We start from the raw sequence: 57,671 nt of genomic DNA on the forward strand, positions 1-57,671 counted from the left end.
GTGTAAGACCAGAATTTTTAAATCGTATAGACGACACTATCATGTTTACACCGTTAAGTAAAAAGGATATTGTAGATATTGTAGGTCTTCAGTTAAAAGCAGTTACAAAAATGATTGCTCAGCAAGGCATTACATTTGATGCCACCGAAGAAGCAGTAAATTATTTAGCTAAGAAAGGATTTAATCCAGAGTATGGCGCCAGACCTGTTAAACGCATAATTCAAAAAGAAGTATTAAATGCTTTAAGTAAAGAAATCTTATCAGGAAAAATAACGACAGATAGTATTATACTACTCGATGCTTTTGATGATACTTTGGTTTTTAGAAATCAAGGTGATCTAGTAACAGAAGAATCTTAAAAATAAATAGAGGCTATTTGTAACAAATCTTCATTCAAATAGTCTTTAAGTTGGTTGGTTAGTTGAAAAGCAACGTAAATCTATTTTGTTAGATGCGCGTTGCTTTTCTCATTAATATTATGTAGCGATGTCAAATCCTTCAAAATAGACGAAAAACCAAAAATATCGTTAAAAAAACACAAAACTTAGTTAAAGCGCAATATTTTGATAACAAACCAGTTAAATAAAATGAGTTTGCAGTTCATCGAAAATTCATTTTTTTTAAACATTTTAACAAGATAAAGTTATAACTTGGTAACATGTAAAGCCCCAAACTCTACATAAATTTATTAATTAATAGCACTCTATTTTCTTTATTCAACAAGTAAATAGAAAATAAAACTTACTTATAGAAATGAACATATCCAAGTACATTGATTACACTCTCTTAAAAGCAACAGCTACCGAACGTGAGATTATAGACCTTTGTTATGAAGCAAAGAAAAATAATTATTATGCTGTCTGTATAAATAGCTCTTATGTTGCGCTTGCCAAGCAATTACTTTTAAATACCGACATTAAAGTATGTGCTGTCGTAGGTTTTCCTCTTGGCGCTATGACTACTCATGCAAAAGTATATGAAGCAAAAAAAGCCATTGAAGATGGTGCTAATGAAATTGATATGGTGATTAATCTTGGCTTCCTTAAAAGCCAAAACTATGTATCGGTTTTAAAAGATATTAGCGATGTTAAACTAGCTATTGGTAAAATACCATTAAAAGTAATTTTAGAGATTTCTGAAATTAGTAAGAATGAGATTATAAAGGCTTGTGAAATTTGCCTAGACACAAAAGCAGATTATATTAAAACATCAAGTGGATTCACGAAAAGTGGCGCAACACTTACTGCCGTTAAAATTATTAGAAAAACGGTTAAAGATGATATAAAAATAGTGGCTTCGGGAGGCATAAACGATATTGAAACAGCCTTAAAATATATAGAAGCTGGAGTTCATAGAATTGATACTTCAATAGAGTTAAAAACTGAATCTATTTCAGTTTGATTTAAAAGTAATTTAAATGATAAAATGCCTAATAAACTTATAAATTTATTAGGCATTCTTTATTTAGTAAATACCAAACTGGAACTATTGTTTTAAATGATTATCAAAATCGCATCCCGAAACCAATACCAGCTATAAACGGGTTAATATCTACATCTGCCCCTACTGTGGCTCCAAGTGCTGTTGTAGCATCTACGGTAACATCTGTATTTAAAAGTAAATACTTCGCATCTAAATTAATAAACCATTTATCAGTAATATCAATATCGAAACCTAGTTGAAATGCAAAACCTAAGCTATTATCATAACTTACACTATCGGCAACTGGTCCTTGGTCTTCATTATAAAATAAAGTATAATTAATACCAGCTCCCAAATAAGGGTGCACAACATCTCCATTAAAGTGATATTGAAGCGTTAATGTAGGTGGTAATAACCAAACATCACCAAGAGGAATATCTCCTACTGCTGTTGATACGGCAGTAACATCATGTGGGGTAGTTGCAAGAATTAATTCTGCTGCTATGTTTTCAGTAAAGAAATAAGTGAAATCCAATTCTGGAACATAGGCATTAGAAATTTGGGCATCACCCCCTATAGCCTCTATACTAGCCGACTCATTTGGCACAACTGCAATGCCTCTTAAACGAACTTGCCATTTACTAAATGATTCTAATTGTTGTTCTTGAGCATTTATACCTGTAAATGCTAAGCACAGTAAGACTAATGTAATAGTTAATTTTTTCATATCTGTTTGTTTAGAGTTGACGCAAAATTAGACTTCAGAAGCATGTTAAAAACTGATTAAAATCATAGTTTATAAATAATTATTATATGCATCTTAGCACTAATTATTTAGGACTCGATGAATCCATTTATTTAAAAAAAATAAACTTAACTTTAACAGATAAATGAAACCCATAAATCAATATATAGATCACACACTTTTAAAGCCAACAGCTGCTAAAAATGATATTATAAAACTATGTGATGAAGCAAAAGAATATCAATTCTTTTCAGTTTGCGTTAATAGTTGCTACGTAGCTTTAGCAAGAGAACAGTTAAAAAATAGTTCAGTAAAAATTTGCAGCGTTATTGGTTTTCCATTAGGCGCCATGTCTACTTATTCTAAAGTAAATGAAGCAAAACAAGCTTTAACAGATGGTGCCGATGAAATTGATATGGTTTTAAATATTGGGTTATTAAAAAGCAAAGATTTTGATGGTGTTTGGAATGATATTGAAGCAGTTAAAACCATAATGCCAAATAACGTTTTAAAAGTGATTCTAGAAACCTGTTATCTTGAAGAACTTGAAATCATAAAGGCAAGTGAATTGGCAATACAAAGTGGTGCCGATTTTATAAAAACATCCACAGGTTTTGGAACAGGCGGAGCAACAATAAACGATATTAAACTAATGAAAAGTGTTGCCAAAGATTGTGTTAAAATTAAGGCTTCTGGTGGTATTAGAGATTCTGAAACAGCCATGGAATATATCAATATTGGAGTGGATAGATTAGGAACATCATCAGGAATTGCTATAGTAACTGGGAAACAATCAAATTCAAATTATTAAGATATGAGTGTTCATATAGAAGCAAAAAAAGGGGAAATTGCAGAAACCATTTTACTACCTGGAGATCCGCTAAGAGCTAAATGGATTGCAGAAACATTTTTTGAAAGCCCAAAATGTTTTAATAAAGTACGTGGTATGCTGGGTTATACTGGTACCTATAATGGAAAAACAATTTCTGCCATGGGAACTGGTATGGGCGTGCCTTCAATTTCTATTTACGCACATGAACTAATTACAGAGTATGGAGTAAAAAATCTTATTCGTGTTGGTAGTGCTGGATCTTATCAAAAACATGTAAAAATTCGTGATATTGTATTAGCAATGGCAGCATCTTCAAATTCGGGAGTTAATGAACTGCGCTTTGGTGGGGCTGACTATGCTCCTACTGCTAACTTTGAATTATTTCAAAAAGCTGTATATGCAGCCAAAGCAAAAGACATTCCATTAAAAGCTGGTAATGTATTTACCTCTGATGAATTTTATGCAGACGATTTTGAATCCTATAAAAAATGGTCAAAGTTTGGAGTACTTTGCGTTGAAATGGAAACCGCTGGTCTTTATACAGTCGCGGCTAAGTATAATGTAAATGCTTTGTCTATTTTAACAATTTCAGATTCTTTGGTTACTGGCGAAAGAACTACAAGCACAGAAAGAGAAACAACTTTTAAGGATATGATTGAGATTGCAATAGAATTGGCTTAATATTTATATTTTAAACAAACCTACTACTACAATAACATGGATTCTATATAAAGCGTAATTTAACTTATCATGAAAAATATACTAGTATTATTAATTCTATTAATCACTTATTCATCATTTTCTCAAAATGATTATGACACAAAAACTTCTAATTATTATTTTATTAGACATGCCGAAAAAGATAAAAGCGATAGTGCCGATAGAAACCCGCATCTAACAGATAAAGGTCATTTACGTGCGCAAAAATGGGCAGAAGTTTTTAAAAATATTTCATTTGATGCCATTTACTCCACAGATTTTTTTAGAACACGAGAAACAGCTTTACCTAGTGCTTCAAAAGACAAAATAGAATTAACCATTTACAACCATAAATCATTAAAAATTGAAAAATTCTTAAAAGAAACTAAAGGAAAAAATGTTCTAGTTGTTGGACATAGCAATTCAACGCCTAGTTTTGTAAATTCAATTTTAAAGAAGAATAAATATAAGGAAATTGAACATAGCAATAATGGCAATTTATACATAGTTACTGTTAACTCAAATGTGGTTACAGACAAATTGTTGCTTATTAATTAAGAGGTTTAACTACAATATTTTCGAGTTCAATTTTAGATAGTAATTTTAACTCATTATTTTCAAGAAACTTATCTAAGTCTTTTAAAAAAGCGCCCTCTTTTTTAGGTTTATAATTGTTATAGTCCACAAAACGGATACCTTCCAAATAACGCTCATTAAATGCTTCACGCAAGCGAAGTCCTCTCTCTCCACTCGATTCAAGATAAGAATAAGCCAAATAGTCTGTTTTAAAAGATTCAGAGTTTATCCAATAGACAAAAATATCTTCATAATCTTGCCCTCCACCTTCTTGATTAAAGGTTACTTTAACTTTATAATATTCTGAATTATTTATTGTTGATTTTCCGATATACGTTTTATTTACCGCAGGATCGTTCAAACTATAGGGTAATAACGAAAAATAATGTACCGAATTTACTGAGGCAGAATATCTAGGAATCATGGAATCTACAACCTTTACTAGACTATCGTTTATAAAACGCTTATACCCAGAATTACTCAAAATATCAAAAACAGAATCTCCATCTTTCAAGGTCATTCTTATATAAGTAAATTGACCGTTGTTTCGAACGGCCTTATAAGTTCTCTTTCTAAAATCGAATGTGATATCGGAGGATTTAATTATTTCACCACCTGAAACATCAATAGACTTATTTACAATAACGTCCACATCAATAGGTTTCTCTACTTTACATGACCATAGAAAAAACAAACTGAATAAAATGTAAAAACTTAATCGCATACCTTTGGTTTGCATGTAAAACTATATAATCCTATCTAGAAATATTATAAAGTTTCCTTAAAACTCTATTAACTTAAACCTAATATTATTCCCAGTAAATTTCTGCGATAAAATATTAATAGCCATATTTTTTAACTGCAAAACCCTTGGATAACCACCTGTAGTCTGGCAATCGCGCATTAATACAATAAGTTTTCCAGAAGGTGTTAGCTGAACTGCTCCTGGTAATACAGAAGATGTAATGATAGGTTCTAAATTATTAGGAAGTATTTCAGTTAACTGATATGCCATTCTATTATTATCTTTTGAAATAGTAAAGGGTTTTGAAAATAATAACTCTTGCTTACTCTTAGAAAGCATTTCAAATTCTGGTCCCTTTAAAACCTCAATAATGTTAGAATTCAAATGAAACTTGTCTATTTTTATAGTAGCAAGTTGTTTCACAAAACCTTTAACAGAAGTATCAACTAGTAATTCATCATTCTTAGTAATTACAGTATGCTTTGTTATGCCTTGATACATACTTCTACTACCCATCACCTTTTCTGTTTTAAATCCGCCTAAAACAGCCAAATATGTTCTGAAACCGTAATTTAGTCTTCCAAAAGATAATAAATCGCCACTTTTTACCGTAGTGGCTTTATTTAACTTTAAAGGTAAATCATTTAACTTAGGTGTCATATCTGCACCAGAAATACAAATTGTCGTGCTACATTGAAATTCAAGCACTGGTCCCATCATGGTTATTTCCATAACAGCAGATTGTGCTTTGTTTCCCAATAAAACATTTGCTAACGATGCCGAATACGCATCCATAACTCCAGAATAAGGAACTCCATATTCTTGATATCCATGGCGACCAAAATCTTGAATAGTAGAATAAAAACCTGTTTTTTGAACCTTAATCATAAATCATCTCACTCTCTAATTGATAAACACCAGCTTCTACTAAGCTTTTTATATTTTGATACTCTTTAAGTGAAACTGAATTAAACTTAATTCGATCACCCGATTTAGCAAAACAAGGTATTTCACTTTGTGCATTAAAAAATTCAATAGGCGAATTTCCAATAATATTCCAACCGCCTGGGCTTTCACTAGGATAAACACCCGTTTGCTTACCACCAATAGCTACAGTGCCTTTTTCTATTTTTAATCTAGGAGTGGCTTTTCGAGGTGTATATAAAGTTTTGTCAAGACCTCCTAAATATAAGAATCCAGGCAGAAAACCAATAAAATAAACAGTATAAATGGCGCTTGAGTGACGCTTGATAATATCACTTTTAGACATGTTTTTTTCAAGAGACATTTCATCTAAGTCAATAGCAAATTGATCGTCATAACACACTGGAATTTTCCATTGTCTGAAAATAGGTTTAATCTGTTCACGGAAACTAGCGTATATATTTTTTAATTCTTGAACACTGCTTTCTAGTACAAATTCATTTAATTCATAAATAACTAATAATGAGTTATATGAAATCCTTACTTCAATTACTACTTTAATATTATTCTTCTTGATTATTTCTTTGAAGCTAATAATATCCAACAGGATATCTTTATCAATAATCGATGGCCACTCAATTAAAATAGAATGTTCGCCAAAAGGTTTATATGTGAGTTCATAACCCATGCTTTACCTAATCAAAATACCTTTGGTTTGCAAACGACTTTCTAAACTCCTAATCAAGTTAACAGCATTTTTATTATCGCCATGAATACAGAATGTTTGAGCTTTTATTTTAGTAAATTTGCCCGTAATTGTTTTTACTTGATTTTTGGAAATTATACTAAATATATGATTAAACACATCTTCTTCAGTATAAATTAATGCATTCGCTTCTTTTCTTGAGACTAAGGTTAAATCGGCATTATAATTTCTATCGGCAAAAGCTTCATACACAATAGGGATATTATTTTCAATAGCTAATTCTTCAATAATCGATTTATAAGGCACATAAAGCTTAATAGGTAAGACCATTGATTTCATAACCTCAACAATAACATTAGCTACTTTTTCATCTACTGCGGCAAGATTATATAAAGCGCCATGAGGCTTGATATGGTGAAGTCTTCCATGTTCTTCCTGGAGTACATGCAGCAAACTATTTATTTGCCCTTTAATACTTTTAAATAATGCTGCACAGGACATGTCTAATTTTTCTCTACCAAAATTTTCTTTGTCTGGAAAAGAAGGGTGCGCACCTACCTTAACACGATGCTGTTTAGCCAACTTTACAACGGTTCGCATAATTTCAGCATCTCCAGCATGACCACCACATGCAATGTTGCAAGATGAAATTAATGGCATAATCAACGATTCGTTACCAATCCCTTCGCCTACATCAACATTAATATCAATAGCATTTGGTATCACTAGAATATATTTAACTGAAAAACTTTATTGAGTGTTGCAACAGATAGCAAGATACTAATTCCCAAAATTATAAACCCGAAGATATTCTGTTTTAAATTATTTTTATAAACTCCAAGTATAGACGATTTGTTCATAATCCAAATTAAAAAACCTGCAATAACGGGTAATAATATCCCATTAGCCACTTGAGCAAATTTTATAATATCGATAGGTTTTATATTTAATGATGAGAACAATACCCCAAGCAATAAAATGAATATCCAAACGCTTCTAAATTTGCTAGATTTTAAATTCGAATTCCAACCAAAACAGCCACTTGTTACATAAGCTGCAGCCAAAGGAGCTGTTATAGCACTAGTAATCCCCGCAGCAAACAAACCTGTTGCCAGAAAATATTTAGCGAAACTACCAAACAAAGGTTCTAAACTTTTGGCTAAATCGGCAGCACTACTTATTTCTTGAAATTGAATAGCAGCAGCCGAAACAATTATACACATAGACACCAATCCACCCAAAATAATAGCTATTAAAGTGTCTTTCCTTGCATATTTTAAATCGCTGACCTGATGCCATTTTTCTTTTACTAACGCTGCATGCAGGAATAAATTATAAGGCACTACAGTGGTTCCAATAAGCGCAATAATCGTTAATATACTTTCGTTAGGAAATTGAGGTTTAAAAACACCTTTTAGAATATTACCAATATTAGGTTTTGTAACAATAGCTGTAATTAAAAATGCTAAACTCATTAAAATCACTAATGACACCAACACCTTTTCAAGTACCTTATAATTGCCTAAATACAACAATACAAAAGCTATAATGCCAATTATAAGGCTTAAAATATTTATTGAAAATTCACCCATTTGGATACTTGGACTCCCAACAATGGTCTGTAATCCTAAAACACCGCCGCTAATATTTCCTGCTTCGTAGGCAGCATTACCAATAACGATGGCAGACAATATCAATACCATGGTAAACACTTTTAAAACAGGATTCTTAATTTCTGTTCTAATGATTTCTGACAATCCTTTTTGAGAAATAATACCCAATCGTGCAGACATCTCTTGAAGCACGATTGTAGCGATAATAGATAGTACCATCGCCCAAAGCAGTGAGTAGCCAAAATTTACACCTGCAAGCGTACAAACAGTAACCGTACCTGGTCCAATAAATGCTGCTGCAACTAAGGGACCCGGACCAATATTTCTAAACCAGTTTTTAATCATTCTGTGACGCATTAAGCGCATAAATAGCAAAACTCCCTAGCCAATGACCACCTTCATAACTATCGCCAAAAATGCTCGGTAATGAATAGTGGATATGTTTATTAGCAATATTTTTCAAGTGATTATATTCTGGTAGGCCTTCCGATATTTTATATAAACTCCATGCTCTTGAAAAATTTACGCCATCTAAGTGTACTAGATGTCCATCGGTTCTATCGGAAACAATACCAACTTCTAAAGCATAGTTTGTGTCTTTTAACTGTGGTAAAAACGCGTTCAGCCAAATTTTAAAATCCTCAATAGATAACAACCGTTTCATTAAAGCTGCTTCTTCTAAGCATGGCGATAAGAAATCGCTACCACTGGGTTCCCATGAGATTGGACAACCTTTATCATTATCATAAAAAAACAAAGCACGTGTTTCAATAGCTTTTTTTAAGGCTTCATTATTAACAGTTTCTGCATAGTCGTATGCAAAAGATAAACCAAAAGCAGTATTTGTATGCGTTCCAACACGTTGAGGATAATTTAATTTAGGTAGAAACTCAATGTATTTGCCAACTAATAAATCTGTAAGTGGTTGTAAATTATTCTCCAATTGTCTAGCGGTATCATCATCCCAAGTATGTAATTCTTCGGCTAGTTTTAATAACCAAGCCCAACCATAAGTACGTTCGTAAGATTTATTATGTTTTCCATGAAAATAAGCAACTTCTGCTTTTATATTTTCTTTTGAAATATTATTTAAAAGTTTTTGTTTGATTTCTTCTGCATTATCGATGTTTGGAAATGACTTTAGCAAACTTACCAAACTCCAATGCCCATGAACCGCGGAGTGCCAATCGAAACAGCCATAAAAAGCAGGATGTAATGTTGTAGGTGGTTTTAAATCTTCTTCACCTCCTAAAGTTTGAGATAATTTATTGGGATATTCAGTGTTTATGCAATGTAATGGCAAATCGGCTAGCTTGTTAGCTTGTTCAAGATTAAGTACAGGTGTTTTAGCCATTTCGATTGGTTCTATTTTTTGGTTTTTTTTATTTTCTTTTTTTGAATTACATCCTATAATCGAAATTGAGAGTATAGTAATTAATATAAAATTCTTCATTTTTAGTTTTTTTTAAAATATTGACAACTGATTGTTAAATAATTAATCAAAACTTGACTTAACCCAACCACCCCTCTCGATCCAAACTACGATATTGAATAGCTTCACTTATATGCGAACCATTTACTTCTTTAACACCTTCCAAATCAGCAATGGTTCTTGATACTTTTAAAATTCTATCATAAGCTCTAGCAGATAAATTCAAACGCTCCATAGCGGTTTTTAAAAGTTCTTTTGAGTTTTCGTCTAACAAGCAATATTTTCGAATTTGCTTGGTATTCATTTGTGCATTATAATGAACAACCTCTGAATCGCTAAAACGTTGTGTTTGAATTTCTCTAGCTTTAGTAACTCGCTTTCTTATATCTACAGAACTTTCACCTTTTCTATCATCTGAAAGTTTATCAAATGGAACAGGGGTCACTTCAATATGAATGTCAATTCTATCTAATAATGGCCCCGAAATCTTACTCAAATAACGTTGCATTTCAGCAGGACTAGACGTTACAGGAGCGTCGGGATCGTTAAAATAACCTCCTGGACTCGGATTCATACTTGCTACCAACATAAATGAAGATGGATAAGTAACGGTAAACTTAGCTCTGGAGATAGTAACTTCTCTATCTTCTAAAGGTTGACGCATTACCTCTAAAACTTCGCGCTTAAATTCGGGTAATTCATCTAAAAATAGCACACCATTGTGAGATAAAGAAATTTCACCAGGTTGTGGATAACTACCACCTCCAACTAAAGCAACATTGCTAATTGTGTGGTGCGGACTTCTAAACGGGCGTTGCGCCATCAAACCCGTATCTTTAACTCTACCCACTACCGAATGGATTTTTGTAGTCTCCAATGCTTCATGCAGCGTCATTGGTGGTAAAATACTTGGCAAGCGTTTTGCCAACATAGTTTTACCTGCTCCTGGTGGGCCTATTAAAATAATATTATGCCCTCCAGCTGCAGCAATTTCCATGCAACGCTTAATACCTTCTTGCCCTTTAACATCGGAAAAATCGAATTCAGGAAAATCTAAGCTCTTTTGAAACTCTTTTCGGGTATCTATAATGGTTTGCTCTAAGGCTTCTCCTTTGTCAAAGTAATTAATAACTTCTTTAATGTTATCGACACCAAAAACTTCTAAACTATCTACTATGGCAGCTTCTTTGGCATTCGCTTTCGGAAGTATAAAGCCTTTAAAACCTTCTTCTCTAGCTTTAACTGCAATTGGTAAGGCACCTTTTAGGGGTTGTAAACTCCCATCAAGAGACAATTCGCCCATAATTAAATACTTATCCAAATCATCTGCTATAATCTGTTTTGATGCGGCAAGAATTCCAATTGCTAAAGTCAGGTCGTAAGCACTTCCCTCCTTGCGTAAATCGGCAGGTGCCATATTTATTGTTATTTTTTTACCAGGAATTTTATAACCATTATTTTGTAATGCTGCTGCAATCCTGTAGTTACTTTCCTTTATGGCATTATCTGGCAATCCTACCAAATGATAACCAATACCATTATCAACATTTACTTCAACTACAATTGTGGTGGCTTCCACACCAAAAACAGCACTTCCAAAAACTTTTTTAAGCATACTTTTAATTTACTGCTTAAATGTAAGAAAAGTATTTTGAAAGTAACTTTAAGAATAACCTATAAATTATATAGTATTTTCACTTTATGCATCAAAACATTATATTTTAATGTTAATTTAGAATATAAACAAGTTAATCGTGCAGTTTTTAAAAATTATAAAAAAGCATAAATTTGTAATGCTATTAATTAATTCCTTCTGGGGATTTAAACATCCAAAACTCTGCATAATTAAATTATGTGGAGTTTTTTTATGAAATAACCGCAATTCAATCAGGTAAGTAAATTAATGTTGTCAATTATAGAAAATAAAAGCGTAATCGTTATATTTGCTTAGACATAACGATAACAATTCATGATTTCAATCTCCGAAGCTATTTCAATTGTAAAACACAACGGAAAGCCATTACTTAAATCAACCATAAAAACCATTGAAAAAGCTGGTGGCTATATATTGTTTGAAGATATCCACTCACCTATTTATATGCCGCCATTCAGACAATCTGCTATGGATGGTTATGCTTTAAACCTTCATGATGATTTATCATATAAACTAATTGGAGAAGTAAAAGCAGGTGATGGCCATGAGTTACAATTAAAAAAAGGGGAAGCCATAAGAATATTTACTGGAGCTCCAGTACCAGATTCGGCTAATGCCATTATGATGCAGGAAAAAGTGGTAGTTAACGGTGAAACCATAACAATTTCTGAACACATTCCTTTGGAACATAATATTCGCCCATTGGGTGAGCAGGTAAAAGCTGGGGATATTGCCTTAAAAAAAGACACAAAATTGACACCTGCTGCCATAGGGTATTTAATTTCTTTAGGGATTACGACTGTTTCAGTGTACAAAAAGCCAAATATTGCTATTGTGACGACAGGAAACGAATTGATTGAAGCGGGACAAGATTTACCACACGGAAAAATATACGAAAGCAACTCGAAAATGTTATTGAGTGCACTTTACAATTTAAAGTTTTATGATGTAAGGCTTTATAAAGTTGAAGATGATTACAAAAAAACAGTTGATACGCTTAAAGATACTTTGGAAAATAATGATTTAGTTTTAATAACAGGTGGCATTTCTGTTGGCGACTACGATTTTGTTGGAAAGGCTCTGAAACAACTACATGTTGAAGAACTATTTTATAAAGTAAAGCAAAAACCAGGGAAGCCTTTATTCTATGGAAAAGAAGACAATACTCAAGTTTTTGCGCTTCCCGGAAATCCAGCTGCTGCCTTGTCTTGCTTTTACGTTTATGCATACATCACGTTGCAACAATTGATGAATCGTGAAGATGTAGAATTACCAAAAGTTGAAGCAAAAACCATTAATACTTTTGAAAAGAAAGGAGACAGACCTCAATTTTTAAAAGGTATTTATAACAATGGTGAAGTTGAAATTTTAGATGGACAAAACTCCTCGATGCTACAAACCTTCGCCTTATCAAATGCTTTGATTTTTATACCTGCTGAAATATTAAAAGTGAATTCAGGAGATATTGTTGAAGTTATTTTATTACCTGTTTAGATAGAAATTATGAGCTATAAAATTAAAAGTCGTATTTGGATAGAGTCTGAAGATAATGTCCTTCTTGGTGAAGGACGTGTACATTTACTCAAGGCTATTAATAAAACTGGCTCGCTTTCAAAAGCGGCGAAATCTTTAAATATATCTTATAAAAAAGCGTGGCAACTATTAGACTCCGTTAACAAATCAGCTAAAAAACCAGTAACCATAAATAGTATTGGTGGCAAAGGTGGTGGCGGTGCAGAACTTACTGATTATGGTAAATCTTTAGTACAAGCCTTTGATGAGATTAATAGGAATTGTTGGGCGTTTTTGGATAAAGAATTGGCGAAAATTGAACGATTATAAAAACTATTGTCCCTCGAGCGCAGTCGAGAGGCTTAGTTAGTAAAAATAAAATAGGTCTCGACTGCGCTCGACCAAACAATACAACTTATAACTTTAAATACTCTAGGCACTCTAAGTACTTTTAACTTTTATGCTTCAAACCGAAAACATATATCTTTTTTTAATCATTCTACCTGTAGTATCCTTTTTATACTCTAGCGTTGGTCATGGCGGTGCAAGCGGCTATTTAGCACTTATGGCTTTATTTTCATTTGCTCCAGAAAGCATGAAACCTACGGCATTATTGCTCAATATTTTCGTTGCTGGAATTTCATTCTACTACTATTTTAAAGCGGGGCATTTCAACAAGAAATTATTTATCTCATTTGCCTTAGCTTCTATTCCAATGGCATACTTAGGCGGTACTTTAGAAGTTGATGCGTCACTTTATAAAAAGATTTTAGCTATTTTATTAATCTTCGCCATTCTAAAAATGCTTAATGTTTTTGGGAAAGAAAGTAACAACATTAAACCAATAAAACTTTGGCAAGGACTCATTTTTGGAGGCTTTATTGGTTTCTTTTCAGGACTCATAGGTATTGGTGGCGGTATCATTTTAACACCTATAATTCTCCTGTTGCATTGGGGGAAAATGAAAGAAGCCGCAGCAGTTTCGGCATTGTTTATCTGGGTGAATTCTGTAGCTGCTTTGGTTGGTCAAATAAGTAGCGACGTTTCAATTGAAAAAGGCACTTTCATATTAGTAGCTATTGCACTTATTGGTGGTATTCTAGGTGGCTATTATGGCAGTAAAAAAATAAATAATCAACGTTTACGGTACATTTTAGCTTTTGTCCTAATTATAGCTTGTGCTAAACTCATATTCACATAAATGAAATACAAAAAGCACATAACAGGTATTATTTTAGCAGGAGGAAAAAGCTCAAGAATGGGAACAGACAAAGGGTTCTTAATATTGAATAACAAACCCTTCGTGCAATACAGTATTGATGCTTTAAAACCTTTAGTAGATGAAGTTATTATTGTTTCTGATAATTCTGATTACGATGTTTTCGGGTTAAAACGCATTATAGATATTACCAAAAACGCAGGTCCTGTTTCTGGAATTTATTCAGGCTTAGAGGCATCAAAAACTGAACTAAACTTGATTTTGAGTTGTGATATTCCGTTGATAACTTCGGAAGTATTAAAACAATTAATTAATGCTGTAGATGAGAACTCAGAAATTATTCAAGTTGAAAGTAATAGTAAAACAATGCCTTTAATCGCGTTATACAAACGCCCCATAAAAGACAAGTTCAAAAGTTTTTTAGAACAAGATGAACGTCGGTTAAGAGTAGCTATAAAAGCTTGCAACTATAAAAATGTTGTTTTAGATGAAGTTTATCAAAACACAACGGTAAATGTGAACACAAAAGAAGAATTAAAACAAATTAAAGATGCTTATAACGATTAAATATTTCGGACAAATAGCAGAAGTCACTCAAAAAGAAGAAGAGCAATTAGAAGTTTCTGAATACTTAATTTCTGGAGTTATAAATACTTTGAATACTAAATATTCAGATTTAAAAAACAAAGATTTTCAAATAGCACAGAATCAAGAATTAGTAGATTTAGAAACAGAACTAACAGGAGCAGAAATTGCTTTATTGCCTCCTTTTGCGGGAGGGTAATTAGTCTTCCCGCAAGGTCTTTTTTTAACCTTGTAGGTATAAACGAAAACTAAAAAGATTAGCTATTATTAAGGAAACCTACAAGGTTTTTGAACCCTTGTAGGATTAACAAAACAATGAGTAGATACAACAGACATATCATTTTATCAGAAATCGGACAAGCAGGTCAAGAAAAAATCTCTAATGCTAAAGTGTTGGTTATTGGAGCTGGTGGTTTAGGGTGTCCAGTTTTGCAATACCTTACCGCAGCTGGTGTTGGAACCATCGGCATCATAGATTTTGATATGGTTGATTTGTCCAACCTACAACGTCAAGTGTTGTTTGGAACTTCATCACTTGGAAAAAATAAGTCTTTAGCAGCTAAAGAGCGCTTACAAGATTTGAATAACGATATTATGGTTGTTGCATATCCTGAGTTACTCAATTACCAAAACGCACTTGTACTATTTCAGGAATATGATATTATTGTGGATGGTTCTGATAATTTTGAAACACGATATTTAGTAAATGATGCCTGCCTTATCACGAATAAACCATTAGTTTTTGGTGCTATTTACAAGTTTGAAGGTCAAGTAGCTGTATTTAATTATAACCAGGGTCCAAGTTACCGTTGCCTCTTCCCCAACCCTCCGCAAAAAGATTCTGTTCCTAATTGCTCTGAAATTGGTGTTATTGGTGTACTTCCAGGTATTATTGGAAGCATGCAAGCCAATGAAGTTTTAAAATTAATTTTGGGATTAGGTGATATTTTATCAGGAAAATTACTATGCTATAATGCACTTAAAAGTGACATCTCAATTTTGAAGATTAAACGAAATGAAGCAATTATTCAATCCGTTTTAAAAGAAAAAGATAATTTTAAAAACAAACAGATTAGTATCAATTGCTCAAATAAAATAGATACCATTTCAATAAAAGATGTTTTGCAGAAAGATAACGTTCAGTTTATTGATGTTAGAGAAGCAAATGAAGCTCCCAAAATTGAAGATTTACAAGTTACTTACATCCCTTTGAGTGAATTAGAAATGAGTCTAGACAAAATTGATACAACGAAGAGAAAAGTCCTTTTTTGTCAATCAGGAATACGAAGTAAACAAGCTGTAGAGCTATTACAAGAGCTAGATATACAAAACTGCTTTAGTAGTATTGAAGGCGCTACAGAAATAATTCAAACCTACAAGGTTTTTAAAACCTCGCAGGATTTAAAACTATAAAGCATAATCAACCTGCAATGTTTTACTAACCTTGTAGGTCTAAAACGAAACAAAACATGAAAGATAAAAAACCAAAAAACGTGTTCCAAGAAGGTGCCATAACTTCAGAATTTATAGGCAACTCCATTTATAAACATCAAACCAAAACCAGTATTGGCGCTCATAATATTTTCTTAGGACAAGTTCGTGCTGATAACATTGATGGCAAGACCGTTTCTGCTATAGAATATACAGCCTATGAAGATATGGCGAATCAAAAGTTTCACGAGATAAGAGAATCTGCTTTTGAAAAATTCGATTTAACCTGCATGCACATTTACCACAGTTTAGGCAAAGTAAAAGTAGGTGAAATATGCTTATTCGTATTTGTATCATCTCCAAGGCGAAAAGTGGTTTTTGAGGCTTTAGAATATATTGTTGAAGCTATAAAAGCAGATGTTCCAGTTTTTGGAAAAGAAATTTTTGAAGATGAAAGTCATCAGTGGAAGGTTAATTCTTAAACTAAAAATAGACCTGTCAGGTTTCAAAAACCTGACAGGTCTGAAATCAATAACAAACATTAAAGAATGGTAGATATAACTCATAAAAACACAACACTACGAACCGCTGTAGCTCAAGCCATTGTTAAGGTTAGCAAACCAGAAACTATACAAGCCATAAAAAATGACACCGTTCCAAAAGGCAACGTATTCGCCATGAGTAAAGCTGCTGGTTTATTAGGCGTAAAACGTACACCAGATATTTTGCCTGATTGCCACCCCTTACCTATTGAATTTACAGGTATTGAATATAAAGTTGATGGTTTAGAAATTACGGTTTTATTTACAGTAAAAACCATTTACAAAACAGGGGTTGAAGTTGAAGCTATGCATGGCGCTAGCGTAGTGGCGTTAAACATGTACGATATGCTCAAACCTATTGATAAAGGTATTGAAATACACACCATTAAGCTTCTGAATAAAAAAGGAGGAAAATCAGATTTCAAAGACACATTCAGAAAAGATTTAACGGCAGCAGTTGTGGTTTGTAGCGATAGTATTTCCGCTGGTCATAAAGAAGACAGAGCAGGAAAAGCCATAATTAGTAAGCTTGAAAGTTGTGATGTAAAAATATCAGAATATATAATCATCCCAGATGAAAAAGGTAGCATTCAACAAAAAGCAAAATCCTATCAAGAGCAAGGTATAGATATGGTTATTTATACTGGCGGAACTGGGCTTTCAGGGCGTGATGTTACCCCAGAAGCCTTACTTCCAATTTTAGATAGACGAATTCCTGGAATAGAGGAAGCGATTAGAAACTATGGACAAGAGCGTATGCCTTTTGCTATGTTATCAAGGTCTGTTGCTGGAACACTTGGTGATACTTTAGTTTTAGCACTTCCTGGGTCAACCAATGGTGCAAAAGAATCCATGGATGCCATATTCCCTTCTGTACTACATATTTTTAGAATATTAAAAGGCGCTAGACACGATTAAAACGAATCACAGACCAGTCAAGTTTTAAAAACCTGACAGGTCTGAATCGAAAAAATAAATGACAAATAATAAAAACATATTACAAGATTCGCATGGTAGAGACCATGCCTACCTTCGTATTTCGTTAATAGAGCGTTGCAATTTACGTTGTACCTATTGCATGCCTGAAGAAGGTGTTAAATTATCTCCAAAGAGTCATTTAATGACTTATGAAGAAATTTATGATATAGCAAAAACCTTTGTAAGTCATGGCGTTACAAAAATTAGACTAACTGGTGGCGAACCTTTAATAAGAAAAGATATCCCTGTAATTTTAGAAAAGCTCTCTACACTTCCTGTCGAGCTTTCTATCACTTCAAACGCTGTAATTATTGATAAATTTATTGATGTCTTAAAGGCTAATGGTGTTAACAAAATAAACGTAAGTCTAGATTCTTTAGATGCAACAAAATTTAAACACATTACTAGACGTCATGAATTCAAAAAGGTTTATGATAATATTCTTCTTTTAGTACAAGAAGGCTTTACAGTCAAAGTGAATGCTGTTTTAATGAAAGGCTTTAATGATAATGAAATTATTGATTTTATCAATTTCACTAAAGATCTACCCATTTCTGTTCGGTTTATAGAATTTATGCCTTTTGATGGCAATAAATGGGATATGAGCAAAATGGTGTCTTATGCAGAAGTGATGACTTATGTAAATAACGCTTTCGCGGAAAGTAGCATTGAGCGTTTACAAGATGCACCTAATGACACTTCAAAAAACTATAAAATAAAAGGCTTTAAAGGCAGTTTTGCGGTTATAAGTTCAGTTACCAATCCGTTTTGTGATTCTTGTAATAGATTGCGTCTAACAGCGAATGGCCAGTTAAAAAATTGTTTGTTTTCATCTGGAGAATCTGATTTATTAACGACACTTCGTGCAGGCAAATCAATTGAACCCATCATTCAAAAAGCAGTTCAAGCAAAATTTAAAGTTCGTGGTGGGATGGATACTTTAAAGAAACTTCAAGAACCTAAATTACACACTAATAACAGGAGTATGATTACTATCGGCGGCTAAAAGGCTTTAATTTCTTTCTTATAATAATTTAACAAAATCTAAAAGTTTAGCTTATTAGTCTTTTGGATATGCTAATTATAGGTTAGTAGGTTCAAATTTTAAGTATATTTGACTAGAACCATGTAACCATTAAAAAATGAAGAAATTATTTTCCTTCAGTATAGTATTTTTCCTTTTAACTTCTTTGTTTTCTCAAGAAACAGAAATTTATTTCAAACCCTTAAAATACAGACATATTGGCCCTTTTCAAGGAGGAAGATCTGTTGCTGTAAGTGGTGTCATTTCAGATCCTTTAACTTATTACATGGGATCTACAGGAGGTGGGCTATGGAAAACAAAAGATGCTGGACAACGCTGGGAAAATATATCAGATGGATTTTTTAAAACAGGGTCAGTTGGAGCGGTTGCTGTTTCGGAGTCTAATCCAAATATTGTGTATTGCGGTATGGGTGAGCATGCTGTTAGAGCTGTAATGACATCGTATGGTGATGGTGTTTACAAATCTACAGACGCTGGTAAAACTTGGAAGAAAATAGGACTAGATAAAACGCAGCATATTTCAAGGATTGTTATCCACCCAACAAATCCAGATATTGTATTTATTGCTGCCCAAGGAGCTTTATATGGTCCATCGAAAGAACGCGGTATTTACAAATCTGTTGATGGCGGTAAAACATGGAAAAATGTTTTATTTATAAATGATTTAACTGGTGGAGTCGAACTATCTATGGATATGAATTATCCAGAGATAATGTACGCAGCAATGTGGCATCATCAAAGAAAACCATGGAAAATAATTAGTGGAGGTTCTGGAAGTGGTTTGTATAAATCGACTGATGGTGGTGAAACTTGGAGCCCAATTCACGAAGGCTTACCTAAAGAAAAAGGTAAAATGGCGATTTCGGTTTGTCGCTCTAACTCCAATAAAGTATATGCCTTAATTGAAAGCGATAGCAACAAAGATTTAGGTGGATTATTTGTTTCATTAAATGCGGGAGAAAATTGGTCTCGTGTTAGTGATGATAATCGTTTAACGCAGCGAGCTTGGTATTATACAGAGGTTTTTACCGACCCAAATAACGAAAATATTGTCTATGTATTAAGTGCTCCAGCTTTAAGATCTATAGACGGTGGAAAAACATGGAGCGTATTAAGAGGTACTCATGGCGATTTCCATGATCTTTGGATTAACCCAAAAAACTCGAATAACATGGTTATAGCAAACGATGGTGGCTCAGGTATTTCATTTAATTCAGGTAATACATGGTCTACACAATCAAATATGCCACTTGCTCAATTTTATCGAATCAATACAGATAATCTCTTTCCATATAATGTTTATGGTGGCCAGCAAGATTTTCCATCACTAAAAATTGCAAGTTTATCGTATGGAAATTCATCTATTTCAAGTAAAGATTGGTCATATTCTGCAGGTAGTGAGAGTGCTTTTTTAGCTTTCGATCCAGACAATCCAAGATACGTAATGGGTGGAAGTTACTTAGGGACAATAAACGTTTTAGATACAGATTCTAATACCAAAACAAAAATAATGGCTGCTCCTATTGAATATCTAGGAGAAGATGCCAGAGACATGAAATATCTTTATAATTGGAATGCTCCAATAATAAAGTCTCAACACACTCCAAACACATATTATCATTGCGCCCAAATGGTGTTGAAAACAAATGATATGGGACGCACATGGAAAGAAATATCTCCAGATTTAACTCGTAATTTAGATGAAAGACAAGGCAAAGGTGGTGGACCATATACTAATGAAGCGGTTGGTGGTGAAAATTATGGAACCATAAGTTATATGATAGAATCACCTCATGAAAAGGGTGTTTTTTATACAGGAAGTGACGACGGTTTAGTATATATAACCAAAGATGATGGAGAGAATTGGACTAACATAACGCCCAAAGATTTGAAAGAATGTTTAGTTAACGCTATAGAAGTGTCGCCTCATAATCTAGGAACCGTGTATATTGCTACTACACGATTTAAATTCAATGATCATACCCCTGCGATTTATAAATCGACTAACTACGGAAAAACATGGAAAAACATTAGCTCGGGTATTCCTAATGGTTCTTTTACAAGAGTTGTAAGAGAAGATTCAAATCGAAAAGATTTATTGTATGCTGGCACAGAGAAAGGAGTTTACATTTCTTTAGATGGTGGTAATACTTGGGAAGCATTTCAGTTAAACTTACCAATTACCCCTATCACAGATTTAAAAGTACATCAAGGTAATTTAGTGGTTGCTACTTCAGGAAGAGGGTTTTGGATTCTTGATGATCTGTCAGTTTTATCAGAATATAAAAATGATAAAACCCATTTAAAATTGTATTCTCCAGCAGACACATACCGAGGTCATTGGGGAAGTCAATTAAATAGTAATAATAAAAAATTTAAAGGTTCAAATACTTTTGAAGGCGTTAACCCTGCGAATGGTATGGTTATGTACTACGAGCTTCCAAAGGTAAATGACTCTACAAAAATAAAACTAGAAATTAAAGATAGTAACGGTAACTTGGTAAGGTCTTTTACTTCAGAAAAGGACAGCACATTTATAAAGTACGATGGTGGACCTTCAAGCGAGCCTGTTCTAGATAAAAAAGAAGGCTTAAATAGGTTTGTATGGAATATGCGACATGCCACCATACCTGGAGTTAAAAATGTTTATATAGAAGCAGATTATAGAGGGCATTTAGCTACACCTGGCACTTATAGTTTAAGTTTAAAATTTAATAACGAAGTTGTAACAACGGAAGCTAAAATTGTTGAAGTTCCTTTATATCATACTAATGCGAAAGATTATTTGGCTTACAACACTTTCATGAGAGAAATGGAGCAAAATGTAACCGAAATGCACAATGTTGTTAATTCATTATTCGAAATACAAAAACAATTAAGAGAAATGATTGTGTTTTTAAAGAAGCATCCTGAAAGCAAATCTTTAGTTACAGAAGGAGAAAATTTACTAAAAACTCTAAAGGCATGGGATGACGAAATGGTTCAGAGAAAATCAAAAGCATACGATGACGTTGAAAATTTTCAAAATAAATTTACGGCGAACTACCTATTTTTAATTAATCAATCACATAATATATTACCTATAATTAATCAATCATCAAAAGACAGAAAAAAAGAGCTTGATACAAAATGGGTGCAGTTAAAAAAACAAGCTGAAACTTTTACAAATTCAGCTATACCTGATTTTAATAAAAAACTATGGGATAAAGGTATTGGTGCAATAAAAATGAATTAGCTTTTATTCATATAAGAATTAAAATTACGAGAATTACTGCACTTTTTCAACTGTTATCTTCACGCTCTTTGATGCTGGTGTTTTTGCTGTATGAGCAAAACTTTCAAGAGGCACTAATACATTTGTTTCTGGAAAATAAGTTGCACAACAGTTTTTTGGAATATCATAACCTACGACTTTAAAATTATTGGCTTCACGAATCACACCATTGTATTCTGATTTTAGATTTACAACATCGTGTGCTTCTAAACTGCGTAGTTTCATATCTCCACGATTCATAAAAATGATACGTCGTTCATTAAAAACCCCTCTGTATCTGTCATCTAACCCGTAAATAGTGGTATTAAATTGATCATGACTTCTAATAGTCATCATCACCAGTTCTCCTTCTTTTAATTGCCATTTTGGTAGGTTGTTTTTTGTAAAATTAGCTTTTCCTGTTTTGGTTTTAAATTTTCTAATACGTGCGCCATTAGGCAAATAAAAACCCGAAGGTTGCTTTAGCTTTTTATTATAATCCGTAAACCCTTCAACTACCTCAGCAATATCGTTTCTTACTAGATTATAATCATCTTTATATTGCAACCAACTAACTTTAGAACGTGCTTTTAATGTAGCATGAGCTATTCCACAAACCACAGCAACTTCACTTAATAAATTTTCAGAACAAGGCTCTAAAACTCCTTTTGTAGTATGCACCACACCCATAGAGTTTTCAACACTTTGCACTTGTTCTCCAGATTTTTGATAATCTTTTTCTGTACGTCCTAAACATGGTAAAATCAGCGCTTCTTTTCCTGTAACTAAATGCGAACGATTTAATTTAGTACTAACATGTACCGTTAAATTACAATTTGCTAATGCTTGGGCAGAATACAATGTATCTGGAACTGCTGAGATAAAATTACCTCCCATTCCAATAAAGACTTTAGCTTTCTTTTCATACATAGCTTTAATAGCATCAATAACAGAAAAACCATGTTTATTTGTTGGCTTAAAACCGTATTTCGTTTCAATTTTATCGAGAAACGCCTGGGGTGCAGATTCCCAAATTCCAACTGTTCTATCGCCCTGTACATTAGAATGTCCTCGCACAGGACAGGTTCCTGCACCTTCTTTTCCTATACTTCCTTTTAGCAATAGCAAGTTTACTAATTCGCGAATATTATCTACTGCATTTTCGTGTTGGGTTAAGCCCATTGCCCAACAAATAATGATTTTATTGTTGTTTAGAATTAAATCAAAAACTTCAGTAAAAATAGCTTCTGAAACTCCAGAGGCTTTCAGACATTCATCTAAATCATAGGTTTTTAAATCTGTTATAAACGCATCATAACCTTGAGTAAATTCATTTATAAATGCGGTATCAAATACATTACCTTTGGCTTCTTCTTGCTCTAACAATTTTAAGAGTATCGCTTTAAAAAAAGCAACATCTCCATTAATTGTAATCGGTACAAAGGCATCAGCTATTTGGGTTCCACCAGTTAAAAGCTTTACTGGACTTTGCGGATTGGTAAATTTTATTAACCCTGCTTCAGGCAATGGATTAACAGCTATTATTTTACCACCATTTTTTTTAGTTTTCTCTAAAGCAGTAAGCATTCTAGGATGATTTGTTCCTGGGTTTTGTCCAACTACCAGAACCACCTCAGCTTTATATAAATCGTCTAAGGTTACGGAACCTTTACCTATTCCTAAAGTTTCAGACAAAGCACTTCCGCTTGCTTCATGACACATGTTTGAACAGTCGGGTAAATTGGATGTACCAAATTCGCGAACAAATAACTGATATAAAAACGCCGCTTCGTTGGTTGTTCTTCCCGATGTATAAAATACTGCTTCATCTGGATTATCAAGCGCGTTTAAATGCTGTCCTACTTTTTCAAAAGCAGCTTCCCAAGACATGGGTTGATAATGTGTTGCGTCTTCTGGTAAAAACATAGGCTCTGCCAAACGCCCAGACTTACCTATTTCAAAATCAGACCAACTGGATAGTTCATCAACACTATGCTTTTCAAAAAAATCAGCACCAATCGTTTTATTCTGAGCTTCTTCAGCAATAGCTTTAATACCGTTTTCGCAAAATTCACCTAAAGAAGAACGTTCATCATCAGGATCTGGCCATGCACAACCTGGACAATCAAAACCTCCTTTTTGATTCATTTTTGTTGCTAATTTGAGTGCATCAGCGGTATTCATATACTTAGAAACCTGACCTATAGCCGTAGCAATACTTTTAAACCCTACACTATTTACTTGTGGTTTAGTGCTTTTTAGGTTTTCAAAAGTTTCTGGTGTTAATGCTTTTTCTTTTGATGTTGTACTCATTTAGTTTTAAAATTCGCTTTATGAAGAGTTTCGTAATCTTCTTTGGAATCTAAATCTACATTTTTTACAGGAGGTATTAAAGTTTTTACAAAAGAATCATAAGCTTTAAGAAGCGCTTTAGCACCTTCATCATTACTAAGTTTTGTCAACTCTTCAAAATAAACCGCATCAAAAAGCACTGGGACGCCCTTTTTCTCATCAGTATAAGCTGTTGCAATTATTTGACTTTCATCAGGAGAAAAGTCTTGAATCATTTCATTCAAATAATCTGAATTTATTAACGGTTGATCTGCCAGTGTAACAAGAATTCCTTGGCTTTTTGAATTCGAATTTATAACATACTCAGTAGCAAAAGCTATGGATTTACCCAAACCTAACTTCCAATTTTCGTTCTTTAAAATAGTAACTGGATGCTGTTTAATGTCAGTCTCAATCAATTTACAATTAGCTCCTAAAACAACAATGATTTCAGAAACATCAACTCTTAAAGCTGTTTTTATAGTATGATTTAATAAGCTGTCATTACCCCATTTAAGCAATTGTTTTGGGCTTCCCATTCTACTTGAAGCACCAGCAGCTAGAATAACAATGGAAATATTCGGTTTATTTTGATTCACTAGACTTGGAATGAATTCTACCTACTTTTTCTTGAAGAGACATAGGGTATTGTTTTCTAGTAAAGGCTAATATTTCTGCAACAATTGAGACAGCAATTTCTTGAGGCGTTTCAGAACCTATGTTCAAGCCTGCTGGCCCATGAATAGATTCTAAAAATTTATCTGATATCTCTGGACAGTATTCTGTAAATTGAGATAATAAATCATCGCGTCTTTTACTGGGGCCTAATAAACCTATGTAGTTTGGTGTTGTTTTGTTTAGAGCCACCAAATAGCGTAAATCATAAGCAAAATTATGAGTCATCAGTATTATGGCTGTTTGATTATCTATATTTGAAACGTCTAAAGCTTCTGGTGTAGTTGCGTAAAATGCATGAGCTCCAAAAAACTCTTTAATAGATTTATGTTCTTTAACACCTGCTACTATAGTGACTTCCCAACCCGTAAGTGCTGCATATTGACAGAGTTGAACAGCATCGTGTTCGGCGCCAACTATTACCAGCTTAAAACATGGCGGCATTGTTTGTTTAAAAACTGAAAGCGTCAATTCACTTTTTAAATTATTTAATGTATTTAGAGGAAAAGATTGGTTATCAATTTCTACAACAGATCCATATTTTAAACTACCCCCTTCTTGCTTTTCGTAATATGACAATAAATTAAATGATTGACGCTTTTTTAAACATTCAGAAAAAGCATTTACAAAATCTTTATTTGGATTAAAAAGTTCAATCAAAATATATAACACCCCTTCACAACCCAATCGGTACCTACCATCATAAGTCATTATTTTTGATATTCCTGTTTTAAAAACAGATTGTGATTGAACTAGAATTTCTTTCTCAACACAGCCTCCACTAACCGCACCAATCATCTTATTGTTTTCTAAAATGAGCATCCTTACTCCTGGTCTGCGGTATGATGATCCATCCAATGCTACGACCGAAGCCATGACAGAGTTTACTCCGCTCTCTTTCGCTTTGATGCCTTCTGCTACAATATTTTTAAACTCGTGTGTCATCTATATGAAGTAAAAAACGATTTACTAAGTAATTAAAAATGTTATTTTAGACCAGTCGAAAACTTATGATTCTGAATTCCAATATATTTTGACTGCAGTTCATGTGACAATAAGTTAAAATCTTACTTTTTAGATAGTCTTTTATCTCTTAATATTTAATTTATCCTAAAACTGTTTCTTCAACATTCATATTACTCATATAAGGCTGCTTTCTTAAACGTTTCCCTGTAGCTTTATAAATAGCATTAGCAACTGCAGCACCAACGGGAGGTAAAGTTGGTTCTCCTAATCCAGTAGGAGCCATATCGCTTTCAATAAAATGTACATCTACCTTTGGCGTTTGTCCCATTCTAATTAATTGGTATGTATTAAAATTATTAGATTGCGGAATGCCATTATTGAATCCAAAATCAGAATACATCGCATGACCTATACCATCAATAATACCACCTTTTATTTGATTTAATGCACCTAAAGGATTAACAACAACACCACAATCTACAGCACAAGTCACTTTTTTTACTAGTGGCAATCCATTTTCCATTACTATATCTGCAACTTCGGCTACGTGAGTATTGTGACAATAATAAACTGAAAGCCCTTGATAAACACCTTCTTCTGCTTTCCCCCAATTTGATTTATCTACAACTAATTTTAATACACCTTGCAAACGTTCTGGGCTATAATCAATCTTTGGGTCTGGATTATTTTTTGCTTTATCCAATAAATCCATGTGCAATTGAATACGATCTACACCCATTTCCTCTGCAAGTTCATCAAAAAAGCTTTGCTCTGCACTAGCTAAAAAATTTGTGTATGGTGCTCTCCAAGCTCCCGTTGAGATATTACTTCTGTAATTAGCAGTATCAACTTGATAATTTTCTATGGCTCCCGCGGGGAAAAAGTGCGGAATTAATCCATACATATTACTATCAATATTAGACTCTTTTAAATGATATCCAGTTATTTCTCCTTCTTTCAAAGATGCAGCTATCCTGTATTTCTTGGCTGGACGATATATACCTGTAGCTATATCATCTTCTCTGGTAGAGACCATTTTTACTGGTTTTTTAATCGTATTTGAAATCTCTACAGCTTCACAAACAAAATCATTATAAAGACGTCTTCCAAAACCGCCTCCCATTCTTGTCATTTCCACATGCACATCATCTATATCTCTATCCAAAAGTTTAGAGACTATTTTAGCAGCTTCAGCAGGTGTTTGAGTAGGTCCAACTAAATGCACTTTGTCTGGTGTTACGCTAGCGAAAAAGTTCATAGGTTCCATACAACTATGCGGTAAAAAAGGCGATTCATAAGTACGTTCAAAAACAGTATCTGCATTAGCAAATGCTTTTTTTACATTACCATCAGACCTCATGGTTGAAAATGTATTACCATCTAATATAGCATTAAGTTTTTTGTCATGTAGTGCAGTATCTTCAAGCGGTGATTCTTCCTTCCAAGTAGCTTTAATAGCTTTCTTGCCTTTTATGGCATTCCAAGTATTATTGGCAATAACTACAACTTTTTCATGATCATTAAACCTTGCTGTCCAGCTATTAGGTCCATCCTCTATGTAGGCTTTTGCTTTTTCTCCAATGGTAATCACATCAATAACACCCGGTATTGCTTTTGCAGCAGCAGCATCAAACGAGTCTAAAATTTGTCCAAATGCTGGTGGCCTTAAAATTGTAGCATACAACATACCTTCTTCTTTATAATCTAGCCCAAATAAGGGTTTCCCAGTTATAATTTTATCAATATCTACATTTCCTTTACCTTGACCAATAATGGTAAAATCTTTTGAGTCTTTTAATGTAACGTTTTCTGGAACTTCTAATAGTGCAGCTTCAGACACCACATCGCCATAACCTAGGGTTTCTCCATTTGCATTTGTAATCACTCCTAATTTTGCGTTACATTCTGAGGCATCAACACCCCATCTTGCAGCAGCGGCATTAACCAACATTTGTTTTGCTGTAGCACCTGTTTGCCGCAGTGGCTCCCAACCCAAGCGTATGGATTGACTACCACCTGCTAATTGCCTTGTGAAATTTTTGGTGTCTAAATCGCCTTGAACTACATATACATCTTTCCACGCCACATCTAATTCTTCTGCAATAAGCATAGGCATTGAGGTTTTCACACCTTGTCCAATTTCTGGATTTGGTGCAAATATGGTAACTTTTCCTTCTGGAGAAATTTTTATAAAGGCATTGAAATCATTGTAATTTAATTTACTTAAATCGATTGAAGGTTTTACGTCGGATTTGCATGCATTAAATAAGTTAAAACCTATTATCATACCTCCACTAGCTAAAGCTGATGATTTTAAGAAAGACCTTCTGCTAAATGTCATTTGTTTTGAAGTTGCCATTTTTTAAATTTTTTATAGGTTAATTAACTTAATTTTTCAGCAGCTACTTTAACAGCTTCTTCAATATTATTGTATGCGGCGCATCTGCAAATATTTCCATGCATGGCGTTTCTTATTTGAGTTTCTGTTGGGTTTGGGTTCTTATCCAAAAATGCTGAAGCCGTCATGATTTGTCCTGCTTGACAATAGCCACATTGCGGAACATCAACTTCTTTCCAAGCTTGTTGTACGGGATGGTCGCCATGTTCTGAAAGTCCTTCAATTGTTGTAATATTCATACCTTCAGCTTGCGATACTTGTAATAAACAACTGCGTGTTGCAGTACCATCTACATGTACTGTACAAGCACCACATTGTCCTATTCCACATCCGTATTTTGTACCTACTAGGTCTATTTGGTCTCTAAGCACCCAAAGTAAAGGGGTGTCCATATCTGCCTCTACAGTATGGGTTTCGTTGTTAATTTTTAAGTTGAATGTTGGCATGTTATCTATATTTTGCATTAAATTATAAAAAAAGTAATTAATAAAGAATTGAATCTATAATTTTAACAAGGGCTTAACTAAGTGCAAATAAATCATCAATCATACATTTTTAATATAAAAAAAGCCATATTATATTTAACATGGCTTTACTAACAAGAATTTTAATTTTGAAATATGCTATAGCACTTTAAGTTCTTTACCTATTTTAACGAAAGCCTGTATAGCTTTGTCTAAATGATTTTTTTCGTGAGCTGCAGATAACTGCACTCTTATTCTAGCTTTTCCTTCTGGTACGACAGGATAAAAGAAACCAATAACATAAATGCCTTCTTCCAGTAGTTTTGATGCGAATTCTTGAGCCAATGTTGCTTCATATAGCATTACAGGTACTATTGGATGATCTCCTGGCACAATATCGAAACCAGCGTTAGTCATTTTTTCTCTAAAGTATTTAGTATTTTCCTTTAGTTTATCACAAAGATGAGTTGAATTACTTATTAAATCTAAAACTTTAATAGAAGCTCCAACTATTGAAGGTGCTACTGTGTTTGAAAACAAATACGGTCTTGATCGTTGTCTTAAAAGTTCAACAATTTCTTTTCTAGCTGCTGTAAAACCGCCAGATGCGCCACCCAAGGCTTTTCCATAGGTACCGGTAATAATATCGATTCTACCCATAACATTTCTGTACTCATGTGTACCTCTTCCTGTGTTTCCTATAAACCCCGTAGAGTGACATTCATCTACCATAACCATAGCATGGTACTTGTCTGCTAAATCACAAATTTTATCTAGCTGTGCAATGGTTCCATCCATAGAAAAAGATCCATCTGTAACAATTAATTTACGGCGACTATCATTAGCCAATTTTAACTGTTCTTCTAAAGCTTCCATATTATTATGGTCATATCTAAATCGTTTCGCTTTACAAAGTCGAATACCATCGATAATTGATGCGTGATTTAATGCATCTGAAATAATGGCATCTTCAGAACCTAAAAGTGGCTCAAAAAGTCCTCCATTAGCATCAAATGCAGCAGCATATAAAATACAATCTTCCATTCCTAAAAAAGCAGCTGTCTTCTTTTCTAATTCTTTATGAATGTCTTGCGTACCACAAATAAATCGTACTGATGACAAACCATAACCATGCGAATCAATCGCATTTTTTCCTGCTTCAATAACATCTGGATTAGATGATAACCCCAGATAGTTGTTAGCACAAAAATTCAAAACTTCTGTAGAATTAGTTGTGCTTATTTTTGAGCCTTGAGGTGTTGTAATAACACGTTCTGTTTTATACAACCCTGCGTTTTTAATTTCGTTTAGTTCTCTTTGTAAATCTTCTTTTATATTTGAATACATTACTTTTCTTGTTTTAGATTGCTATGTGATATTGTTCTTTTAACTTCTGAATCATAATTTCTGTTATGGTACTTACATTGAAACTTGGTTTCCAATTCCAGTCATTTTGTGCTTCAGAATCATCTATGGTTTTAGGCCAGCTTTCAGCAATTTTTTGTCTGAAATCTGGTTTAAAATTAACTTTAAACTCTGGATAATATTTTCTAATTTCTAATTCAATATCCAAAGGAGAAAAACTAACTCCAGAAATATTGTATGAGGTTCGGGTTTTAATTGCTTTTTTTGGAGCTTCCATTAATTTAAGAGTGGCATCAATAGCATCATCCATAAAAATCATGGGAAGTATAGTGTCTTCATTTAAAAAACAATCGAAATTTTCACCTAATACTGCTTTATGATAAATATCTACGGCATAATCAGTAGTGCCACCTCCTGGTAAAGATTGATACCCTATTACACCAGGAAACCTTAAAGATCTAACATCTAAATCATATTTATCAAAATAATACTTTGCCCAGTTTTCACCATCTACCTTACTTATTCCATAAACAGTCTCTGGATTTAAAGAGGTGTTATTAGGCGTTTTCAATTTAGGTGCATTATTTCCAAAAACAGCTATTGAACTTGGATAAAATACCTTTTTAACGTTTTCTGCTCTGGATACTTCCAACACGTTTAAAAACGTTTTTGTATTAATATCCCAGCTTAACAACGGATTTGCCTCACCTTTAGCTGATAATATAGCTGCCAAATGGTAAACCTGAGTTACATTATATTTCTTTACAACCTCTCTAATTCTTTCTAAATCTGTTGCATTAATAATTTCGAACAAGCCATTAAACCCTTCTTTTTTAGCAACATCTGAAGCTAAGACGTTATCCAATCCATATTTATTCTGAAGGGCTTTAGTTAGCACTGTTCCTAGTTGTCCGTTAGCACCAATTACTAAAATCATAAAATAAACATTAAAGCATTAATTACTATCAAAATTAAACATAACAACACTAATAATTACTATACCAAAAAATTTAAGTAAAATTTACTAAAATTAACATTCATATTAATTATTTTTACTTCATAGCTTATAAATAAATACACATAACAATAAATTTTACTTAAAAGATAATGGAGAAATTAGATGACACCGATATCACTATTTTGAGAATTCTTCAGAATGATTCCAAAAAAACAGCAAAAGAAATTGCAACAATTTTGAATTTAACAGCGTCTCCTATTTACGAGAGAATTAGAAGACTAGAAAGCCAAGGTTTTATAAAAAAGTATGTTGCCATTTTAGACAAAAATTTATTAGAACGCTCTGTAACCACATTTTGTCAAGTATCTATGCGATATCATAGCGAAGCTTTTATTGAAAAATTTGAGGAACAAATTCAGAATTTAGATGAAGTACAAGAATGCTATCATATGGCTGGACAAGTAGATTTTATTTTAAAAATAAACACTAAAGGACTTGAAGACTATCATAATTTCATAAAATATAAACTTTCCAAAATTGAAAACATTGGTGTACTAAACAGTACTTTTGTTTTAAAAGATATAAAACACTCATCAGAGTTTAATATATAGATTATCTGGTAACAAATTCTAGTGCACGCTTCTCATTATAATACACATTCTTTCTGTCAATAAAACCAGCATGTCCACCATGATTAGGCATTTCCAAATACAAATCAGGATTATTTTTTGCTTCTTTTACAGGATAACATTCCGGAGACAAAAAAGAGTCATTTAATGCATTAATAACTAAAGTTGGTATTTTTATATTCGGGAGAAACTGTAAACTACTGCATTTTATATAATAGTCCAAAGCGTCTTCAAAGCCATGTGCTTTTGCTGTGTACACATTATCAAAATCTGTTAATGTCTTGATTGCATTAAGTGCTTCATTACTTAATAATTCAGGAAAACGTTTTTGCTTTGTTTTTAACCTATTAACCAAATGCCTTAAAAATCTATCGTGGTATAACTTATTTTTTAAAGCATGCAACGCTTTTGCTGAACCCGTTAAATAGCACGGTACAGAAACCGCAATTGCCGCTTTAATTTCTTTTGGAATCAAGTTCCCTTCGCCTAAGTATTTTAAAATAACATTAGCTCCTAAACTGATGCCTTTTAAATAAATTTTTGAATACTTTTTGTTGGCAATAACATGTTTTATAACCGCCTTTAAATCTTTAGTTTCACCAGAGTGGTAACTGTAATACTTCAAATTATCTTCTCCACTACAGCCTCTAAAATTTACGCAAACCGCATCTGTTCCATGCGCATTAAATAACTTTGCTGCCCCAGTTAAGTAAGGCCGTTGTCCATTACCTTCTAAACCATGTAATAGTATAATAAGCGCATCACTTTTTTCTTTAGAAAAACTCCAATCTAAATCTAAAAAATCGCCATCATTTAAAGTAATGCGTTCGCGTTCTTGACTTAATGAAATACGTCTTATTAATCCAGAATACACCGTTGAAATGAATCCGTTTTTAAAGTAAAATGGCGGTTTATAGGTTGATTTTATTATTGGCATGTTTTAAGTTGACGGTTTTAGTTAACAGTCGCTGTCTCAGTTTTCGTTTATAATAAAATGTTTTTTCTTTTTTTACTTTGGGATTTAGCATCTTTGCGCGAAAAATAAATCTTAGCTCTCATTATAACTCCAATGAAGTAAATTTAAAATCTGTTCCGTTAAATAAACCTTTATCGCTTAACTTAAGCGATGGAATTACTAATAATGCCATAAACGATAAAGTCATATATGGTGCGTATAATTTACTTCCAAAAGTTTTAGCCATTTTATCTAATTCTGCGTATTGCTTTCCTATAGTTGCTCCATCTTTATCGCTCATGATTCCCGCAACAGGAAGTGGTACTATTATTTCATCAGAATTAGAAATAGCACAAATGCCTCCGTTGTTTTCAATGATTAAATTTACAGCTTTACAAATGGCTTCGTCTGAAACACCAACTGCAATAATATTATGCGAATCGTGACCAACAGAAGAAGCAATTGCACCTTCTTTCAAGCCGAAATTTTTGATAAATGCTATGGCTGGTTTTTGATTTTCATAACGATTAACTACCGTCATTTTTAGAATATCCTTGTTAATGTTTGAAACTAAATTTCCTTTTTGAATACGAGACGCTTCTAAAATTTCATTGGTAACCAATTGTCCTTCTAAAGCTTCAATAACACGAATTTGTTTTGCTGAAGATGGTACTATAAAATCTGAAACTTCTTTTTTATTACAATTAAAATTATTTAAAATTTTAAAAGGCACAGTTGATATTAACGATTGGCCATCATCAAACACCAATTCGCCATTAATGTAAGTTTGAAGCGTTTTAAAGGCTTTTAAATCTTCAACAACAATGAAATCTGCCTCATCTCCAACATTTAATAAACCAACATCTAAATTGTAGTGATTGACTGGATTAATACAAGCTACTTGCAATACTTTAAAGACATCTATCCCTTTTGAAACAGCTCTTGCACATAGTTGATTAATATGACCAACAAGCAGATCGTCGGGGTGTTTATCATCACTACATAACATCATGTTTTCAAAATGTTCTGGCAGCAAATCAATTAAAGCATCAAAGTTTTTAGCAGCACTCCCTTCTCGAATTAAGATTTTCATGCCTTTTTGAAGCTTCTCTAGAGCTTCATCATAAGTAAAACATTCATGGTCGGTTGATATGCCTGCGTTTATGTATTTTGAAATATCATTACCTCTAACACTTGGCGCATGACCGTCAACAGGTTTATTAAAATGTTTTGCCCAAGCTATTTTTTTCATCACCTCGTCATCATCAAAAAGGACTCCAGGATAATTCATCATTTCCGCAAGATATTTAACATCAGGATTTTCTAGAAGTGTTTTTATACCTTCTGAATCAATAGTAGCTCCCGCCGATTCAAAATTAGTGGCAGGCACACAAGATGGTGCTCCAAAATTAAATTTAAAAGGGACTTGCTTTCCGTTTTCAATCATGAACTCTACACCTGCAACTCCTAATACATTTGCTATTTCATGTGGGTCTGAAACGGTTGCTACCGTACCATGTTTAACAGCAATTCTTGCAAATTCTGATGGAACAAGCATAGAACTTTCTATGTGAATATGCGCGTCAATGAACCCTGGAAGAATGTAATGATTTACATTATGGTCTTTTTCCTGTATAGTTAGAATCTTTCCGTTTTCAAAAGTGATTTCACCTTTGTAAATGCGTTTGTTTATTATATCGACTATGTTGCCTTGTAGCGTCATATTTTTAAATTCTTAATTTAGACCTCTAAGTTTTTAAAAACCTGACAGGTCATGCTGGAGCGCTCCTACTTCAATTCTATTTTTAAAATTTGTGTTGTGTTTTCGGCTACTCTAAACCTATTATCTGCTCTTCTACCTATAACCCAAACAATAGCTTCGCGAGAACATAATAACCATGTGTTTTCTTTTTCTAAGAGTGATAATTTTTCGTCTTTAAAGTACTTACTTATCTTCTTTTTACCTGTCATTCCTAATGGGTAAAACACATCGCCTTCTTTATATTTCCGAATCGTTAAAGGAAACTTTAACGCATTTTTATCTACAAAAATCATATTAGAGCCTGTACCAAAAACAGCATCGGCTTCATCAAAAAACAAGGTGCCAAATGGTGTTTGTTTCTTATCCTCTTCGGAAGTGATTAAAATTTCTTGGTGGTCGGTTTGCTTTACTTCACTTAACAATAAGTGTTCTCGATTTTTAATTAATCGATGTGTGTTTGAAAACACTTGCTTTCCTGTTTCGGCATCTAATAAATCGACAACGTCGTTCCATTCTGTAAATCCAAATTCTTTAAGCGACTCGAACAAATAGGCTTTTGGATTGTTTAACTTTTTAAATTCTGAAACCTTAAAAGCTACATGATTTTCATCCATAGTTTCAATGGCACGTTTTAAAACAGCATTGGTGCTTTCTTCAACAATATCTGCAGTGTCATTTAAATTTTCTAAAGTAGATTGAAAACTTTGTAATAAACTTGGATTGATGGCTTTTAGAATAGGAATGACTTCATGACGCAGTTTATTTCGCAGATATTTAACGGATTTGTTGCTGCTATCGTCTCGCCATTTAATTTTATTTTCTTCTGCAAAAGCTACAATAGCATGACTTGAAAAGGGTAATAATGGACGTACAAATTTTTCATTTATTTCTGGTATTCCTGTTAGGCCTTCAAGCCCTGTACCTCTGGTGAAATTGATTAAAAATGTTTCGAGATTATCGTCTGCATGGTGTGCGGTTAGTATATAATCGAACCCTAATTGTTCTGCTAATTCTTCAAACCATGCGTAACGCAATTCGCGTGCTGCCATTTGTATGGAGCGTTTGTTATCTTTTGCATACAACTCGGTATCAAAACGTTGTACAAATACTTCTAAATCTAAATCTTTGGCTAATTGTAAAACAAAGTCTTCATCGGTATCGCTTTCCTTTCTTCTTAGATTAAAATTGCAGTGTGCTAGTGAAATATTAAGCTTTGATTTATGACATAAATGGGTTAACACCACGCTGTCTATCCCACCAGAAATAGCAATTAGAATTTTGCCTTGAACTAGAAACTGAAGCTTATTTGTAATATGTTTTTGGAACTGCTTTTGCACATTTCAAAGTTAAGTTTTATTTTATTCTCACAAAGGCGCAAAGGCGCAAAGTTTTTAGATTTGATGGTGTTCGCTTTTAAGAAATAAGCCAGCAGATGGATGCGCAAGGGATAGAAGTGGAAAGCCCACAGCGAGGCACGAGCGAGGACTTGTAGCGGATAGCCCGACCCTTTAGGGTTGCGCCATAAAATTATTTATACAGACTATAGTATATAATCATCTTAAACGGACTTTCGCATGACAAAAATCATAAGTTCTTTTTGGAGTTTTTGTAACTTTAAACAAGTATTTTTAAATTATTGAGCTATGTGTACTATAGATAAATTAAACGACAAAACTGCGCAAACTGTATTTAACAACAAGGTGATTTCTGCAACACAACACTTGCAGGCGTATGTTAAACACCGCTTGTATATTGCTGAATCTACTAAGATTATCCCGAAAAACATGTACAAATCTAACGATATTATAGATGAGGGTATTGCTAAATTTTATGAGCAAGGATATAATGTTGATGCGGAAATTGCTGTTATAAAAATTGAACTTTTTAAAATTGTGGATGCTGATTTGGATGACTTATTTAAAAAAGAAGCTTTTCATCAAAACACCATGAGCACCGACTCTATTCTGAAGGACGAGCTTGATGGTTTAGATGAAAATTTTACGGTAGATGAGGATTTTGATTTTATAATGAATGAAGAATTAAGTGACATTTCATACCACCAAGACCAAGAAGATAAACATGTTTTTGTATATGATGATAGTAATGCTTCAATACAAAATGCTTTTGAAATTTCGGATATTTCTACGAACCGTAATAAACATTTATTAGGTAAATATTATACTTGGTTACCTTTAAGAGTCTCTGATATTGTAGATTTGTTTGTTTTTGGGAAATTAAGCTTTAAAGAAATTGCAACTATAAAAAATATTGAAGCAAAACGTGTGAAACGCATTTTAGAATTAGCTATTGAAGATTTTAAGGGGCATCTTATTTAACTCTCTAAAACCTCGCGCATTGCTTTAGCTTTCACCAAACACTCTTCGTATTCTTTTAAAGGATTGCTTTTTGCTGTTATGGCACCTCCTACGGAGTATGAAGTGTATTGGGTTGTTTCGTTATACAAAATGCTACGAATTACTACGTTGAAATCGAAATTGCCTTCAGGAGAAAAATAACCAATAGCACCTGAATATACACCACGTTTAGTTTCTTCTAAATTTTCAATAATTTGCATTGCTGAAATTTTAGGTGCTCCAGTCATGCTTCCCATAGGAAAGGTGCTTTTTATAATATCAACAGGATGTGTTGCTGTATCTACCTTTGATGTGACTGTAGATATCATTTGATGGACTTGATCGAAGGTATAAATTCTGCATAACTCTTCAACTTTAACACTGCCTTTTATTGCGGTTTTTGATAAATCGTTGCGTACCAAATCAACAATCATAATATTTTCGCTGCGTTCTTTTTCATCTCCCAATAAATCTGCTTTAAGTTGGTTGTCTTCTTCTAAAGAAACTGATCGTTTTGCAGTCCCTTTAATAGGTTGAGACAACACAGTATTATTTTCTTTTTTTAAATAGCGTTCTGGTGATGCGCATAACACATACTTATCAAACATTTTAATGAATGATGCGAATGGAGGTTTAGAAATACTATTCAATTTTAAATACGTATCCAATGGGTTTATCTGCGTGCTTTCAGCATAAAACTCTTGACAAAAGTTAGCTTCGTAAATATCACCCCGATGAATATGATTTAGCATGGTTTCAACCTTTTCAAAATATTCATCTTTATGAATACGGAGCTTTATTTTAATATTATTACAACCACTAAAGCATGGTTCGTAATTACTTTTTTTAATTGATAGTAAATCTTCTTCAAATTCATCGTCAACACAACTTAAATATTGAATTTCAATACGATTACCCTTAATTAAAAACAATTTTTTAGGCTGAAAAAAATATAGATCTGGAAACTCCAATCCATCAAAATTTTCAGAGGATAAATCTTCAATATCATTTTTTAAATCATAGGTTAAATAACCAAAAATCCAATCTTTAGTAACTGTTTGGTATTCTTTTAAATCCTCAAACGCATTTTTATAATCTGTTTGAATACAGGTAAAAGCTTCAACCGCCAAAACCGCATCGTAGTTCGCATATTTTTGATGATAGTTATTAGAATCTAACCACACAACATCATCGAATTGCTGTGCCCAAACCAGTAATTGATTTTTAAAGGATTCTATATCCTTTATGTTTTGAATTTGTTTCGTTCTCAATATAAAATGATTGATTGCAAATTACTGAAATTTAAACCTGTTAAAAAACTATCTTTGCCACATATTAAAATTACTTAATGAGCTTTCAAGATTTAAATATAAACACACCGTTACATAATGCCTTAGACGATTTAGGTTTTTATACGCCTACACCTATACAAGAACAAGCCTTTAACGTAGTGGCTTCTGGAAAAGATGTAGTAGGTATTGCACAAACAGGTACAGGTAAAACCTTTGCTTATATGTTGCCTATACTGCGGAATTTAAAGTTCTCAAAACAAGAAAATCCTCGTGTTTTGGTATTAGTCCCAACTCGTGAGTTAGTGGTTCAGGTGGTTGACGAAATTGAAAAACTATCCAAATACATTAACAATCGTGTTTTGGGTGTTTATGGAGGCACTAATATAAACACACAAAAACAAGCTATTGCACAAGGTATTGACATTTTGGTAGCCACACCAGGGCGTTTGTATGATTTAGCTTTAACACGTGTTTTACAACTAAAATCCATTCAGAAATTAGTGATTGATGAAGTGGATGTTATGCTCGATTTAGGGTTTAGGCACCAACTGATTAATATTTTTGATATCCTGCCACAACGCCGCCAAAACATTATGTTTTCGGCTACCATGACACAAGATGTCGATTTACTAATTAATGACTTCTTTAAAAGTCCAGAGCGTGTTTCCATTGCCGTTTCTGGTACGCCGTTAGATAACATTTCGCAACATCGGTATAATGTACCTAACTTTTACACCAAAGTAAATTTATTGGTGCATTTATTAAACGATACCGAACAGTATAACAAAGTCTTGATTTTTGTTGCTTTTAAGCGTATGGCAGACCGCCTTTTTGAAAAATTAGATGAATTCTTTAAAGAAGAACTCTGCGTTATCCACTCCAATAAAACACAGAATTACAGACTTCGAAGCATTGAGCAATTCAGGAATGGTGAAAACCGCATTTTAGTGGCTACCGATGTTATGGCACGTGGTTTAGATATTGATAATGTCTCACATGTTATTAATTTCGATACGCCAGATTTTCCAGAAAATTACATGCACCGTATTGGTAGAACGGGGCGTGCAGAACGCGAAGGTCAAGCCTTGGTGTTTTCTACTAAAAAGGAAGAAGAAGCCATTGAAAATATCGAGTTGTTAATGAAAATGACTATTCCCGTCCTAGAAATCCCTGAAGCGGTTGAAATTTCTACTGAACTGATTGAAGAGGAACGTCCGCAAATAAAAGAACGCAACAATCCTAATAAACGCAGAGATGAAGATGCCCCTGGACCAGCATTTCATGAAAAATCTGAGAAGAATCAAAAAGAAAATTTAGGCGGAAGCTATAAATTTAAAATTGCTGCTAAGTATAAAAAGCCTAAAACTAGAGGTGATAAGAATTATAATAAACGGAATAAGAAGAAGTAGTCTCAGTTTTCAGTTTGTGGTAATTTACGTTTTTTAAAATTTCATATTTTAGTTTTTGGGCGTTAAAGGGGTCGGGGTTTCTGCTATATCTTTTGTTTTTTTGTCATTCCTGCGCAGGTAAGAATCCATTGTTCAATCAATCAAATATGTCCAATCTCTTGACAAATCGACCCAATTTGCATTTTCTTCTTCTATCAAATTAATCTTCCATTGCCGCTTCCATTTTTTCATATTCTTCTCCCTTTTAATAGCATCATTTACGTATTGGTATGTTTCAAAATACATGAGTTTGTTTAAATTATATTGTGAAGAAAAGCCTTCTACCAATTTATTTTTATGCTCAAACATTCTTCTTTCCAAATCATTGGTAACACCAGTGTATAATGTTCTATTTTTTTTATTGGTGATTATATAAAGGTAATATTGGTGAATTGTTTTATACATAAAACATTTTTATTAGTGAGTGGATTCCTGCCTGCGCAGGAATGACAATTTCTATATAAAGTTAGTATTACACTTGAAATAATCTGATTAAAAATTAATTTACCATAAATCTTTTTTAGAAAGATTTTACCCTGTTTGTCATTCCTGCGAAGTCAGGAATCTAGAAAACCTCATTCACACAGCTACCCACTAGTATTTACTAGTGGCAGCAAACTAACTAAAAAAGCCTCTACATTTTTGTAAAAGCTTGCTCTTTCGTTTTCTTACTCAATACGGCAGACAGTATACGATTAGCTGAAGTTTTGAATGATTTAATTTAGTAGGAATTAAAAAAAGTAAATCAACACTTGTAAAAAAAATAAATAACTTTTCAGCAAGCTGTAAAATAACAAACCTTTTAGTAATCGCTATAAATTTCAAAGGTAAGAGTTATTCTAATTTTATGTTGACTCCCTACTTCATCTGTTAATTTATAGGAAACTTTCAAATTATAATTTTTCATTTCCTCAAGGTAATTACCAGAATTAGTTTGGTAAAGTATTCCCTTCACTGGACTTACCTCAAATGACCCAGGCTCAACTTCACCAAATACCTCAAACGGTGAAAACTCCTTATTCCATTCAAAATCTTCTTCAAAACCAATTCTAATTCTTGAAAACGGGACACTTCCGTTCGAGGCCGTTGTTAAAAAATCAGTTTCAAACTTAACAGGTCTCACAAACCTTACCTTCTCGGGGTCAAGATTATTATCAAAAGCTATATCCGCTATTTTATAATTAGCCTTTTTTAATAAGCCCGAATAATAATCTTCATTTAGCTCCTCGGTTACAAAATCAAAATCGTATGAAACTAAAACAGTTTCTTTCTTCAAATTTGATAATGGTGCCATGGTAAAAGTCTTAACATGAGTCCATAAACTATAGTTTTTTGGATACTCAATATCTGACGCCCTAACTCTATAGGCTACATAAATTGTATCGGTAAGACTTGGTCCTAACAAACCCAAAGAATAATAATAAACATACTGGTTGCCATAACCTGCAGAAAGATTATTATCAAGCAAGTGGAACTTCTCATAATCATAACAACTATAAGGAGCATCAAGCTCAATTATTTGTAATTCGCTATTTTTCAAATCATTAAATAGCTCCCATTGAATCTCTACAACTTCTTCGGAATAAAATAACTCCTCATTTGGTGAATTAACGATTGGCTTATCGTAAGTACCATGAAACTTTAAACTGTCTGGGGTTGGAGAAACTGTTTCGCAAGGATCATTATAAACCGAAACCGGGTTTACTGAACTATTATCATCACAAGAGAACAACACTATTACCAAGACAAATGAAGCTAAAACAAACTTAAAAATTGATGTTTTCATAGACTGGGAGTAAAAATATCTAAGAATTATTTATTGAATTTAACTTAAACAAAGTTATAAAAAAATTCGTACCTAATGCCTTGAAAACTTCACCTTATTAGTACTAACTTCTTTACCATCTACTATTATGGATTTTGTAGTTATATAAGCAAAAACCGAATCTTTTATCTGCATAAAATTAGAGATAGCTTTAAACTCCAGTTCTACTCTATTCAAAGTATCAGATATTTTTAACACCTCGCCTATCTGATATATATTTTCAATTGTAAAATCATTTTTATATGCAAACCCAAAACCTTACCCCTCAATCCAACCCATAATTGCATTAGCTACAAACCGTGGTTCTGGTGGTAAGGAGTAAATATCTTTCTCGTAATTTTTATTGTAGGGCGAAATATTCATAATAGTACCGTCAACTACTAAGGTGCTACTTCCTCCAGGATCAAAGCCCATAGCTTTATCCATACCATATTTTAAAAGTATATCTACCATATCAAAATGGGTAGCTCCTACAGATTCTCTAATACGCCCGTTTACCATAAGCACCATTAATTTCCCTGCTTTGGTAATACCCACAGCTATTTTTGGACCACGCATATCGGTAAAATCTAATCTCGCTGCTTGGGTTTTAATGGAATTCGAGGTTTTCCAACCTTCATCTTCCATATTTAAAATTTGTTTCCCGTCGTCTATTAGCATTGGGCCTGCTTCAATAGCATAGGAGATGTCATCCCATTTATAAGGATTGGTTTCTGGTTCTAATAACTGAATATCTAGTGACATAACTTCTTCAAACACACCACTAGCATAGACCGCTGCTGGTATAGACAAAGTAATCCCAACTGGAATAACGGGTACCGCCTCATTGGCTTTTGTTTTAATGATTTGCTTAATCGTATGGCCTGCTAATCTTAAAATAATATTGCCATTGCCTTGGATGCTGTCTTCTGTGTAAGACAAATCGTAAAAACAAGGTTCCGTATTACTGTGTGTGTTATAATGGCTTGCAGCAAATACCATGTCTTGTTTGCCTTTTACAATAAAACCTGCTTTACTGTTTACCTTCCGTATATCTACATCGCCATTTTTATAAATAATAAACGCTGGTTTATTAAAAAGCGGTGGGCAAAACACAGTGTTGTTCATAATTAACAAACCTAAAGGCGAACCAATATAAGTTTCTGGCAAACCTAGTTTTCCCACCAATTCAGGGTTTAATATATAACCACCATTCCAAGCTAATTCTATTTTATTTTTGTTTTTGCTTTTCTTTTGATATTCCTTAATGAGTGCTGGCACATTTTTAGGGGCTGTGTTAGCAATATGTGCTGCAAACTTCCAGTTATGCTTTTTGGTATCAATTTCGGCTAATACGCCACTCCACGGTAAACCATCTTCATAAACACCACCTGCAAATGATGATTTTACTTTTTCAACCGTTTTAGTATCATTTAAACTATCACTAATTTGTTCTAATAACTTCGCAATTGGTGTTCCGTTTTCAATGGCATCTTTAGAAATAAGTTTCAATAATTCCTTTTCGCCAAGTGTGTTTTTAAGTGTTTTATATAAATCACCTTTTAAAATGGTATCAAAATCTTTGGCTGTTTGTATGGGTGTAGGAAATGCTAAAGTGGTACGTACAGCCGCTGGCACAAATTGTATAAAACCACTATCCTTAGGAATTCCCATAATTTTAGCAGTCATGGTATGTTGTACCTTACCAATATGAAAATGATCAATTTCTATAATATCGGTCATCATTGCAGCATATTCGCCATTGGTAATTATAAAACCATTAGCGTCTTTAATATCTCGTAAAACCTTAATCGCCTTGGCTCCCATTTGTGGAAAATGCACCCCTTCAGACCACTGTTTGGTTTCTATAATTTGAACAACACCCATTTTAAATAGCAGTCCCAGTTCAGGTTCTTTATCACTTTCTAAATACTCCTTAATATTCGCATTTGAAAACCATTTGGTTATTCTTGGTTCATGAATAAAAATATAGACCTTTTCTAATGCTTCGCCCTTTTCTTTAAGCACTTCAGCAGTAAGCTCTTCTTCAATTTTAAGCTTAAGTTGTGCACGAATAGGCTGTAGCACAAAATACTCTAATTCATGCTTAATATAACGTCCAGGAAAATAGCCTTTAGGCACATTATTTTTTAACTTTTCAGTTAAAATCTTACGGTCATCTATCCCTAAAAACCGACTATTAGTTAATTGAAATAAGGCCAATTCCCAATCGGCAAAAAACTGTGGTGCTAAAGTTAAGTCTGGTAAGTTTTTTGGCTTAAAAACATCGCTATAAATCATATTTACCAAACCTGTTACCTCTTGATAGGTAAAATCTTGGTAGGCATATTTCTTTTTATTCCTATGTCTGTATGCTAAGGCATGGTCATGTCTTATTTCAAATTCTCCATCAACATACTTAAAAATATCATCAATGGCGTTGTAATATTTATGAATGAGTTGTAAATCAGTATTTACCAAATCTGGAATATCATTTTCCATCATTCTAGCATAACTCATCACTTTTCCTTTTATAAGCTGCTCTTCTACCCTAAAAAAACTTGGGTCAATCAACGATTTTAAATAGATCATAAATGACAGCCTACCATAACCAGGTAAATAATGTCTGGTTTTTTTATTAAGAATGGCATGAAGGTCGTCATTCTCAAAATCGACCATGGCTTTGTATGCTTCTAATAAATTAACCACTTGTGTATTAACTGTATTAGAAATAGCGTTTAACTGTAAATGCAGTCGCCCAATAATATACGCCATGTTTTTTTGCAAAGCTTCTAAGCTATAGCGCTTATTAATAACGCTTCTATTATGCGTTACATCTACCATTCTGTTTTGAGGATAAAACACATGGTCGCATATTTTTTCTGCTAATCGTTTTGGAACTTTTGAGCCTTTAAATTCAAAAACATTAAGACGCAACGACTCATCTAAATGACGACCAATTACCTCATCATAAACTTCTCTAGGTTCATATTGTCTGCAAAATATAGGGGTGCCACATGCTGCTGCTTCAATAATTGGTAAGCCTCTACCTTCAGTTTGACTTGGTAATAAAATTAAAGATGCTACATCGTAAAGCTGTTCTATATCTAATGGCTTTTTATGTTTTTTCTTGAATTCATTTTTATCAAACTCACTAAATAAAAACCCGAGTAGTACTCTAGATTTGAATGCTTTTGGAAGCGCTTCGAGGAAATTTTTAAAATCTTTCTTTAAATCGTGATAATAATTCTGTTGCCCGTGAGGTATAGGACCTGAAACAATTAAAGACAGTTTTAATTGCGGATTCGTAATAAATTTTTCAGCAAATGAATCATACGAAAATAAGCGCTTAATCAATTTAAAATTAAGCTCGATAGATTTTCTACTAATGACTCGTGTAGGTTGTAAAAAAACAATGTTATTATTTACAAAATCAAATTTACGAATGGTTTTATAGCCTAGTAAAATGGGTTTTAATGAGCGTTCACTATCTGTATGATGTGCCGCAGTATGTACTGTTATGGTATCTTTATGATTAGCAAAAATAGTAGATACTTGCATAAACGCTTTTATAATATCGCGCTTACTCATTTGGTGCATTTTGGTATCTACCGCAGTACCTAATAGTGCCACATTAGCAGGATTATGCCCATTGACATCTATAAGATGATTTTGTTGAATTTTATTAATATTTACATTCATCCAAGAGCGACTTTCCCATGGATATAGCATTTCTATAACCGAGAAAAACTCGCCTACATGCGCATTATGGAAAAAGAAATCTCTCGGACCTTTTTTTAATCCTTTTGCTTTAATTTCTATTGCTCTATTACCACCTTCCCAATAAAAATCATGATTATTATTAATCACAGGAATGCCTAAATATTCTGAAATTAAAACCGTAGCAAAGGCTAAAGACACATTACCCGGATTTGAGCACACATTAATTAAATACAGAAGCGAAATATCATGTTCTTCAATATAAGTACCCAACTTTTCTACTAAAACTAAAACCTCTTGCCAAAACTTACCAATAAGGTTATTGTAAGCTTCACTACCGCGTTCCATTTTCACTCTAAAGAAATCATCATATAATGGCCATGCATCAAAAGCTTCCATTTCTGGAAACACCTTTTTAAAAGCGTCTTTTGGAATTAACTCATCAGCCTCCTGCTTAATATCTCCTGCTACAAAATGAATAGGAATATTAGGGTAAATCTTTTTAAAGGTTTTTGCGTATTTTTCGGTTTCTACCGTAATACCGTCTATAGTGAAGTAAAAGGTTAAAAATGCAATACCACCTTTTTCTATGTGTGCATCAAATAATGGTGCATCTCTTGTAAAAGCTGATTGCGAATCTCGTTCTTTAAATCTGTCAATAAATAACCCTAAATCAAACCAGGTATTTATTTTTTCATTTTTAAGTTCATTTAAAATATTTGTAATTTTCGTTGTTGTTTTTTTAGTCATTTTTAGTTTCTTAAAACGTAAATAGGCTATTTAATTTTCCTTCAAGTACATCGTATGAAAAATATTTTTTACCAAGGTTAAAATTATATTCACCAATTTCTAAACATCGTTTTGGATTATAAATGATATCAGACATTTGCTGCACTTTTTCACTGGTTAAATTCCCATCTTCAGTCATCACAGTTTCAAAACCTTTATTACCAATATCCTGCATATAAACTGGTTTGTAGTTATTTACGAATATGGGCTTTTTGGCAAGTACACATTCTACAAAAGCGTTTCCAAAACCTTCATAGGTGCTAAAGTAAGTACAGGCTCTTCCGTGTGCGTAAACATCAGATAAATCTTTATGATCTAGTACTTTGTGTGCTGCGAATATGACTTGATTAGCCAAATTTAAATCATGAATTTGATCGATTAATTCATTGTAATATTCTTTATTTTCATCATCATTATTATTTCCTGTAATAACAAGCTTTAACTTTTTATCATCTAGCTTATCTATTAACGAAATAGCGGTTTCAATACCTTTTCGCCTAACAATACGGGTGACTTGTAATAATGCAATTTCATCATCTGTAATACCTATATCTTTTAGAAAGAACTGGTTTTCTGGAGTTGGGACACCGTAAACACGATTAAAATCCATCACATTTGGGACTAAAGTCGCATCAATATTAAATCTGTTTTTAAAGGTTTCTACTCCGAAAGTGTTAATAACCGCATGCTTAACATGTGGAATTAATAAAGGGAAATTATCATCAATATATTGATTGATTTCTGGATGTGCTGAAACATAACGCTGACCACGTTCCCAATGAAAATCATGGTCGTGCGTTACAATGGGTAATCCAGTTTCTGTAATGAGTTTTTTAATAGCAACCCCCATGGATAAATGGCAAGGGAGTGCTGAGGCATTTTCTGAAAGTATAGCGTCAATTTTTTTATCTGCTACCCATTGAAGCATTGCTTTATAAATCATGTTAGAGGCATCTTCAACATGGTCTAATAATGGTTCTGGATTTTTATCGGGTTCGTAAAACGCTTTACGCTGGCCCCATTCGGCTTCTACTGAAAAAAAAGATAAAGCTGGAAATAGATAATCATGTTCATAATCCATATCCCAAGACTCAAATTCTCCTGACATAATAAAGACTTCATGACCTAGTTTTTTTAATATATCTATCCATTTCTCTGTTTCAAGCGCCACACCATCAACACCTCCAATTCTTCCAATAATAATACCTATTCGCATATAAATTAAATATAAAGTTGCATACCTAAAGATACATTTTTATAAAAAAGCTGAAAGGTTTTGAAAGCTTATGTTTAAGAAATTACCACTTCAAAAATTTTAATAATATTTAAAAATGGGTTATGAAATATAATGGAAATATATTGATAAAATGATAATCTATAATTAATCATTTTAAATAGAAACCTAATCCATTTCCATAATTAAATTTGTATTATGTGCTGTCCGTAATGTTTGATGCTATGCTGCAAAACCTCCTTCGTTATCATACACAAAAACTCATAAAAGAAATATTTCTGACTTATATGGCATCAGTGATAAAAAAATATAAGTATTAACAGAGGTATTGAAGTTTATTTAATTTTGGTAGCGGTAATTGAAAACCCAGGATAAAGGTGACAAAATAAGCCAGAAACCTTTCCCTTATCATCTCGTTTAAAATGAAAATCATAATATTGTCCTATTAATGAAAACTCTGATTTGTTTAGGGCATGTAATTTTAAATCTTCGGAAAAGATGTTATTAATCCAAGTCAGCTCACCATCTCTAACAATAATCTCAAAAGTATTATAATCGGTTTTATATTTTCCAGTGTATTCCAGCAATTCATCTTTAGGCAACATAATAAATGGTCTTTGATACACAAACCTCATGCCTTGAGAAAGGGCTTCAGATTCACCTCCTGCGTGCGCCATATTTTCAACAATTCTAAAACCTAATTCCAAGTTTTTATAGCGTCGTTTTTTAATTTGGTTAACCATCTTAGTTGCATTTTGTACTTGATCATACTGACCGCTAACTAGCATAACTCTGGCATTTATGCTTGTATTACTTTCTGAGAATTTTTCTTCTAGTCTATAGGAGTATCCATTGTCCCACCAAAAAGATGGGTTATTTATTATATAACCATTAAACAAAGTGGGTTTTGTAAAAAGCACATAATGTGTAAACAAACCTCCAAAAGATGTTCCTGCCAGAGTTCGATTTACTTTATCTGTTCTATAAAGACTATCAATCATAGGAATTATTTCATCACTTAAAACATTCAAAAACTGAGATGCACCACCCGACAATGGCATATCTACCGTAGTTGTTGGCGTTAAATCTGTTACTCTAAGCACCCAATCATCTGGTTTTTCACCACCATAGGCAACTCCAACAATTATAACTTCTGGAGCTAATCCGTCCCACCTAATGCCATTATAAACAAAAGTAGTACTCCCAAAATTCCCATAAGCATCAAGCGCGTAATAAACAGGATAGGTTTTTGTTGAATCATTTGCATAACCATCGGGTAGTTTGACGTACAATTTGTATCCTCTATCGTTAATTTTTGAGGTAAAGGTTACTGATTCATCACCAACAACAAACAAATCTTTTGGTTCTTTTGAAATAGTTTGACCTAACAATGAATGAGGAAATATAAATAGAATAATAGCAAATACGAAAACTACGTGAAACTGATTTTTCATGATTTATAATTGATATTTACAGTAAGGAATAGTTATAAACTTACAAAAAACATCAAACAAATCTAGATTATTTAAAAATTTATTATCATCCGTGATTCTTTTAAATCTGATTGATACATTCACTAATGGAGAAATACTTACTAACATCACTACATTAACATTAGTAGAACTTACAAAAAAAAGACATGATAAATCCTAGACAAGGTTCAATAAACAAACTATTTATCAAGCGGATAACCTTTAACGTAATACCCTAACTTCTTTCCATTTTCTTTAAAAGCATCATTTATCTCCCAATTGTAATTTGTGGTTTTTAAATCAATTAACAATAGCTCAATATCTTCAAAAGTATAAGTACGCATTAAAGATGCTTGACCATCCCAAGCATATGCCAATGGAATTATTGGAACGAGATAAGTAAAAAGTAGTTGGGTAACTGTTAGGTTTTTTGAAAAAGGTGTCATTAATAATGACATAATAATAAGAATGCTTAAAGATATTGGAAGTAACAATACCCATATTATAAATGGCACATTATTTTTTGCTAATTCATATATTAAAATAGGTTGATTACTTTTTAAGGCGGATTGTAAAATGTTTTTTGCTATTTCAGGGTTCATATGATGAAAACTAGCAATCATGGTTTTCAAGCCTTTTGGTGCTTCTAATAAATTTGCTGCGTTTATTGATTCATTATGGTAATTAACGAATTCATTATCATTCGTATTTGTCTTTTTAACTAATTTTGGGTTTGGATGCAAATCGGTTAAAAGTAAATTCAACTTAGCTTCTTTTTCCTTTTCATTGATGTAATTTATAACTTCTGGCATTGGTCCTCCAGAACCAGAACCCAAATCTATAATGGCATTAAAATGAACTTTTTTCTGTAAATCTATAATAAGACTCGATATAACTTCAGTAGTTCCCATCATTTTATGTAAAACCAAAATAAGATTCGTCATACCAGTTCTAATACTCGAAGGAAACCAACTAAAATCTTCAAACTCAAATAATTCCTTACGTTTCATAATCATTAATAATATTAGATTATAAATGTAAAAATAAAAAAACCCTTTCCAAATTAATGGAAAGGGTTGCGTAAAAAGCGTTTCGAGCTACGAGATAAGTAACCAACCAAATTTTAACCCTAACTTAAAATTACTCCCGTATCTTTATTTGGCTTTCTACAATGTCTTTTATAGGGATTATTAATTTTCCTTTTTCTGTTTTAAGAGTTACTGAAATACTATTAATAGCCTCCACTTCTCCTTTTATATTATTAAATTCTATAATTTGACCAATCTCATAAATTTTTCTTGCATAAAACGTTTTTAATAGATTGCTTACTGCATTTTGTGCTCCAAAACCAAATGCTAATGCAAATGCTAGTAAAAAAGCTGCCAAAATCATGGTTATATTACTTGTAATAATCTCAGTATCTACGCCTGCTTGGTTCAATGCTGTAATAGAAACAAACGTAAGTATAATAAAGAATACTACTTGGCTTATTAGTTTGGCACCCGATAAGTCCATGGATTCGAAAAATGAGCGAATACCCTTTTTTATAAGGTTAGCTAAAATGAGTCCTATGGTAAAAATAATTAGAGCCGTAAATAACTGAGGTAAATAGCTTAACAAATCACTAATTTTTTCAGAAATCATGGTCAGATTCATAATATCTAAAGCCATAATAATGAGCATGATATACATAACCCACTTTACAAATTTCGATACGATTTTAACCGTGTCAAAATTTAGTTTCTTACCTTCAATTATCTCTATATCATTTAAAGTATCATCAAGCTTATTGGCATGAGCAAGCTTTAATCCTTTTTTTACAATTTTTACAATTAACTTGGTTAATAGCCATCCAAAAATTAATAATAGAATGGTACCTATTATATTAGGAAATACTTCTGCTATTTCTTTCCATATGGCAGTTAAAGACTCCATGGCCATCTCTTTCCATTTTGTTGCTTTTTCCATGATTACACTTTTTAAGTTAGGGTTATATAAGTTAAATATTTTCTCGATTTTTTACCACGGTTTCTATAATATCACCAATATTATATGAAAACAAGGCAGCCAATTCCATAATAAGCTTAGCCATGGCTATGTCGCTCATTACTTTAGACTTAAGTTCTGGCGGAACTTCCTTTAGTGGTCTGTCTATTTGTTTAAACGGATTTTCCATGGTTAGATGTTTTCAGCGTATACTGATGTTAGTTTATCTTTGGCTCTTTTTATGCGCATCTTTACTGCACTTTCTCCTATTCCTAGTACCGATTCTATTTCTTTTATAGTTAAATAGTCTTGGTACTTTAATAAAAGAATCATTTTCTCATCTGGTGAAATTAGATTCATAGCATCTTTTAGCTTATCTACTTTCATTTTTAGAAAACTCTTATCTTCTATTTCATCATCAGATATATTTTCTATATCCTTATAGTCAACAGACTGTTTTTCAATTTTTTTTGCTGTATTCCTTGTTACATAATTTACACAATGGTTATATGTAAATGCATACAACCAAGTTGAAAATTTCGACTTCCCTTTAAAACTAGCTAATTTTATAAATAGTTTTAAAAAAACATCTTGTGTTAAATCTTTTGCTTCATCTTCATCCCTTGCAAATCCATAACACTTATTATATACAACTGTCGAATATCTTTCATATAAAATCTCAAAAAGCAACGTATCGTTGTTTTTTACGATTGATTCTACCAGAAACTCGTCTGTTTGCTTGTTTATATTTTCTAGGGTATCCAATTGTAGCTTGCGCTAATTTAGTTGATGTTATTTTTAAGACACAGGTCTATTTAAAAAGTCACATATTATTTCTAAAGGTTAACGAATTTAGTAAAGATTTTCTGATTTATTGAAAATGAATTAAATTTATAATCAACAAACAACTACAAACCAAATACTTACAAAATGAAAAATATTCTTTATACCCTATTATTAATTTTGATATTTTTTTCGTGTAAAAAAACTCAAAAGACCTCAGTTGAGTCAATTGTAGCTACTAAAGCTTCTTCAAAATATGCTTGTGTCCCTCAGGTTACAGATATAGCATGGTATGAAGGGAATAATATTGCGCCTCTTTTTGAAGGTTATGATGTAATAAATTACCCTATAACAACTAGAGATACTTTAGTACAACGCTATTTTAATCAAGGAATGGCTTTAGCATATGCCTTTAATCATGCCGAAGCTGCAAGGTCATTCTATTATGCAACTAAATTAGATCCTGAATGTGCCATGGCATATTTTGGGTATGCCTATGTTTTAGGCCCAAATTATAATGCAGGTATGGAAGCTGATAATTATGAGCGAGCTTATGAAGCCATTCAAAAAGCAAAAAAACTCTCTACTAACGCATCAATAAAAGAGCAAGAATTTATAGATGTTATGTCCCTTCGTTATGCTATTGAACCTCCAGAAAATCGATTAGGGCTAGACACTAAATATTCTGAAGCACTGAAAACTTTATATAGTAAATATCCTGAAGATACTGAGATTAGTGCTTTGTATGCAGAATCTCTAATGAATTTGCATCCTTGGGATTTAAATGAAAAAGATGGAACAGAAAAACCCTGGACCATAGAGATAGTAGCACTACTAGAAAAGCTTATTGAACAAAATCCTAATCATCCAGGAGCGCATCATTTTTATATTCATGCTGTGGAAGCCTCAAATACACCAGAACGCTCTAACATTTCTGCAAAAGCCTTTGATGATGGTTTAGTTCCTGGTTCGGGACATTTACTACATATGCCATCTCATACATACATTAGAACGGGAGAGTATCATAAAGGCACATTATCTAATATCGCAGCTATAGAAGCAGATAGCACTTATGTCACAGCTTGTCATGCACAAGGAGCTTATCCATTAGCATACTACCCACATAATTATCATTTCATGGCAGCAACAGCCACCTTAGAAGGTAATAGCCATTGGGCAATGATAGGTGCTAAAAAAGTATCAGAGCATGTCCATCCAGAAATTATGAAAGAACCAGGTTGGGGAACCTTGCAACATTATTATACCATTCCATACTATGTTGCAGTAAAATTTAAAAAATGGGATGAGATATTGGAAATGAAGCTTGAAACCTACGATTTAAAATATCCTAAAGCTATTCGTCATTATGCCGAAGGTATGGCATACCTAGGAAAGCATGATTTGAATAAAGCTAAAATTGAATTAGCCGCTTTAAATGAATTATCCAAAGATGAAAGTTTAAAAGACGTTACAGTTTGGGATATTAATTCTGTTTATACCCTAGTTCAAATAGCCGAAAATGTCTTAAAAGCTGAAATTTTAGCTTACGAAAGAGATTATAAAGCCAGTATTGTTTTACTTAAAGAAGCCGTTAAAATGGAAGATGCTTTAAATTACAACGAACCACCAGATTGGTTTTTCTCCATAAGACATCATTTAGGACATGTATTGTTGCTTAATGGTCAAAAAAGATTAGCCATTGAAACATATTTAGAAGATTTAGAACGATTACCAAAAAATGGCTGGGCATATCATGGTATTAAAACTGGCTATGAAGCTTTAAATGACAACCAGAATACTTTAAAATATGAAGCTCTTTTTAAAGAAAGCTGGGAACACGCAGATTTTGAGTTATAAAAAAAGCGAACCTTTCGGTTCGCTTCCCCAAATATAACCAAACATCATTTTTTCAATACTTTTCTAGTTAAATCACCCAAAATAGATTTAACCTTTAAAAAGTATATACCATTGGTTAAATTAGTTACGTTTATTTGGTTTTCACCTGCCATTAAATAACCGTTGCTAATTACTTTTCCTAATGTTAGGATTGCATAATTTGCATCAATATCTAATTTTAGGTACATGATGTTCTTTATTGAATTGGGGTATGTTTAAATTTATTTTTACACTAAATTTTTATTTTAAGCACAAAATAAACATTAGGATATAACATTAAATCACTATTAATCTTATAATTAAATAGAATAGAGAAAAGTAAAGCTATATTCATAAATGCTAATGTTTAAAACATAACATTTATAGGTAATAGCATCAATACTCAAATTGTATAAATACAATTCAAATTAGAAGGGGTGTGCTATTAAAAACTCTAAGGAAAATCTAATTTAATAAAAACGAGCGTGTTAGACAATAAAAAAATGTTAAAACTTAATAATCGAACCAATTTTCATTATCATTATTATATCTATGATGCTCTGTATTATTTACATCGGAATACAAAGTATTCAAAGCAATGTTTTTACTAAGATCTAAATGCGATAAATAATTATTTCTGCAATCAAGATAAGTAAGAGATACAAAAGCTTCAATACCTTTGAGACTCTTAATTTTTTTATTATATAAATCTAGAAATGATACCGTTTGCACATCACTTCTTAAAACAACTCCGTTTACTTCTTTATCAGTGTCAATCCCCAACTCCACAAGTATACGTTCAAAATTTTTATCAGGAATATTAACTGTTTGACCATAGCAAAAAGCACAAAGCATTGTGCATGCTATAAAAAAGAAAGGTTTCATAATGGTTGGTTAATTATTAGCTGACAACAAGTTACAAAATATAATTAACAAATTCTTAACAAAATATTATTAATTATATTAAAAAGAAAAGCAGCTAATGAAAAACGCAAAAAAATTTATAAAGATAGCGGCAATAGTAAAAACTTGTTTTAGCAAATTGTATGACTAGAAAATAACAGAATATTTCTAAGCAACGTTTTATTTATATTTACTAAATGATATTACACTCAAAACATAAGCGACAAATAAGACAAATAATTGCTTTTGGGATTATCTGGCTCATGTTTGGCTTTGTTTATGTGCTTTTAGAATTTGGGCTTATAGGAAGATTGCCTGAATATCCTTCAACAGGAAACAAATACTCTTTTTTAAATTCTTTAATTAGTGTTAGTATTGGCAGCTTTTTAATGGGATTAATTATTGGTTGCATTGAAGCTTTATGGCTAAAAAAATATTTTGAAAGAATACCCTTTTGGAAAAAAATACTATTTAAAAGCATATTTTATCTTCTACTAATTATTTCATTTATAATAATTCTTACCTTAATCAATAATGCCCTTTATTATGATGCTTCTATTACAGACCCGTTAGTTATTAATAGTCTCTTCAACTTTTTTAAAACCTTCTCATTTTGGGTTATGGTTATATATACGGGCTTAATTTTAGACCTATCCCTTTTTTATTCTGAAATAGAAGCTTACCTAGGTAATGGAATTATATCTAATTATATGGGTAAGTACCACAAACCCAAACAAGAAATTCGAATATTTATGTTTTTAGACATGAAGGCTTCAACTTCTATTGCTGAAAAAATTGGTCATAAAAAATACTTTGATTTACTCAAAACCTATTATGCTGATATGACTGAGGCAATTTTAGATACTAACGGCGAAGTCTATCAATATGTTGGTGATGAAATTGTTGTTTCTTGGGATGAAAACAAAGGGCTTTCAAATAATAATTGTCTGCAATGTTTTAATGAAATTTCTAAAATATTTAATAATAAAAAAGACACTTATCTTAAAACATTTGGTTTAGTACCAGAATTTAAGGCGGGTTTTCATATTGGTGAAGTTACTACTGGCGAAATAGGAATTATTAAAAAAAATATTTTCTATATAGGAGATGTTTTAAACACAACGGCTCGAATACAAGCAGAATGTAATAACCATGAATCAAGAACACTTATTTCTGAAAAACTAAAAAATGTGTTACAAGAATCTGAGAGTTTCTCTTTTTTAAAAATTGAAAAATTAGTACTTCGTGGCAAAAAAGAGGCTATTCAATTATATGATGTGACTTATCATTAATTTGTTGCAGATAACTCTTTTCCATTAATAGTTTCATCTTTTTATTATGTTTTGAAATAAAAACCCATACTACAGTTGGTTACATTTATACTTCTTTTGAATTTACAAAAGCACTGTCTGTAACCAAAGATTTATTTGAAGCTTTTTTTGATAACATCAAACAAAATTTGAAAGTTTTAACTCAAAAAAAACTAAAATCTAAACATAATCAAAAAGAAAAATCGCCTAAAAATTCCTTTTCAGACGACCTCTTAATATTATACTCATTCTTGATTTCTCAAGAAAAGAACTTAAATATGTAAAGCCCTATCTTCAGTAGCCGCTAAAGCTGCTTCTTTAATAGCTTCAGTAAATGTAGGATGGGCATGTGACATTCTAGATATATCTTCCGCAGAAGCGCGATATTCCATAGCTACAACAGCTTCAGCAATCATATCTGCAGCACGAGCTCCAATCATGTGTACGCCTAAAATTTCATCGGTTGTTTTATCCGCTAAGATTTTAACAAAGCCATCCAAATCCATACTTGCTCTACTTCTTCCTAAAGCTCGCATTGGGAAAGAACCCACTTTATATTCCACACCAGCTTCTTTTAATTCTTCTTCTGTTTTACCAACTGCTGCTACTTCTGGCCATGTATAAACCACTCCAGGTATTAAATTATAATCAATATGTGGTTTTTGTCCAGCAATAGTTTCTGCAACAAAAACACCTTCTTCTTCAGCTTTATGAGCTAACATAGCACCTTTTACCACATCGCCAATAGCATAAATATTTGAAGCCGACGTTTGTAAATGCCCATTTACTTCTACTCGACCTCTATCATCCAGTTTTACACCTGCAGCTTCAGTATTTAAACCATCTGTATAAGGTTTACGACCAACAGATACTAAACAATAATCGCCTTTAAATTCTACTTCTTCGCCTTTTTTGTTATCTGCTTTAACAATAACCTCATCACCAACACGGGTAACAGATTTCACTTTGTGAGATACTTGCATTTTGAATTTGGCTTTTTTGAAAACCTTATTCAATTCTTTAGATAAACCAGCATCCATAGTTGGGATGATTCTATCCATAAACTCAACAACAGTAACTTCAGCACCTAAACGACGGTAAACTTGCCCTAATTCTAAACCAATAACACCACCACCAATAACAATTAGGTGTTTTGGAATTTCTTTAAGTTTTAATGCTTCAGTAGATGTGATGATGCGCTCTTTATCCAATTCAATAAATGGCAAATTAGATGGCTTACTACCTGTAGCTATAATGGTGTTTTTAGCTTCAATCTCGGTAGTTTCTTCACCAGAAATTGTAATATGAGTTGCATCCTTAAAGCTTCCTAAACCTTGGTAAACATCAATGTTATTCTTCTTCATCAAAAAATCGATACCGCCTGTAGTTTGGTCAACAACTGCTTGTTTTCTAGCAATCATTTTTTCTAAATTCACTTTTACTTCACCTGGTATTTCAATACCATGCTCTTCAAAATGCTTAACAGCATCGTCATAATGGTGAGACGAATCTAAAAGTGCTTTACTTGGAATACAGCCTACATTTAAACACGTTCCTCCAAGTGTTGAATATTTTTCAACAATGGCGGTTTTCATGCCTAATTGTGCACAACGTATAGCTGCAACATATCCTCCAGGACCTGAGCCAATAACGGCTACATCGTATGAATTCATAAAATATAATTGATATTATTTGTAAAAAATTGAAGAACAAAAATACGAATGTTTTACCTTAAGGCAATAAAAAAAGGGTCTTAATACAGCGCAATTCTTTTAGAATAAAAATATTAAATTCATAAATTTATGTAGTTTTGTCCTCCATGCAAAAAACCATTAACATCCAAAATAAAAAAGCACGCTTTCTATATGAAATTTTAGATAGGTATACTGCTGGTATTGTATTGACTGGTACAGAGATAAAATCCATTAGAAGTAGTAAAGCTTCTATTGCCGAAAGTTTTTGTGAGTTTAGTGAAAATGGCGAATTATTTGTAGTGAATATGACTATTCAAGAATATGCTTTTGGCAATTACTACAACCATAAACCCAAAGCAACTAGGAAGTTACTTTTAAATAAAAAAGAACTTAAAAAACTGAATAAAGAGGTTCAAAATACTGGACTTACCATTATCCCTTTACGTTTATTTATTAATGATAAAGGTTATGCCAAATTAGATATAGCCTTAGCAAAAGGTAAAAAGCTTTACGACAAACGTGAAACCATAAAAGACAGAGATAATAAGCGTGACCTTGATAGAATCAAAAAAAATTTCAAATAAATTAAGA

Annotated in this window: 53 protein-coding genes (1 of these 53 running past the window's edge); 21 read left to right on the top strand and 32 right to left on the bottom strand. The window is 32.7% G+C overall.

The window, feature by feature from the left end; translation table 11 throughout:
• On the top strand, positions 1–359 hold the 3' portion of the coding sequence (clpB, locus tag Q0739_RS07555; protein ID WP_298238106.1) for an ATP-dependent chaperone ClpB. Its footprint begins 2,248 nt before the window's first position; the window shows 359 of its 2,607 coding nt (coding positions 2,249–2,607); the start codon falls outside the window, past its left edge; the stop codon is at positions 357–359.
• Positions 360–753: 394 nt separating this feature from the next.
• Positions 754–1,401: a deoxyribose-phosphate aldolase gene (gene deoC, locus Q0739_RS07560; RefSeq protein ID WP_298238107.1), complete on the top strand. Its 648-nt coding sequence runs from the start codon at positions 754–756 to the stop codon at positions 1,399–1,401.
• Positions 1,402–1,504: 103 nt separating this feature from the next.
• On the opposite strand, the gene Q0739_RS07565 is transcribed toward deoC (Q0739_RS07560), so the two are convergent.
• The gene (locus Q0739_RS07565; RefSeq protein ID WP_298238108.1) at positions 1,505–2,149 is read right to left on the bottom strand and encodes an OmpW family outer membrane protein; all 645 of its coding nucleotides are present in this window, start codon (positions 2,147–2,149) and stop codon (positions 1,505–1,507) included.
• Between the two features lie 163 nt (positions 2,150–2,312).
• On the opposite strand from Q0739_RS07565, the gene deoC (Q0739_RS07570) reads away from it, so the two are divergent.
• The 3 genes from deoC (Q0739_RS07570) to Q0739_RS07580 all read left to right on the top strand — a co-directional run bounded on the left by deoC (Q0739_RS07570) (position 2,313) and on the right by Q0739_RS07580 (position 4,256).
• The gene (deoC, locus tag Q0739_RS07570; RefSeq protein WP_298238109.1) at positions 2,313–2,978 is read left to right on the top strand and encodes a deoxyribose-phosphate aldolase; all 666 of its coding nucleotides are present in this window, start codon (positions 2,313–2,315) and stop codon (positions 2,976–2,978) included.
• 3 nt (positions 2,979–2,981) lie between these two features.
• On the top strand, positions 2,982–3,680 hold the full coding sequence (deoD, locus tag Q0739_RS07575) for a purine-nucleoside phosphorylase (RefSeq protein ID WP_298238110.1): 699 nt from the start codon (positions 2,982–2,984) through the stop codon (positions 3,678–3,680).
• Positions 3,681–3,749: 69 nt separating this feature from the next.
• Positions 3,750–4,256 (top strand): phosphoglycerate mutase family protein, encoded by a 507-nt coding sequence (locus Q0739_RS07580; protein ID WP_298238111.1) that lies wholly within the window; start codon positions 3,750–3,752, stop codon positions 4,254–4,256.
• On the opposite strand, the gene Q0739_RS07585 is transcribed toward Q0739_RS07580, so the two are convergent.
• Genes Q0739_RS07585 through Q0739_RS07615 form a run of 7 tightly spaced genes read right to left on the bottom strand, consistent with a single transcriptional unit; the run spans position 4,249 to position 11,309 of the window.
• Positions 4,249–4,998 carry a DUF6503 family protein gene (locus Q0739_RS07585; protein WP_298238112.1) on the bottom strand — a complete coding sequence of 250 codons (750 nt, stop codon included), beginning with the start codon at positions 4,996–4,998 and terminating at the stop codon, positions 4,249–4,251. The two genes, Q0739_RS07580 and Q0739_RS07585, sit on opposite strands and share 8 nt — an antisense overlap.
• A 57-nt stretch (positions 4,999–5,055) precedes the next feature.
• Complete coding sequence (locus Q0739_RS07590) at positions 5,056–5,907, bottom strand: biotin-dependent carboxyltransferase family protein (protein ID WP_298238113.1); 852 nt, start codon at positions 5,905–5,907, stop codon at positions 5,056–5,058.
• On the bottom strand, positions 5,900–6,631 hold the full coding sequence (gene pxpB, locus Q0739_RS07595; RefSeq protein ID WP_298238114.1) for a 5-oxoprolinase subunit PxpB: 732 nt from the start codon (positions 6,629–6,631) through the stop codon (positions 5,900–5,902). Before pxpB ends, Q0739_RS07590 begins: the two co-directional genes overlap by 8 nt.
• A 3-nt stretch (positions 6,632–6,634) precedes the next feature.
• Positions 6,635–7,375 (bottom strand): 5-oxoprolinase subunit PxpA, encoded by a 741-nt coding sequence (gene pxpA / locus Q0739_RS07600; RefSeq protein ID WP_298238115.1) that lies wholly within the window; start codon positions 7,373–7,375, stop codon positions 6,635–6,637.
• The gene (locus Q0739_RS07605) at positions 7,375–8,607 is read right to left on the bottom strand and encodes an Nramp family divalent metal transporter (RefSeq protein WP_298238116.1); all 1,233 of its coding nucleotides are present in this window, start codon (positions 8,605–8,607) and stop codon (positions 7,375–7,377) included. The genes pxpA and Q0739_RS07605 overlap by 1 nt, the downstream gene beginning before the upstream one ends.
• Positions 8,600–9,715 (bottom strand): DUF2891 domain-containing protein, encoded by a 1,116-nt coding sequence (locus Q0739_RS07610; RefSeq protein ID WP_298238117.1) that lies wholly within the window; start codon positions 9,713–9,715, stop codon positions 8,600–8,602. Before Q0739_RS07610 ends, Q0739_RS07605 begins: the two co-directional genes overlap by 8 nt.
• 58 nt (positions 9,716–9,773) lie before the next feature.
• Positions 9,774–11,309, bottom strand: a complete 1,536-nt coding sequence (locus Q0739_RS07615; protein ID WP_298238118.1) for a YifB family Mg chelatase-like AAA ATPase — start codon at positions 11,307–11,309, stop codon at positions 9,774–9,776.
• 354 nt (positions 11,310–11,663) lie between these two features.
• Here Q0739_RS07615 and glp point away from each other — a divergent pair, with 354 nt between their 5' ends.
• From glp to Q0739_RS07665, 10 genes are all read left to right on the top strand, one after another.
• The gene (gene glp, locus Q0739_RS07620; protein WP_298238119.1) at positions 11,664–12,842 is read left to right on the top strand and encodes a gephyrin-like molybdotransferase Glp; all 1,179 of its coding nucleotides are present in this window, start codon (positions 11,664–11,666) and stop codon (positions 12,840–12,842) included.
• A 9-nt stretch (positions 12,843–12,851) separates the two neighbouring features.
• Entirely contained in the window at positions 12,852–13,190 is a 339-nt protein-coding gene (locus Q0739_RS07625) for a LysR family transcriptional regulator (protein ID WP_298238120.1), read from the top strand.
• A gap of 130 nt (positions 13,191–13,320) precedes the next feature.
• A complete protein-coding gene (locus tag Q0739_RS07630; RefSeq protein ID WP_298238121.1) occupies positions 13,321–14,061 on the top strand; it encodes a sulfite exporter TauE/SafE family protein in 741 nt (246 codons plus the stop codon).
• Complete coding sequence (locus Q0739_RS07635) at positions 14,062–14,646, top strand: molybdenum cofactor guanylyltransferase (RefSeq protein WP_298238122.1); 585 nt, start codon at positions 14,062–14,064, stop codon at positions 14,644–14,646.
• Positions 14,630–14,863: a MoaD/ThiS family protein gene (locus tag Q0739_RS07640; RefSeq protein WP_298238123.1), complete on the top strand. Its 234-nt coding sequence runs from the start codon at positions 14,630–14,632 to the stop codon at positions 14,861–14,863. Before Q0739_RS07635 ends, Q0739_RS07640 begins: the two co-directional genes overlap by 17 nt.
• 116 nt (positions 14,864–14,979) lie before the next feature.
• On the top strand, positions 14,980–16,077 hold the full coding sequence (locus Q0739_RS07645; RefSeq protein WP_298238124.1) for a HesA/MoeB/ThiF family protein: 1,098 nt from the start codon (positions 14,980–14,982) through the stop codon (positions 16,075–16,077).
• A 56-nt stretch (positions 16,078–16,133) separates the two neighbouring features.
• Positions 16,134–16,577, top strand: coding sequence for a molybdenum cofactor biosynthesis protein MoaE (locus Q0739_RS07650; RefSeq protein WP_298238125.1), 444 nt, complete (start codon positions 16,134–16,136; stop codon positions 16,575–16,577).
• A gap of 66 nt (positions 16,578–16,643) precedes the next feature.
• Positions 16,644–17,555, top strand: a complete 912-nt coding sequence (gene moaCB / locus Q0739_RS07655) for a bifunctional molybdenum cofactor biosynthesis protein MoaC/MoaB (RefSeq protein WP_298238126.1) — start codon at positions 16,644–16,646, stop codon at positions 17,553–17,555.
• 58 nt (positions 17,556–17,613) lie between these two features.
• Positions 17,614–18,621 (top strand): GTP 3',8-cyclase MoaA, encoded by a 1,008-nt coding sequence (moaA, locus tag Q0739_RS07660; RefSeq protein WP_298238127.1) that lies wholly within the window; start codon positions 17,614–17,616, stop codon positions 18,619–18,621.
• Positions 18,622–18,757: 136 nt separating this feature from the next.
• The gene (locus Q0739_RS07665; protein WP_298238128.1) at positions 18,758–21,895 is read left to right on the top strand and encodes a glycosyl hydrolase; all 3,138 of its coding nucleotides are present in this window, start codon (positions 18,758–18,760) and stop codon (positions 21,893–21,895) included.
• 33 nt (positions 21,896–21,928) lie between these two features.
• On the opposite strand, the gene Q0739_RS07670 is transcribed toward Q0739_RS07665, so the two are convergent.
• From Q0739_RS07670 to Q0739_RS07700, 7 genes are all read right to left on the bottom strand, one after another.
• On the bottom strand, positions 21,929–24,226 hold the full coding sequence (locus Q0739_RS07670; protein WP_298238129.1) for an FdhF/YdeP family oxidoreductase: 2,298 nt from the start codon (positions 24,224–24,226) through the stop codon (positions 21,929–21,931).
• A complete protein-coding gene (locus Q0739_RS07675) occupies positions 24,223–24,843 on the bottom strand; it encodes a nucleotidyltransferase family protein (RefSeq protein WP_298238130.1) in 621 nt (206 codons plus the stop codon). Before Q0739_RS07675 ends, Q0739_RS07670 begins: the two co-directional genes overlap by 4 nt.
• Complete coding sequence (locus Q0739_RS07680; RefSeq protein WP_298238131.1) at positions 24,830–25,864, bottom strand: XdhC/CoxI family protein; 1,035 nt, start codon at positions 25,862–25,864, stop codon at positions 24,830–24,832. Before Q0739_RS07680 ends, Q0739_RS07675 begins: the two co-directional genes overlap by 14 nt.
• Positions 25,865–26,024: 160 nt before the next feature.
• Positions 26,025–28,244 (bottom strand): molybdopterin cofactor-binding domain-containing protein, encoded by a 2,220-nt coding sequence (locus Q0739_RS07685; protein ID WP_298238132.1) that lies wholly within the window; start codon positions 28,242–28,244, stop codon positions 26,025–26,027.
• Between the two features lie 23 nt (positions 28,245–28,267).
• Complete coding sequence (locus Q0739_RS07690) at positions 28,268–28,729, bottom strand: (2Fe-2S)-binding protein (RefSeq protein ID WP_298238133.1); 462 nt, start codon at positions 28,727–28,729, stop codon at positions 28,268–28,270.
• Positions 28,730–28,906: 177 nt separating this feature from the next.
• On the bottom strand, positions 28,907–30,094 hold the full coding sequence (gene kbl / locus Q0739_RS07695) for a glycine C-acetyltransferase (RefSeq protein ID WP_298238134.1): 1,188 nt from the start codon (positions 30,092–30,094) through the stop codon (positions 28,907–28,909).
• Between the two features lie 13 nt (positions 30,095–30,107).
• Complete coding sequence (locus Q0739_RS07700; RefSeq protein WP_298238135.1) at positions 30,108–31,049, bottom strand: NAD-dependent epimerase/dehydratase family protein; 942 nt, start codon at positions 31,047–31,049, stop codon at positions 30,108–30,110.
• A 170-nt stretch (positions 31,050–31,219) separates the two neighbouring features.
• On the opposite strand from Q0739_RS07700, the gene Q0739_RS07705 reads away from it, so the two are divergent.
• A complete protein-coding gene (locus Q0739_RS07705; protein WP_298238136.1) occupies positions 31,220–31,681 on the top strand; it encodes an Lrp/AsnC family transcriptional regulator in 462 nt (153 codons plus the stop codon).
• Position 31,682: 1 nt separating this feature from the next.
• On the opposite strand, the gene Q0739_RS07710 is transcribed toward Q0739_RS07705, so the two are convergent.
• The 3 genes from Q0739_RS07710 to tilS all read right to left on the bottom strand — a co-directional run bounded on the left by Q0739_RS07710 (position 31,683) and on the right by tilS (position 35,753).
• Positions 31,683–32,636 carry an alpha/beta fold hydrolase gene (locus tag Q0739_RS07710; protein ID WP_298238137.1) on the bottom strand — a complete coding sequence of 318 codons (954 nt, stop codon included), beginning with the start codon at positions 32,634–32,636 and terminating at the stop codon, positions 31,683–31,685.
• Positions 32,637–32,757: 121 nt separating this feature from the next.
• Positions 32,758–34,377 (bottom strand): adenine deaminase, encoded by a 1,620-nt coding sequence (gene ade / locus Q0739_RS07715; RefSeq protein WP_298238138.1) that lies wholly within the window; start codon positions 34,375–34,377, stop codon positions 32,758–32,760.
• Positions 34,378–34,442: 65 nt separating this feature from the next.
• Positions 34,443–35,753 carry a tRNA lysidine(34) synthetase TilS gene (tilS, locus tag Q0739_RS07720; RefSeq protein WP_298238139.1) on the bottom strand — a complete coding sequence of 437 codons (1,311 nt, stop codon included), beginning with the start codon at positions 35,751–35,753 and terminating at the stop codon, positions 34,443–34,445.
• A gap of 306 nt (positions 35,754–36,059) precedes the next feature.
• Between tilS and Q0739_RS07725 the strand changes: the two genes are divergently transcribed.
• Positions 36,060–36,752 carry a hypothetical protein gene (locus tag Q0739_RS07725; protein WP_298238140.1) on the top strand — a complete coding sequence of 231 codons (693 nt, stop codon included), beginning with the start codon at positions 36,060–36,062 and terminating at the stop codon, positions 36,750–36,752.
• Here Q0739_RS07725 and Q0739_RS07730 read toward each other — a convergent pair.
• Positions 36,749–38,044 (bottom strand): anthranilate synthase component I family protein, encoded by a 1,296-nt coding sequence (locus Q0739_RS07730; protein ID WP_298238217.1) that lies wholly within the window; start codon positions 38,042–38,044, stop codon positions 36,749–36,751. The two genes, Q0739_RS07725 and Q0739_RS07730, sit on opposite strands and share 4 nt — an antisense overlap.
• A 74-nt stretch (positions 38,045–38,118) precedes the next feature.
• Between Q0739_RS07730 and Q0739_RS07735 the strand changes: the two genes are divergently transcribed.
• A complete protein-coding gene (locus tag Q0739_RS07735) occupies positions 38,119–39,471 on the top strand; it encodes a DEAD/DEAH box helicase (protein ID WP_298238141.1) in 1,353 nt (450 codons plus the stop codon).
• Between the two features lie 132 nt (positions 39,472–39,603).
• Here the strand turns inward: Q0739_RS07735 and Q0739_RS07740 are convergent, their stop codons facing one another.
• From Q0739_RS07740 to Q0739_RS07785, 10 genes are all read right to left on the bottom strand, one after another.
• On the bottom strand, positions 39,604–39,915 hold the full coding sequence (locus tag Q0739_RS07740) for a GIY-YIG nuclease family protein (protein ID WP_298238142.1): 312 nt from the start codon (positions 39,913–39,915) through the stop codon (positions 39,604–39,606).
• A 397-nt stretch (positions 39,916–40,312) separates the two neighbouring features.
• Positions 40,313–41,296: a hypothetical protein gene (locus Q0739_RS07745; RefSeq protein ID WP_298238143.1), complete on the bottom strand. Its 984-nt coding sequence runs from the start codon at positions 41,294–41,296 to the stop codon at positions 40,313–40,315.
• Positions 41,297–41,368: 72 nt separating this feature from the next.
• Positions 41,369–41,512: a hypothetical protein gene (locus Q0739_RS07750; RefSeq protein ID WP_298238144.1), complete on the bottom strand. Its 144-nt coding sequence runs from the start codon at positions 41,510–41,512 to the stop codon at positions 41,369–41,371.
• 81 nt (positions 41,513–41,593) lie between these two features.
• Positions 41,594–45,784: a phosphodiester glycosidase family protein gene (locus Q0739_RS07755; protein ID WP_298238145.1), complete on the bottom strand. Its 4,191-nt coding sequence runs from the start codon at positions 45,782–45,784 to the stop codon at positions 41,594–41,596.
• A gap of 10 nt (positions 45,785–45,794) precedes the next feature.
• Entirely contained in the window at positions 45,795–47,039 is a 1,245-nt protein-coding gene (locus Q0739_RS07760) for a glycosyltransferase (RefSeq protein ID WP_298238146.1), read from the bottom strand.
• A 353-nt stretch (positions 47,040–47,392) separates the two neighbouring features.
• A complete protein-coding gene (locus Q0739_RS07765; protein WP_298238147.1) occupies positions 47,393–48,511 on the bottom strand; it encodes an alpha/beta hydrolase-fold protein in 1,119 nt (372 codons plus the stop codon).
• A gap of 218 nt (positions 48,512–48,729) precedes the next feature.
• On the bottom strand, positions 48,730–49,539 hold the full coding sequence (locus Q0739_RS07770; RefSeq protein WP_298238148.1) for a hypothetical protein: 810 nt from the start codon (positions 49,537–49,539) through the stop codon (positions 48,730–48,732).
• Positions 49,540–49,669: 130 nt separating this feature from the next.
• The gene (locus Q0739_RS07775) at positions 49,670–50,497 is read right to left on the bottom strand and encodes a mechanosensitive ion channel domain-containing protein (RefSeq protein ID WP_298238149.1); all 828 of its coding nucleotides are present in this window, start codon (positions 50,495–50,497) and stop codon (positions 49,670–49,672) included.
• A gap of 31 nt (positions 50,498–50,528) precedes the next feature.
• On the bottom strand, positions 50,529–50,705 hold the full coding sequence (locus Q0739_RS07780) for a hypothetical protein (RefSeq protein WP_298238150.1): 177 nt from the start codon (positions 50,703–50,705) through the stop codon (positions 50,529–50,531).
• Between the two features lie 2 nt (positions 50,706–50,707).
• Complete coding sequence (locus tag Q0739_RS07785; RefSeq protein WP_298238151.1) at positions 50,708–51,280, bottom strand: RNA polymerase sigma factor; 573 nt, start codon at positions 51,278–51,280, stop codon at positions 50,708–50,710.
• 165 nt (positions 51,281–51,445) lie between these two features.
• Between Q0739_RS07785 and Q0739_RS07790 the strand changes: the two genes are divergently transcribed.
• Complete coding sequence (locus Q0739_RS07790) at positions 51,446–53,155, top strand: hypothetical protein (RefSeq protein ID WP_298238152.1); 1,710 nt, start codon at positions 51,446–51,448, stop codon at positions 53,153–53,155.
• Positions 53,156–53,199: 44 nt separating this feature from the next.
• Here Q0739_RS07790 and Q0739_RS07795 read toward each other — a convergent pair whose 3' ends face one another.
• Both Q0739_RS07795 and Q0739_RS07800 read right to left on the bottom strand, forming a co-directional pair.
• Positions 53,200–53,394, bottom strand: coding sequence for a T9SS type A sorting domain-containing protein (locus Q0739_RS07795; protein WP_298238218.1), 195 nt, complete (start codon positions 53,392–53,394; stop codon positions 53,200–53,202).
• A gap of 292 nt (positions 53,395–53,686) precedes the next feature.
• Positions 53,687–54,058: a hypothetical protein gene (locus Q0739_RS07800; RefSeq protein WP_298238153.1), complete on the bottom strand. Its 372-nt coding sequence runs from the start codon at positions 54,056–54,058 to the stop codon at positions 53,687–53,689.
• Positions 54,059–54,273: 215 nt separating this feature from the next.
• On the opposite strand from Q0739_RS07800, the gene Q0739_RS07805 reads away from it, so the two are divergent.
• Positions 54,274–55,368, top strand: coding sequence for an adenylate/guanylate cyclase domain-containing protein (locus tag Q0739_RS07805; RefSeq protein WP_298238154.1), 1,095 nt, complete (start codon positions 54,274–54,276; stop codon positions 55,366–55,368).
• Positions 55,369–55,658: 290 nt separating this feature from the next.
• On the opposite strand, the gene lpdA is transcribed toward Q0739_RS07805, so the two are convergent.
• Entirely contained in the window at positions 55,659–57,059 is a 1,401-nt protein-coding gene (lpdA, locus tag Q0739_RS07810; protein WP_298238155.1) for a dihydrolipoyl dehydrogenase, read from the bottom strand.
• A gap of 146 nt (positions 57,060–57,205) precedes the next feature.
• Here lpdA and smpB point away from each other — a divergent pair, with 146 nt between their 5' ends.
• Positions 57,206–57,664 (top strand): SsrA-binding protein SmpB, encoded by a 459-nt coding sequence (gene smpB, locus Q0739_RS07815; protein WP_298238156.1) that lies wholly within the window; start codon positions 57,206–57,208, stop codon positions 57,662–57,664.
• Positions 57,665–57,671 lie beyond the last annotated feature (7 nt).

The organism is uncultured Algibacter sp., from assembly GCF_947487605.1.
In the GTDB taxonomy this organism is placed as follows: Bacteria; Bacteroidota; Bacteroidia; order Flavobacteriales; family Flavobacteriaceae; genus Algibacter_D.

Excerpts from the sequence above, each read along its gene's own strand:
- deoC (WP_298238107.1), top strand. The coding sequence starts at position 754 with ATGAACATATCCAAGTACATTGATTACACTCTCTTAAAAGCAACAGCT.
- Q0739_RS07565 (WP_298238108.1), bottom strand. The coding sequence starts at position 2,149 with ATGAAAAAATTAACTATTACATTAGTCTTACTGTGCTTAGCATTTACA.
- deoC (WP_298238109.1), top strand. The coding sequence starts at position 2,313 with ATGAAACCCATAAATCAATATATAGATCACACACTTTTAAAGCCAACA.
- deoD (WP_298238110.1), top strand. The coding sequence starts at position 2,982 with ATGAGTGTTCATATAGAAGCAAAAAAAGGGGAAATTGCAGAAACCATT.
- Q0739_RS07580 (WP_298238111.1), top strand. The coding sequence starts at position 3,750 with ATGAAAAATATACTAGTATTATTAATTCTATTAATCACTTATTCATCA.
- Q0739_RS07585 (WP_298238112.1), bottom strand. The coding sequence starts at position 4,998 with ATGCGATTAAGTTTTTACATTTTATTCAGTTTGTTTTTTCTATGGTCA.
- Q0739_RS07590 (WP_298238113.1), bottom strand. The coding sequence starts at position 5,907 with ATGATTAAGGTTCAAAAAACAGGTTTTTATTCTACTATTCAAGATTTT.
- pxpB (WP_298238114.1), bottom strand. The coding sequence starts at position 6,631 with ATGGGTTATGAACTCACATATAAACCTTTTGGCGAACATTCTATTTTA.
- Q0739_RS07605 (WP_298238116.1), bottom strand. The coding sequence starts at position 8,607 with ATGATTAAAAACTGGTTTAGAAATATTGGTCCGGGTCCCTTAGTTGCA.
- Q0739_RS07610 (WP_298238117.1), bottom strand. The coding sequence starts at position 9,715 with ATGAAGAATTTTATATTAATTACTATACTCTCAATTTCGATTATAGGA.
- Q0739_RS07615 (WP_298238118.1), bottom strand. The coding sequence starts at position 11,309 with ATGCTTAAAAAAGTTTTTGGAAGTGCTGTTTTTGGTGTGGAAGCCACC.
- glp (WP_298238119.1), top strand. The coding sequence starts at position 11,664 with ATGATTTCAATCTCCGAAGCTATTTCAATTGTAAAACACAACGGAAAG.
- Q0739_RS07625 (WP_298238120.1), top strand. The coding sequence starts at position 12,852 with ATGAGCTATAAAATTAAAAGTCGTATTTGGATAGAGTCTGAAGATAAT.
- Q0739_RS07630 (WP_298238121.1), top strand. The coding sequence starts at position 13,321 with ATGCTTCAAACCGAAAACATATATCTTTTTTTAATCATTCTACCTGTA.
- Q0739_RS07635 (WP_298238122.1), top strand. The coding sequence starts at position 14,062 with ATGAAATACAAAAAGCACATAACAGGTATTATTTTAGCAGGAGGAAAA.
- Q0739_RS07640 (WP_298238123.1), top strand. The coding sequence starts at position 14,630 with ATGCTTATAACGATTAAATATTTCGGACAAATAGCAGAAGTCACTCAA.
- Q0739_RS07645 (WP_298238124.1), top strand. The coding sequence starts at position 14,980 with ATGAGTAGATACAACAGACATATCATTTTATCAGAAATCGGACAAGCA.
- Q0739_RS07650 (WP_298238125.1), top strand. The coding sequence starts at position 16,134 with ATGAAAGATAAAAAACCAAAAAACGTGTTCCAAGAAGGTGCCATAACT.
- moaCB (WP_298238126.1), top strand. The coding sequence starts at position 16,644 with ATGGTAGATATAACTCATAAAAACACAACACTACGAACCGCTGTAGCT.
- moaA (WP_298238127.1), top strand. The coding sequence starts at position 17,614 with ATGACAAATAATAAAAACATATTACAAGATTCGCATGGTAGAGACCAT.
- Q0739_RS07665 (WP_298238128.1), top strand. The coding sequence starts at position 18,758 with ATGAAGAAATTATTTTCCTTCAGTATAGTATTTTTCCTTTTAACTTCT.
- Q0739_RS07670 (WP_298238129.1), bottom strand. The coding sequence starts at position 24,226 with ATGAGTACAACATCAAAAGAAAAAGCATTAACACCAGAAACTTTTGAA.
- Q0739_RS07680 (WP_298238131.1), bottom strand. The coding sequence starts at position 25,864 with ATGACACACGAGTTTAAAAATATTGTAGCAGAAGGCATCAAAGCGAAA.
- Q0739_RS07685 (WP_298238132.1), bottom strand. The coding sequence starts at position 28,244 with ATGGCAACTTCAAAACAAATGACATTTAGCAGAAGGTCTTTCTTAAAA.
- Q0739_RS07690 (WP_298238133.1), bottom strand. The coding sequence starts at position 28,729 with ATGCCAACATTCAACTTAAAAATTAACAACGAAACCCATACTGTAGAG.
- kbl (WP_298238134.1), bottom strand. The coding sequence starts at position 30,094 with ATGTATTCAAATATAAAAGAAGATTTACAAAGAGAACTAAACGAAATT.
- Q0739_RS07700 (WP_298238135.1), bottom strand. The coding sequence starts at position 31,049 with ATGATTTTAGTAATTGGTGCTAACGGACAACTAGGAACAGTGCTAACT.
- Q0739_RS07705 (WP_298238136.1), top strand. The coding sequence starts at position 31,220 with ATGGAGAAATTAGATGACACCGATATCACTATTTTGAGAATTCTTCAG.
- Q0739_RS07710 (WP_298238137.1), bottom strand. The coding sequence starts at position 32,636 with ATGCCAATAATAAAATCAACCTATAAACCGCCATTTTACTTTAAAAAC.
- ade (WP_298238138.1), bottom strand. The coding sequence starts at position 34,377 with ATGACGCTACAAGGCAACATAGTCGATATAATAAACAAACGCATTTAC.
- Q0739_RS07725 (WP_298238140.1), top strand. The coding sequence starts at position 36,060 with ATGTGTACTATAGATAAATTAAACGACAAAACTGCGCAAACTGTATTT.
- Q0739_RS07735 (WP_298238141.1), top strand. The coding sequence starts at position 38,119 with ATGAGCTTTCAAGATTTAAATATAAACACACCGTTACATAATGCCTTA.
- Q0739_RS07740 (WP_298238142.1), bottom strand. The coding sequence starts at position 39,915 with ATGTATAAAACAATTCACCAATATTACCTTTATATAATCACCAATAAA.
- Q0739_RS07745 (WP_298238143.1), bottom strand. The coding sequence starts at position 41,296 with ATGAAAACATCAATTTTTAAGTTTGTTTTAGCTTCATTTGTCTTGGTA.
- Q0739_RS07755 (WP_298238145.1), bottom strand. The coding sequence starts at position 45,784 with ATGACTAAAAAAACAACAACGAAAATTACAAATATTTTAAATGAACTT.
- Q0739_RS07760 (WP_298238146.1), bottom strand. The coding sequence starts at position 47,039 with ATGCGAATAGGTATTATTATTGGAAGAATTGGAGGTGTTGATGGTGTG.
- Q0739_RS07765 (WP_298238147.1), bottom strand. The coding sequence starts at position 48,511 with ATGAAAAATCAGTTTCACGTAGTTTTCGTATTTGCTATTATTCTATTT.
- Q0739_RS07770 (WP_298238148.1), bottom strand. The coding sequence starts at position 49,539 with ATGAAACGTAAGGAATTATTTGAGTTTGAAGATTTTAGTTGGTTTCCT.
- Q0739_RS07775 (WP_298238149.1), bottom strand. The coding sequence starts at position 50,497 with ATGGAAAAAGCAACAAAATGGAAAGAGATGGCCATGGAGTCTTTAACT.
- Q0739_RS07780 (WP_298238150.1), bottom strand. The coding sequence starts at position 50,705 with ATGGAAAATCCGTTTAAACAAATAGACAGACCACTAAAGGAAGTTCCG.
- Q0739_RS07790 (WP_298238152.1), top strand. The coding sequence starts at position 51,446 with ATGAAAAATATTCTTTATACCCTATTATTAATTTTGATATTTTTTTCG.
- Q0739_RS07800 (WP_298238153.1), bottom strand. The coding sequence starts at position 54,058 with ATGAAACCTTTCTTTTTTATAGCATGCACAATGCTTTGTGCTTTTTGC.
- Q0739_RS07805 (WP_298238154.1), top strand. The coding sequence starts at position 54,274 with ATGATATTACACTCAAAACATAAGCGACAAATAAGACAAATAATTGCT.
- lpdA (WP_298238155.1), bottom strand. The coding sequence starts at position 57,059 with ATGAATTCATACGATGTAGCCGTTATTGGCTCAGGTCCTGGAGGATAT.
- smpB (WP_298238156.1), top strand. The coding sequence starts at position 57,206 with ATGCAAAAAACCATTAACATCCAAAATAAAAAAGCACGCTTTCTATAT.